This is a genomic window from Caminibacter sp., from assembly GCF_053999135.1.
Map to the genome: position 1 here is coordinate 1 of NZ_JBMXVQ010000086.1, position 44,013 is coordinate 44,013.

Annotated in this window: 47 protein-coding genes and 5 tRNA genes; 22 read left to right on the forward strand and 30 right to left on the reverse strand. The window is 34.0% G+C overall.

Annotated features, from left to right (window positions below):
• Positions 1-20 precede the first annotated feature (20 nt).
• From ACXJH6_RS06700 to ACXJH6_RS06715, 4 genes are all read left to right on the forward strand, one after another.
• The gene (locus ACXJH6_RS06700; RefSeq protein ID WP_456470987.1) at positions 21-308 is read left to right on the forward strand and encodes a nucleotidyltransferase family protein; all 288 of its coding nucleotides are present in this window, start codon (positions 21-23) and stop codon (positions 306-308) included.
• Positions 305-571: a hypothetical protein gene (locus tag ACXJH6_RS06705; protein ID WP_456470988.1), complete on the forward strand. Its 267-nt coding sequence runs from the start codon at positions 305-307 to the stop codon at positions 569-571. The genes ACXJH6_RS06700 and ACXJH6_RS06705 overlap by 4 nt, the downstream gene beginning before the upstream one ends.
• Positions 572-678: 107 nt before the next feature.
• Entirely contained in the window at positions 679-966 is a 288-nt protein-coding gene (locus tag ACXJH6_RS06710; RefSeq protein WP_456470989.1) for a hypothetical protein, read from the forward strand.
• Positions 967-1,118: 152 nt separating this feature from the next.
• The gene (locus ACXJH6_RS06715; protein WP_456470990.1) at positions 1,119-2,432 is read left to right on the forward strand and encodes a hypothetical protein; all 1,314 of its coding nucleotides are present in this window, start codon (positions 1,119-1,121) and stop codon (positions 2,430-2,432) included.
• 251 nt (positions 2,433-2,683) lie between these two features.
• Here ACXJH6_RS06715 and ACXJH6_RS06720 read toward each other — a convergent pair whose 3' ends face one another.
• From ACXJH6_RS06720 to ACXJH6_RS06770, 11 genes are all read right to left on the reverse strand, one after another.
• Positions 2,684-2,860 (reverse strand): hypothetical protein, encoded by a 177-nt coding sequence (locus ACXJH6_RS06720; RefSeq protein ID WP_456470991.1) that lies wholly within the window; start codon positions 2,858-2,860, stop codon positions 2,684-2,686.
• Between the two features lie 488 nt (positions 2,861-3,348).
• Positions 3,349-4,734 carry a glutamate--tRNA ligase gene (gene gltX, locus ACXJH6_RS06725; protein WP_456470992.1) on the reverse strand — a complete coding sequence of 462 codons (1,386 nt, stop codon included), beginning with the start codon at positions 4,732-4,734 and terminating at the stop codon, positions 3,349-3,351.
• Positions 4,734-5,888, reverse strand: a complete 1,155-nt coding sequence (locus tag ACXJH6_RS06730; RefSeq protein WP_456470993.1) for a cation:proton antiporter — start codon at positions 5,886-5,888, stop codon at positions 4,734-4,736. Before ACXJH6_RS06730 ends, gltX begins: the two co-directional genes overlap by 1 nt.
• Positions 5,878-6,702, reverse strand: a complete 825-nt coding sequence (locus tag ACXJH6_RS06735) for a biotin synthase (protein WP_456470994.1) — start codon at positions 6,700-6,702, stop codon at positions 5,878-5,880. The genes ACXJH6_RS06730 and ACXJH6_RS06735 overlap by 11 nt, the downstream gene beginning before the upstream one ends.
• The gene (locus ACXJH6_RS06740; protein ID WP_456470995.1) at positions 6,699-7,235 is read right to left on the reverse strand and encodes a metallophosphoesterase family protein; all 537 of its coding nucleotides are present in this window, start codon (positions 7,233-7,235) and stop codon (positions 6,699-6,701) included. Before ACXJH6_RS06740 ends, ACXJH6_RS06735 begins: the two co-directional genes overlap by 4 nt.
• A 74-nt stretch (positions 7,236-7,309) precedes the next feature.
• On the reverse strand, positions 7,310-7,606 hold the full coding sequence (locus ACXJH6_RS06745) for a nucleotidyltransferase domain-containing protein (RefSeq protein WP_456470996.1): 297 nt from the start codon (positions 7,604-7,606) through the stop codon (positions 7,310-7,312).
• On the reverse strand, positions 7,603-9,780 hold the full coding sequence (gene topA, locus ACXJH6_RS06750) for a type I DNA topoisomerase (protein WP_456470997.1): 2,178 nt from the start codon (positions 9,778-9,780) through the stop codon (positions 7,603-7,605). Before topA ends, ACXJH6_RS06745 begins: the two co-directional genes overlap by 4 nt.
• 88 nt (positions 9,781-9,868) lie before the next feature.
• Positions 9,869-10,987, reverse strand: coding sequence for a carboxynorspermidine decarboxylase (gene nspC, locus ACXJH6_RS06755; protein ID WP_456470998.1), 1,119 nt, complete (start codon positions 10,985-10,987; stop codon positions 9,869-9,871).
• A gap of 27 nt (positions 10,988-11,014) precedes the next feature.
• Positions 11,015-12,214, reverse strand: a complete 1,200-nt coding sequence (locus ACXJH6_RS06760; RefSeq protein ID WP_456470999.1) for a molybdopterin molybdotransferase MoeA — start codon at positions 12,212-12,214, stop codon at positions 11,015-11,017.
• A gap of 26 nt (positions 12,215-12,240) precedes the next feature.
• Positions 12,241-12,675, reverse strand: coding sequence for a molybdopterin synthase catalytic subunit (locus ACXJH6_RS06765; RefSeq protein WP_456471000.1), 435 nt, complete (start codon positions 12,673-12,675; stop codon positions 12,241-12,243).
• Between the two features lies 1 nt (position 12,676).
• Positions 12,677-12,898, reverse strand: coding sequence for a MoaD/ThiS family protein (locus ACXJH6_RS06770; protein WP_456471001.1), 222 nt, complete (start codon positions 12,896-12,898; stop codon positions 12,677-12,679).
• Positions 12,899-12,937: 39 nt separating this feature from the next.
• Here ACXJH6_RS06770 and ACXJH6_RS06775 point away from each other — a divergent pair, with 39 nt between their 5' ends.
• Positions 12,938-13,558 carry an MqnA/MqnD/SBP family protein gene (locus ACXJH6_RS06775; protein WP_456471002.1) on the forward strand — a complete coding sequence of 207 codons (621 nt, stop codon included), beginning with the start codon at positions 12,938-12,940 and terminating at the stop codon, positions 13,556-13,558.
• Here ACXJH6_RS06775 and aroC read toward each other — a convergent pair.
• Genes aroC through rnhA form a run of 4 tightly spaced genes read right to left on the reverse strand, consistent with a single transcriptional unit; the run spans position 13,552 to position 16,502 of the window.
• The gene (aroC, locus tag ACXJH6_RS06780; protein ID WP_456471003.1) at positions 13,552-14,625 is read right to left on the reverse strand and encodes a chorismate synthase; all 1,074 of its coding nucleotides are present in this window, start codon (positions 14,623-14,625) and stop codon (positions 13,552-13,554) included. The two genes, ACXJH6_RS06775 and aroC, sit on opposite strands and share 7 nt — an antisense overlap.
• Before the next feature lie 9 nt (positions 14,626-14,634).
• Positions 14,635-15,315, reverse strand: a complete 681-nt coding sequence (rnc, locus tag ACXJH6_RS06785; protein WP_456471004.1) for a ribonuclease III — start codon at positions 15,313-15,315, stop codon at positions 14,635-14,637.
• On the reverse strand, positions 15,305-16,084 hold the full coding sequence (locus ACXJH6_RS06790; protein WP_456471005.1) for an HDOD domain-containing protein: 780 nt from the start codon (positions 16,082-16,084) through the stop codon (positions 15,305-15,307). The genes rnc and ACXJH6_RS06790 overlap by 11 nt, the downstream gene beginning before the upstream one ends.
• Positions 16,071-16,502, reverse strand: coding sequence for a ribonuclease HI (gene rnhA / locus ACXJH6_RS06795; RefSeq protein ID WP_456471006.1), 432 nt, complete (start codon positions 16,500-16,502; stop codon positions 16,071-16,073). The genes ACXJH6_RS06790 and rnhA overlap by 14 nt, the downstream gene beginning before the upstream one ends.
• A gap of 105 nt (positions 16,503-16,607) precedes the next feature.
• Between rnhA and ACXJH6_RS06800 the strand changes: the two genes are divergently transcribed.
• From ACXJH6_RS06800 to ACXJH6_RS06850, 11 genes are all read left to right on the forward strand, one after another.
• A complete protein-coding gene (locus ACXJH6_RS06800) occupies positions 16,608-16,994 on the forward strand; it encodes a class II SORL domain-containing protein (protein ID WP_456471007.1) in 387 nt (128 codons plus the stop codon).
• Positions 16,995-17,170: 176 nt separating this feature from the next.
• Positions 17,171-17,401 carry a DUF4492 domain-containing protein gene (locus ACXJH6_RS06805; protein WP_456471008.1) on the forward strand — a complete coding sequence of 77 codons (231 nt, stop codon included), beginning with the start codon at positions 17,171-17,173 and terminating at the stop codon, positions 17,399-17,401.
• A 1-nt stretch (position 17,402) separates the two neighbouring features.
• Complete coding sequence (locus tag ACXJH6_RS06810) at positions 17,403-18,995, forward strand: cytochrome ubiquinol oxidase subunit I (RefSeq protein WP_456471009.1); 1,593 nt, start codon at positions 17,403-17,405, stop codon at positions 18,993-18,995.
• Positions 18,995-20,191 carry a cytochrome d ubiquinol oxidase subunit II gene (locus tag ACXJH6_RS06815; RefSeq protein ID WP_456471010.1) on the forward strand — a complete coding sequence of 399 codons (1,197 nt, stop codon included), beginning with the start codon at positions 18,995-18,997 and terminating at the stop codon, positions 20,189-20,191. Before ACXJH6_RS06810 ends, ACXJH6_RS06815 begins: the two co-directional genes overlap by 1 nt.
• 9 nt (positions 20,192-20,200) lie before the next feature.
• Positions 20,201-20,413, forward strand: a complete 213-nt coding sequence (locus ACXJH6_RS06820) for a hypothetical protein (RefSeq protein ID WP_456471011.1) — start codon at positions 20,201-20,203, stop codon at positions 20,411-20,413.
• 112 nt (positions 20,414-20,525) lie between these two features.
• Positions 20,526-22,103, forward strand: a complete 1,578-nt coding sequence (gene pckA, locus ACXJH6_RS06825) for a phosphoenolpyruvate carboxykinase (ATP) (protein ID WP_456471012.1) — start codon at positions 20,526-20,528, stop codon at positions 22,101-22,103.
• A 60-nt stretch (positions 22,104-22,163) separates the two neighbouring features.
• Positions 22,164-22,240: transfer RNA gene (locus ACXJH6_RS06830), tRNA-Gly, on the forward strand.
• Between the two features lie 24 nt (positions 22,241-22,264).
• Positions 22,265-22,339, forward strand: a tRNA-Cys gene (locus ACXJH6_RS06835).
• Positions 22,340-22,381: 42 nt separating this feature from the next.
• A tRNA-Leu gene (locus tag ACXJH6_RS06840) sits at positions 22,382-22,469 on the forward strand.
• Positions 22,470-22,475: 6 nt separating this feature from the next.
• Positions 22,476-22,566: transfer RNA gene (locus ACXJH6_RS06845), tRNA-Ser, on the forward strand.
• A gap of 5 nt (positions 22,567-22,571) precedes the next feature.
• Positions 22,572-22,647, forward strand: a tRNA-Asn gene (locus ACXJH6_RS06850).
• A gap of 211 nt (positions 22,648-22,858) precedes the next feature.
• Here ACXJH6_RS06850 and ACXJH6_RS06855 read toward each other — a convergent pair.
• Both ACXJH6_RS06855 and tatB read right to left on the reverse strand, forming a co-directional pair.
• Positions 22,859-23,740 (reverse strand): RluA family pseudouridine synthase, encoded by an 882-nt coding sequence (locus ACXJH6_RS06855; RefSeq protein WP_456471013.1) that lies wholly within the window; start codon positions 23,738-23,740, stop codon positions 22,859-22,861.
• Complete coding sequence (tatB, locus tag ACXJH6_RS06860; RefSeq protein ID WP_456471014.1) at positions 23,740-24,066, reverse strand: Sec-independent protein translocase protein TatB; 327 nt, start codon at positions 24,064-24,066, stop codon at positions 23,740-23,742. Before tatB ends, ACXJH6_RS06855 begins: the two co-directional genes overlap by 1 nt.
• A 43-nt stretch (positions 24,067-24,109) precedes the next feature.
• On the opposite strand from tatB, the gene purB reads away from it, so the two are divergent.
• Genes purB through ACXJH6_RS06875 form a run of 3 tightly spaced genes read left to right on the forward strand, consistent with a single transcriptional unit; the run spans position 24,110 to position 26,750 of the window.
• Positions 24,110-25,441 (forward strand): adenylosuccinate lyase, encoded by a 1,332-nt coding sequence (gene purB / locus ACXJH6_RS06865; RefSeq protein WP_456471015.1) that lies wholly within the window; start codon positions 24,110-24,112, stop codon positions 25,439-25,441.
• Positions 25,441-26,142, forward strand: coding sequence for a carbon-nitrogen hydrolase family protein (locus ACXJH6_RS06870; RefSeq protein WP_456471016.1), 702 nt, complete (start codon positions 25,441-25,443; stop codon positions 26,140-26,142). The genes purB and ACXJH6_RS06870 overlap by 1 nt, the downstream gene beginning before the upstream one ends.
• Entirely contained in the window at positions 26,139-26,750 is a 612-nt protein-coding gene (locus ACXJH6_RS06875) for a protein-L-isoaspartate(D-aspartate) O-methyltransferase (RefSeq protein WP_456471017.1), read from the forward strand. The genes ACXJH6_RS06870 and ACXJH6_RS06875 overlap by 4 nt, the downstream gene beginning before the upstream one ends.
• Before the next feature lie 6 nt (positions 26,751-26,756).
• On the opposite strand, the gene ACXJH6_RS06880 is transcribed toward ACXJH6_RS06875, so the two are convergent.
• The 6 genes from ACXJH6_RS06880 to ACXJH6_RS06905 form a co-directional block, all read right to left on the reverse strand.
• Positions 26,757-27,353 (reverse strand): TrmH family RNA methyltransferase, encoded by a 597-nt coding sequence (locus tag ACXJH6_RS06880; RefSeq protein WP_456471018.1) that lies wholly within the window; start codon positions 27,351-27,353, stop codon positions 26,757-26,759.
• 328 nt (positions 27,354-27,681) lie between these two features.
• A complete protein-coding gene (locus tag ACXJH6_RS06885) occupies positions 27,682-28,461 on the reverse strand; it encodes a metal ABC transporter permease (protein WP_456471019.1) in 780 nt (259 codons plus the stop codon).
• Complete coding sequence (locus ACXJH6_RS06890; RefSeq protein WP_456471020.1) at positions 28,449-29,171, reverse strand: metal ABC transporter ATP-binding protein; 723 nt, start codon at positions 29,169-29,171, stop codon at positions 28,449-28,451. The genes ACXJH6_RS06885 and ACXJH6_RS06890 overlap by 13 nt, the downstream gene beginning before the upstream one ends.
• Positions 29,168-29,935, reverse strand: a complete 768-nt coding sequence (locus ACXJH6_RS06895; protein ID WP_456471021.1) for a metal ABC transporter solute-binding protein, Zn/Mn family — start codon at positions 29,933-29,935, stop codon at positions 29,168-29,170. Before ACXJH6_RS06895 ends, ACXJH6_RS06890 begins: the two co-directional genes overlap by 4 nt.
• Positions 29,936-29,952: 17 nt before the next feature.
• Positions 29,953-31,890, reverse strand: a complete 1,938-nt coding sequence (locus ACXJH6_RS06900; protein WP_456471022.1) for an EAL domain-containing protein — start codon at positions 31,888-31,890, stop codon at positions 29,953-29,955.
• Positions 31,877-32,608: a substrate-binding domain-containing protein gene (locus ACXJH6_RS06905; RefSeq protein WP_456471023.1), complete on the reverse strand. Its 732-nt coding sequence runs from the start codon at positions 32,606-32,608 to the stop codon at positions 31,877-31,879. The genes ACXJH6_RS06900 and ACXJH6_RS06905 overlap by 14 nt, the downstream gene beginning before the upstream one ends.
• Before the next feature lie 59 nt (positions 32,609-32,667).
• On the opposite strand from ACXJH6_RS06905, the gene ACXJH6_RS06910 reads away from it, so the two are divergent.
• A complete protein-coding gene (locus ACXJH6_RS06910) occupies positions 32,668-34,362 on the forward strand; it encodes an ABC transporter ATP-binding protein (protein ID WP_456471024.1) in 1,695 nt (564 codons plus the stop codon).
• Here the strand turns inward: ACXJH6_RS06910 and ACXJH6_RS06915 are convergent.
• Genes ACXJH6_RS06915 through ACXJH6_RS06925 form a run of 3 tightly spaced genes read right to left on the reverse strand, consistent with a single transcriptional unit; the run spans position 34,348 to position 36,667 of the window.
• Entirely contained in the window at positions 34,348-35,436 is a 1,089-nt protein-coding gene (locus ACXJH6_RS06915) for a hypothetical protein (RefSeq protein WP_456471025.1), read from the reverse strand. The genes ACXJH6_RS06910 and ACXJH6_RS06915 overlap by 15 nt on opposite strands.
• A 41-nt stretch (positions 35,437-35,477) precedes the next feature.
• A complete protein-coding gene (locus ACXJH6_RS06920; RefSeq protein ID WP_456471026.1) occupies positions 35,478-35,867 on the reverse strand; it encodes a hypothetical protein in 390 nt (129 codons plus the stop codon).
• Positions 35,864-36,667, reverse strand: coding sequence for a hypothetical protein (locus ACXJH6_RS06925; protein ID WP_456471027.1), 804 nt, complete (start codon positions 36,665-36,667; stop codon positions 35,864-35,866). The genes ACXJH6_RS06920 and ACXJH6_RS06925 overlap by 4 nt, the downstream gene beginning before the upstream one ends.
• A gap of 82 nt (positions 36,668-36,749) precedes the next feature.
• Between ACXJH6_RS06925 and ilvD the strand changes: the two genes are divergently transcribed.
• Entirely contained in the window at positions 36,750-38,438 is a 1,689-nt protein-coding gene (gene ilvD, locus ACXJH6_RS06930; RefSeq protein WP_456471028.1) for a dihydroxy-acid dehydratase, read from the forward strand.
• A 33-nt stretch (positions 38,439-38,471) separates the two neighbouring features.
• Positions 38,472-40,055, forward strand: a complete 1,584-nt coding sequence (locus ACXJH6_RS06935; RefSeq protein WP_456471029.1) for a sensor domain-containing diguanylate cyclase — start codon at positions 38,472-38,474, stop codon at positions 40,053-40,055.
• Here the strand turns inward: ACXJH6_RS06935 and ACXJH6_RS06940 are convergent.
• The 4 genes from ACXJH6_RS06940 to ACXJH6_RS06955 are packed head-to-tail and all read right to left on the reverse strand — an operon-like array spanning position 40,052 to position 43,923.
• The gene (locus ACXJH6_RS06940) at positions 40,052-40,555 is read right to left on the reverse strand and encodes an ATP/GTP-binding protein (RefSeq protein ID WP_456471030.1); all 504 of its coding nucleotides are present in this window, start codon (positions 40,553-40,555) and stop codon (positions 40,052-40,054) included. The genes ACXJH6_RS06935 and ACXJH6_RS06940 overlap by 4 nt on opposite strands.
• Positions 40,556-40,598: 43 nt before the next feature.
• Positions 40,599-41,174, reverse strand: coding sequence for an AmmeMemoRadiSam system protein A (gene amrA, locus ACXJH6_RS06945; protein WP_456471031.1), 576 nt, complete (start codon positions 41,172-41,174; stop codon positions 40,599-40,601).
• Entirely contained in the window at positions 41,171-43,642 is a 2,472-nt protein-coding gene (locus tag ACXJH6_RS06950) for an EAL domain-containing protein (protein ID WP_456471032.1), read from the reverse strand. Before ACXJH6_RS06950 ends, amrA begins: the two co-directional genes overlap by 4 nt.
• Before the next feature lie 2 nt (positions 43,643-43,644).
• Positions 43,645-43,923: an EscU/YscU/HrcU family type III secretion system export apparatus switch protein gene (locus ACXJH6_RS06955; protein ID WP_456471033.1), complete on the reverse strand. Its 279-nt coding sequence runs from the start codon at positions 43,921-43,923 to the stop codon at positions 43,645-43,647.
• Positions 43,924-44,013 lie beyond the last annotated feature (90 nt).

Consider the following 44,013-nt stretch of genomic DNA (forward strand, 5'->3'; position numbering starts at 1 on the left):
AACAATAATAAAGGAAATAGATGCCCGTTCGTTTAAGTGAAAAAGAGATTAATATTATAAAAAACATGACAAAAGAGTATTTAGGAGAATGTGAAATATACATTTTCGGAAGCCGCACCGATTTAAATAAAAAAGGAAGAGATATTGACATATACGTAATACCAAAAAAAAGATTTGAATACAAAATGCAACTAAGACTTAAAGCAAAACTTGAAGAAACCCTGCTTAAACCCGTTGATTTAATAATAAGCTCAAACCCCAACCGCCCGATTGAAATAGAAGCGAAAAAAGGTGTAAAAATATTATGAACTTAATTCAGGGAATCGCCAGTATTGTAATTACGCTTCTTAGAATCGGCGTTTTTATCGTTCCGGCTCTGAGTGCGACATACAGTGGCTGGGCGGCGCTTGTTTTATGGTTTGTTATGGCTTTGATGATACTTCCTGTTGCATTTGTATTCGGAAAGCTCGGCATTATTATGTATCCGAGTGCCGGAGGGAGTGCCACGTTTGTAAAGGAGGCGTTTGGAGAGAAAATTGGATATGCCACAAAACTTACGCCGATAAAATAATGGCGGTTGTGGCGTTTATAATCTGCATTATGGCTCTGAATTTATACGTTGCATCCCTAACTCGCCTTTCAACGACTCTAAATATCGGATTTAAAAAGGTTCTTTTTGTGATTATAGGGATTATTTTAACGGTTAGTATTTTAAAATTTCTATTTGATTTTAAAATAGATTTGCTTATAACATATTCAAACGGCGTTTTTGTGCTTATATACTTTTTGGTATCTATTGCGGCACTTAACATATTAAAAACAAAAACTTCTCTTTTAGCCGTAATTTCTATGGGTGTGATTATTGCGGTTTTAGGGTTTGATGTGATATACGCACTTATTGCGTTTGTAGTGTTTTTATTTATACCAAAAAGAGGTTTAAAAAACCTCGAATTTGGCAAGAAGTGATGTACTATTTTGCTTTCATATACTACTCTCATTTCACCCTGTCTTTAAAAATATTTTTTCTTCAAAAAGTTACAAAATGTAACTTTACCCCCTATCTATTTTTAGTTGACTTTCATGCTTTGACGCTTTATAATTAACAAAAAGGAGAAAACATGAAAAAATTAACAGCGATTTTTTTAGCCGCAGTATTAGGAATAAGCTGTGAAATTTACTTTCCGGACGCTTTAAGCTCAAATACAAAGATAAAAGGAATGGCGAAGCTTAAAAATGCTGATAATACATTAAGCTCGCCGATAATAGAAGGAAAGTTTATTTGTAAAACTTCAATTAATCCTCTAAAAGGTCTGTGTGAGAGTGAGAATTATAACAAAAAACTACCTGAAATTACTTTTAAAATTTCAAATAGTGACAACGTGATTTATGCCGATAAAAATATGGAAATAAATTCATCCGACATTGGAGAAATAATCATTACAAAACCAAATATAACCATCACATTCAAAGCTCCTTATACAGAAAAATCACTTACAAACATTCAAAAAATAAAATCAATTACTGATAATACTGGAAGTGCTACTTTAATATTTAAAGGAGGTGATTATTATATTGAAGATATAAAAATTAGTGATGATGAAAGAATGCCTTCATTTAGAGTTTGTAAAAACGGATTTAAGATTCAAACACCAAATAACAGTAGAATTTTTGTAAAAAACTTTGAAATAAAAAACAATAAACCGATTCCTCTTAATATTTCTTTAAATGAAAAAAACAATCCAAATGCTCTTTTAATCTACTCACTTGATAATTTCAGTATTGAAACAAAAGGAAAATTAAGAGGTGATTTTTATCTTTACGGTTATTCGGATGTTACTTTAAAAGCAAATCCGAGCAGTTTAGTAAAAGGGGCAATTCACGCAGATGGAGAATTAATTGATTTTGGAGTAAGGATAGAATATCAAAAACCTGAAAATATGTATAAACTGATTGTATGTAACACTCTACCTCCTATGCCTGATGAAAAAAAGAATAACGAAACCCTTCTTGGAATCGATTCGAATAATAACGGTATTAGGGATGATGTGGAGATTTGGATACTAAAAACTTATTCAATCCAAAAATACCCGAAAATAAAAATAGCAATCGCTATGCAATATACAAAAGCTGCACAAAAAATCTTAGAAAATCCTGTATTTGAAACTTCCAAAATTATTAATAATGCGATTGATTGTGAAAACAATATTTTATTTGAAAAAGCCAAGAAACTAAATTTAAAAGGTTACCAAGCAGTAAAATTTACAATTGATAATGCTATTATAAATGACAAATTAAGAGATAAGATTTTTAATACAAATAATAGATTAAAAAAATATTTTAAATTCAATGCATCATGTAATGGACATGTTTTTGATGTAGGAGAAACCAATACAAGCTTATGCAATTTTAACATCAATGAAATAGGAGAGTAATACCAATCCCCAAAACAAATCAAACATTTATTTTAGGGGTGAAAGAAAAGGTACTGACTAAATAAAGTGAAACAATTGCAAATTTTAACGGAGAAAAAGCGTTAAAAAAAGTGCACTTAACCCGAAGGGAGCTTGCGTCTGCACTTTTTAGCTTTTTCGAAGTGTTAAAAAATTTGCACTCTTGTTGAACGTATTTAGTCAGTGCCAAGAAAAGATGAATGTAAGAGTTGTTTTGTGTTTTGGTATAAAAACTAAAGACACTTTTTAATATCTTTATTAAAACTTCTTACTTCATACCCGTAAAAATTGGCTTTTGCACAAAGAAGAGCGTCAATAAAATCGATATTGTGTTTTTTTAAAAGATTTAAAGTATAAATCAGTATAAGTTTATCTTCGTTTACAACGTTTTGTAATTCTAAAATACTCATCAATAATTTCATCTTTTGTATATTTATAAACTTTTTTTAACACAAAAAAACACTCCATCAACACACCCTCACTAACAATCACTTCCACTTCTTTTTTTGCTACTTTTTCAAAAAGTTGTTTTTGATTCTTGATAATGTCTATTCTCATCTTTTGAAAAAAGCCTTATAATATAATTCGCATCAATCAAAACCATATTTTTCCCTCAAATGTTCTTCATATACCCTTTCAAAATCTTCTCTCGTGGCTACTTTATCTTGAGGTTCTAACCCTTCTACAATCTTCTCTAAAAGTTTCATATCGTCTTTTTCTTCAATAGGTTCTATTTTGGCGATTTTTTTATTCGTCCTTTTATCAACAACAATAATAGACTCTTTTATTTTTTTAAAAAGCGAAATGTTTTTTGAAGTTCTCCGACAGATATAGTCATAACAACCCCTTTTTGTTTTATATAAGATTATAGCACAGTTTATATAAAAAGAGGGGAGGTTTAAAAAACCTCGAATTTGGCAAGAAGTGATGAGATTCTTTTTTTGACTTCCTCTTTACCGAGAATGCTAAGCATTGCGGCTAAATCTATTCCTTTTGTATCTCCTACCATTGCGATTCTAAGCGGCGGCATTAAAAATTTCGGCTTAATTCCTTTTTGTTTTAAAAACTCGTCCATAACATCGTGCCATTCAGGCGGAAGTTTAGGGTCTTTGTCGTTTAAAAACACCAAAAATTCTCTGAGGTTACTTAATACTTCGTCTTTTAAAAACTTTTTAACGGCTTTTTCGTTATATTCACTTGGAGGCGTCAATATTTTTTCAATCTCTATTGCCATTTCTTTAAGGGTTTTTACCCTCTCTTTAAGCTCGTCAATTAAAATCTCTTTTCTGTCATGGTCAATTATATCAACTCCGAAATCATCCCTTAAAAGCTTTTCAAGTCTTTCGTTTGGAGAGTTTTTAATATAATGGGAATTCAGCCAGTCAAGTTTTTCTTTGTTAAAGCGGCTTGGGGCTTTATTGATGTCTTTTGGGTCAAAAAGATTTATCATCTCTTCAATACTGAAAATCTCCTGGTCTCCGTAACTCCAGCCAAGGCGCACTAAAAAGTTTAAAAGAGCTTCAGGCAGATATCCTTCACGCTTATATTCCATAACATCCACCGCCCCGTCACGCTTACTCATTTTAGCGCCTTTTTCGTTGTGAATCATAGGTACGTGATAAAAATTTGGCACATCCCAGCCAAACGCTTTATAAACAAGAAGCTGTTTAAATGTATTTCTGAGGTGGTCGTCTCCTCTTATAATATCCGTCATTCCCATTTCATGGTCGTCAATCACTACGACAAAATTATAAGTAGGAGTCCAGTCACTTCTTGCTATTACGAAATCTTCTATTTCTTTGGCATCCACGCACTGTTCGCCTTTTACCCCGTCTTCAAAACATATTTTCCCGCTTAAAGGCGCTTTAAATCTGATTACATAAGGCTTATCAAGCTCCCCTTTAAAATCCCTGTATTTTCTGATATCGATAGGAGGCTGCTGTCCTTTCATTTTGGCTTCTCTTATTTTTTCAAGCTCTTCTTTTGTCAGATAACACTTATAAGCAAGCCCTTTTTCTAAAAGCTCATCAATATATTTTTTATAAACGTCAAATCTCTCACTTTGAAACACAACTTCATCATCCCATTTCATTCCAACCCAGTTAAAAGCCTTTAAAATCGCATCCACCGCCTCTTGTTTATTACGGCTAAGGTCTGTATCTTCAATTCTAAGTCTAAATTTTCCGTTGTTTTTCCTAGCCCAAAGCCAATTAAAAAGAGCCGTCCTTAACCCGCCTATATGTAAATAACCAGTTGGTGATGGTGCAAAACGAGTAACTACCATTAACTATCCTTTTTTTGAAATTGTAACTTATTTATAAACTTAACACCAAGCATAACAACTATAACTTCCAAAACGGCGGTAAACACAAGCACCGTATACCAGTAATCGCTTATCGTATGATTATGATAAGCAAGAGTCGCGGTTGCAATTAATAACGTAAGAGGCATAGAAAGACTCATCCCAAACATTACCGTATTTTTTAATCCCAGCTCCTTTATAAAGACTAACGAACTTACAATTCTTAAAATCAGCATCAAAAACGTAATGAATAAAGCATCCTCTATCATATCATAATTAATATCTTTAATATTTATACTGCTGCCCACATGAACAAAAAAAACAGTAATCAAAAACCCAAAACCAAAAGGTGCCAGTTTGTGTTCGAGATTGTGATTATGGTCAAAAAAAGTCGTCAAAAACACACCTACCACAAACGCTCCAAGCACCACATCCAAATGAAGCACTATCATAACGGCTATCATAATAAAAAACATACTTATAGCAATCCTTACGTCCTGATGATACTTGTCAACCCCCGGCATTAAAAAATGTTTAAGTTTTGGAAACCACCAAAGAAGACTTCTAAAAAGAAGAAAACCAATTCCCAGCAAAAACAAAAATACAAACAAAATAGCTATATTTAAAAGCAGCTGTTCGGTAAGACCAAATTCAAAATAACCGCTTATAACAGTCAATACCAAAATAGAGAGCAGTTCTCCCATAACCCCGATTTGAAGGGCAAGATTAAGCCAATTGGTTTTGCCTATCTCCTGTTGTATGGACAAAATCAATCCAATGGAAATAAGAGGCAAAATAGCTATAAAAATTTTTGAAAACCCGAAAACAAAAACAATAAACAATGAAAGGGCGTACAAAATAAGTAAAAAAGCAAAACCTTTTTTATAAATTTCCTTCTCAAGCTTTAAAAGTTCTTTTAAATTAACTTCCATTCCCGCCAAAAGCATTAAATATAAAAATCCCACTTCAGCCAAAAGTTTAAAACTTTCATTATCATGCAAAAACCCAAAAGCCGCCGCAACACTTCCAAGAGTAATTTCAACCATAGAAATAGGGAGTTTTAAAAAGTTGCTTATAAAAGGGGATATAAGCAAAATAACGGAAAGGGTTATAATTAAAACAATATCAGCATTCATCGGCTATTTGATATCCTTCTTTAATTAAAATTTCCAAATCTTTATCCGGTTTTTCGCCTTTAGTAGTTAGATAATCACCTATTACAATAGAATTGGCGCCCTCTTTTATAGCATCAATCCAATTTTCTCCAAAAGCTATTTCCCTTCCACCCGCAAGCATTATAATGGAATTTTGAAATTCTTTGGCAAATTTTTTAACAATCTCTAAAGCGAATTTTTTATTATGAGTCGCTTTTAAAGGCAGTTTAGGGTTTTCTATAAAAAAATTAAGCGGAATTCCTTCGGGATTTAATTTTTTTAAAGATTTTATAAAACTTTGTATATCTTCATCGCTTTCGCCCATACCGAATATTCCCCCGCAACAGAGACGAAGCCCTGCGGATTTAATGTTTTCACATGTTTCAAACCTCTCATCCCAAGTATGGGTCGAGCATATTTTCGGATAATATTCACGGCTTGTTTCAAGGTTGTGGTTGTATATTTTTACCCCCGCGTTTTTAAGCTCTTTTAAAGATTCTTTATCTGCCGTTCCGTTACAGGCTATTATCGTAATATCCACTTCTTTTTTTACCGCTCTAGCCGCGCGGCATACATATTCAAGCGTTTTTTCATCAAGGCTTTTTCCGCTTGTTACAAGACAAAAACCTGAGGCTTTGTTCTTTTTGGCGAGTTTTGCTTCGTTTACTATGGTTTTAATACTTTTTTCTTTATATCGTTTAATATCGGCACCCCATTTTACACTCTGCGTACAGAATCTGCAATCTTCATTGCACGCGCCCGAACGTATATTGCTTATCGCACAAAGATAAATCATTGTTTTTCTCCGTTTTGAGGAATTAAAAACTCTTTAATTTTATTTTTCCATTCTTTTTCACCTATTTTTCTGTAATAAAGCGTTACGATATATTTCTCATCCGTAATATCAAGAGTCATACAGGTGGAAAATCCATGGTCCCTGGCGCAAACTTCGCCGGGATTAAGAATTAAATTTTTACCGTTAAATGTAATATCAACATCATGCGTATGACCGTAAACGATAATATCCGTATCAAGCGGGAAAATATATTTAGGATAGTGCATAAGTTTCCACGTTTTACCCGCAAGTTTAAAATAAAAAGGCTCCGTTACCAGCTCATACTTATCCACTACACTATAAAGATGAAAATCGTTGTTTCCAAGAACGGCTACATATCTTAGTCCTTTGCTTTCTATATACTCCAAAAGCTCTTCTCTTACAATATCCCCGGCATGAACCAAAAATTCAATCCCTTTATCCATAAGCAAATCGACGGCTTTTTTAGCACGCCCTAGTTTCTTATGCGTATCGCTCATTAGTCCTATTCTCATTTATTATCCTCTAATGTTTTTTAATAATAAAATTTATATCATCAATCATTTTTAAAACAAATTCCAATTTCGCTTCAAACATGTAAAAAATCTTTCATCATATACTTTTTCGCGATATTATTCATAGAAGAATTATTAATTAAATCGATTTTACTGCTTAAAACATTTTGTAGCTTTTGTTTAATCTCTTCCAATTTAATAAAATAATCCCATCCTACATATCTTTTTTCAAACCGTTCATCCGTATCGTAAATAATATCAATATCATTATAATCCTCTCCTCTGGCAAAAGAACCTACAACTCCTAAAATATAAAAACCTTCTTTTGAGAGTTCTTTTTTTACTTTTTTTAAAATTTCAAATTTATTCATTTTTCCTCTCTTGTTTTACATTTTATACATTCATATACTTCTTTGCCTCTGTAAGTTCTCTCGGCCATCAGATATCCGCACTCGGGACATTTTTTGTTTACAGGTCTGAATTTTGAAATGAATTTGCACTCGGGATAATTTGCACACCCGTAAAATTCACCCCTTGGACCTTTTCTTTTTATGATATCGCCTCCGCATTCTGGACATTTGACATCTTCTAAGATTTCCGGCGGATTTAGAGGTTTTGTGTTTTTACATTCAGGATAATTGCTGCATGCTAAAAACTCACCTCTTTTTCCTCTTTTTATAACCATATCGGCTCCGCATTTATCGCATTTTACATCAACCTTTTTTTCTTCTTTTTCCTCAAGAGGTCTTGTATATTTACATTTCGGATACGCACTACACGCTATAAATTCCCCGAATCTCCCTTTTCTGATTACCAAAGGCTCACCGCATTTAGGGCAAAGCTCGCCTGTGGGTTTTGCAATTTTTTGAGAAGGTATCTCTTTTTCGCCTTTTTTAATAAGCTCCATAAAAGGATGGTAAAATTCTTTTAGCATTTCCTGCCAGTCTTTTTTACCTCCTGCGATGTTATCGAGCATCTCTTCCATATTGGCCGTAAAATTGGCATCCACAATATCCGGAAAATGCTTTTCAAGCGTTTCAATCACCGTAAAAGCAATTTCACTCGGATGAAGTTTTTTATCTTTTACCTCAACATAATTTCTATTTTGCAAAAGAGTAATAGTAGGCGCATATGTAGAAGGTCTTCCGATTCCAAGAGCTTCGAGTTTTTTAATAAGACTGGCTTCGGTATATCTCTCAGGCGGTTTTGTAAAATGCTGGGTGGCTTTAACATCGTCAGGTTTTAATTTTTCTCCTTCTTTAAATTCAGGCAGCAGCGTATCGGCGCTCGGGCGTCCGTAAACTTTATAAAATCCGTCAAAAATAAGTTTTTTACCGGATATTTTAAACTCCCCTTTATCGTTTGTAAGATAAATGTTTTGGGTTTCAAATTTAGCGTCTTTCATCTGACTTGCCAAAAACCTGTTATAAATCAGCGTATAAAGTTTCAGCTCGTCTTTTGTCAGATATTTTTTCAAATCATCAGGGGTGAGCCTTACATCCACAGGTCTTATGGCTTCGTGGGCTTCCTGGGCGTTTTTTGCTTTTTTATCGTATGTTTTAGGCTCAGCATACTCTTCGCCTATATTTTGTTTTATAAATTCCGCCGCCGCTTCCTGGGCTTCTTTTGCTATATTCAGACTGTCCGTTCTCATATAGGTAATAATTCCCGTCTCACCCACCGGGGTTTTCACCCCTTCATAAAGCTTTTGGGCTATTTGCATGGTACGTCTGGGAGAAAATCCAAGCTCGCTGCTTGCAACCTGCTGTAAAGTGGATGTCATAAAAGGAGCGGGTGATTTGGAAGAGGTGATTTTCTTTTCGATTTTACTCACTTCATATGTAAGAGGCTTTAATTCTTTTACAATTTCTTCCGCCTGTTGTTTATTTGAAATATCGAATTTATCAAGCTTTTTACCGTGATATTTGATTAAACTGCCCTCGGTCTTTTTAAAAATACCCTCTATTGTCCAGTATTCTTTTGGTTTAAACGCTTTAATTTCTCTTTCTCTATCCACCACAAGCTTAAGCGCCGCACTCTGAACTCTTCCGGCACTAAGCCCTTTTTGAATTTTTTTGTTTAATAAAGGAGAGAGTTTATATCCTACAATCCTGTCAAGAAGTCTTCTTGCCTGCTGAGCGTTTACGCGGTTTATATCAAGCGTTCTTGGATTTTCAAGAGCGTTTTTGATTGCCGTTTTTGTAATTTCATGAAATACTATTCTTGGAAGTTCGTCCGGTTTTTTACCTATTACGTGGGCTATATGAAACCCAATAGCCTCCCCTTCTCTGTCCTCATCCGTGGCTATATAAACAATATCGGCTTTTTTAGCTTTTTCTTTCAGTTCTTTTGCCGTAGCCTGATGGTCTTTTGTAACTCTGTATTGAGGAATAAATTTATCTTCTTCTATTTTAATACCAAAAGAAGTTTTTGGCAAATCCCTTATATGACCTTTACTGGCTATTACATCGTAATCTTTGCCTAAAAAATTTTTAATGGTTTTTGCTTTTGCCGGAGATTCGACTATTATTAATTTTTTTCCCATAAACTGTAAGCCTTTTTTTTGGCGCTATTATATCAAAGTTACAAAAACCAAAAGCTAAAACTTAATAAAATATAAACAATAAAGAAGACTAGCTTAGCCTGTCTCTAAAATCTTCGAAGTGAAATTCTCTTGTAGTCCAAAGCGAGCCGTCCTTTCTTTTTATAATGATGCTTGGAATTTTAATTCCGTTAAAAGCCGTGTTTTTTACCATCGTATAAATAGCCATATCTTCAAAAATCACTTTATCTCCAACCTTTAACGGCTCATCAAAGCTGTAATCCCCTATAACATCTCCCGCAAGACATGTAACTCCCCCGAGGCGGTAAGTGTATTTCTTCTCCCCCGGTTTTCCGGCACCCCTTACATTCGGGCGGTAAGGCATGGCAAGAACGTCTGGCATATGAGCTTCGGCCGAGGTGTCAAGAATCACTATTTTCATTCCGTTATCGATAATATCAAGCACCTCAGCCACTAAATATCCAGCATTAAGCCCGACGGCTTCGCCCGGTTCAAGATATACGTCTTTAATATTAGGATATCTGGTTTTAAACTCTTTTATTATTTTTATAAGGTTATCTACGTTATACCCTTCACGGGTAATATGATGGCCTCCTCCAAAATTCACCCATTCCATGTCTTTAAGATATTCCCCAAACCTCTTTTCAAATCCTTCAAGGGTTTTTTCAAGGGCAGTGTCAAGCTGTTCGCACAGTGCGTGAAAATGAAGACCGCTGACATTTTTAAGTTTGTCGGCTTTAAAATTTTCCTTTGTAATACCAAGGCGGCTATATGGAGCGCACGGGTCGTATAAAGGTACAGGGGAGCTTGATACCCCGGGATTTACCCTAAGGCCTATAAACGCTTTATTTTTTACCCTCTCCTCAAATCTCTCAAGCTGATTAAAACTGTTAAAAACAACCGTATGGGAAATATCGGCTACTTCATCGATTTCGTCTTCTTTAAAAGCAGGACAGTAAGTATGTACTTCCCACGGTTTCATTTGAGCTAGTTTTGCTTCCCAAAGACCGCTAGCCGTAGCACCTGCCAAGTATTTTTCAAGTAAATCAAATGTAGCCCATGTAGCATAGCCTTTTAAAGCAACCAAAATTTTACAACCCGCTTCTTTTTGAACCCTCTCAAGGACCTTAAGATTCTTCTCCAGCAGTTCTTCTTCGATAACATACGCAGGAGTTTTAATATTTTCCATATATATCCTTTTTTAATGAAATTTTATCTAAATCACTCTTTCATAAACCAAAACATCAACCATTTCACCGGCATCAAGGTTATATAAACCTTCAGGAAGGCACATAAGGGCTTTATTATTAATAAGGTTTGTCAAAATTCCGCTGCTTCCCTGTTTTTTTCCAAAAGTATCCACATAAAATTCCCCCTCTTTATATTCGATATTCACAGCCACAAACTGATACTTGGCAAATTTTTTCTCAAACGGGTGAGAGAGTCTGGCTTTTATTTTTCTTAGAACTTTTTTTCCTTCAAGAGATTCTAAAATAGGCACTACATAAAGCAAAAACGTAACAAAAGAGCTGTAAGGAAATCCCGGAAGAGATACGATATATTTATCCCCTGCGCGTGCGAGCATTACCCATTGCCCCGGTTTTATATTAACCCCGTGAAACAAAACTTCAAATTCTCCCACTATCTCTTTTACAAAATCAAAATCCCCCACACTGACTCCCCCGGTAGTCACTACAACATCGCTGTTTTTAAGGGCTTCAACTATTTTTTCTTTTATTGCTTTTTTATTATCACCTACAATGCCGAGATTATGAGCTTCAAAACCGAAATTTCTGCCAAGGGCCGTTAAAGTATAATTATTTGAACTTCTGATTTGCCCCATTTTATACTCTTCATCCAAATCAACAACCTCTTCTCCTGTGGCAAGCACGGATACTACAGGCTTTTTAACGACACTTACAACCGGTACTCCAAGGGATGCCAGCACTCCGATTTCACCCGGCTTTAACAAAGTCCCTTTTTTTATTAAAACTTCACCTTTTTTAAAATCTTCCCCTACGGGTCTTACGGAAAAACCTTTTTGGACTTTTTTTATTACTTTTAAAATATCTCCGCTTACTTCAACATTTTCAATCGGCACAAGCGTATCGGCCCCTTTTGGCATAAACGAGCCCGTATATGTTTTAACGGCCTCTCCTTCTTTTATTTCATTATATTCAAAAGTACCCGCGGGATTTCGTCCTATAATTTTAATTTCTTTACCGATATCTTCATATTTTACGGCATACCCGTCCATTGAGGCTGTTGGCATATAAGGATTGTCGTATTTTGCTACAACATCCTCCGCCAGCACTCTATTTAATGCATTTTCCAAAAATACCCTCTCACTTCCTTTAACTTCAGGGAGATTTTCATTTAATATTCTTATTGACTCTTCAAAACTTATATGCGCCATTTTTACTCCTTATAACTTTTCACTTTTCATTTTTCACTTAATATACCCGCACCCGGAAGTTTTTTCGCTCTGTCTTTTGCAAAAATTCTCTTACCGTTAATTAAATCATATTTCCAAATAGGCGCGTTTGCTTTAAAATCTTCTACAAATTCTTCTAAATATTTAAAGCCCTCGCGTCTGTGTTTTGTAAATACGGCACATAAAAAACTCGTCTCCCCTACCATAACATCTCCAAAACTGTGAGCCATCATAATTTTCGCTTCTTTTAGATTTTGCCATTTTTTAAACCACTCATTTAGCATCGGAAGATACAAATCAAAACTCAGCCCCTCAATACCGTTATCCGGCCTTACAATTCCGATAAACGGAATCATAGCCCCATAACCCTCAAGCTTGCACTCCTCATACCATCTCTCAAGCGTTTCTATTACGGGAATTCCGCCTTTAAAAATTTCTACCATCTCAGCCTCCGCAAACAGGCGGCAGAATTACCACCCTGTCTCCATTTTTAAGCTCAACATCCAAATCCTGGACAATTTTATCATTTACCGCCACCGCACTGTTTTCAAGCCATGGCTTTAAAGAATCGTCTTTATTTAAAATTTCTTTTAATTCTTTTAAAGACCCCGCCTCTACTTCTATAGGTTCTTTTCCTATCGGACCTAAAAATTCCACTTTTACCATATTTTTCCTTTATGTTAAAATTCCAATAAAAAGGCTCATATGTTAGGACATATTGATTACTTAAACCTTTTGCCATTTTATCAATTTTTGAAAAAAAAGAATATAAAAATTAAAAAATCCTACCCTTCTAAAATAAACGAATGGTTTGAAAAAGGAAAAATTGACGCAGCTTTTATCTCTTCGATTAAAGGAAAAAACAAAAAATGTTTTCCCGTCGGAATTGCAGCAAAAAAAGAAGTAAGAAGCGTTCTTTTATGTAAAGGGGAGGGAGAAGATTATGAATCTGCCACTTCTAACGTTTTGGCAAAAATTTTACAAAAAAAAGGAAAAGTGGTAATAGGCGATAAAGCGTTAAAAGAAAAAAACTGCGAAGATTTGGCAAAACTCTGGTATGAAGAATATAAACTACCTTTTGTTTTCGCTCTATTTTGCGTTAATAAAGATTATAAAAAATACGAAAAACTTATTAATGAATTTTTAAAGCATAAACAAAAAATCCCTTATTCGACTTTAAAAAAATATGCCCAAAGAATAGGAATTACCCCAAAAGAAGCAAGAGAATACCTTGATAAGATAATTTATTACAGACTCGGATGGAGAGAAAAAAAAGCGTTAAAACTTTTTTGGAAAAAAGCCCGGGAACTTACCAAAAATTATTGATAAATTTTTTTTATATATTCCATTTTTCTTGTCATATTTAAAAGCAGCATATCAGCAACAACGCAAGCGGCCATCGCCTCAGCCACTACGCTACCTCTAACCGCTACAATCGGGTCATGACGCCCTTTTAGATTCACTTCCACTTCATTTCCGTATATATCCACGGATTTTTGAGGTTTAAAAATTGAGGGAGTCGGTTTAAAATATATTTCAAGCACCACCTCTTCACCGTTGCTAATACCTCCAAGTACGCCTCCAGCGTTATTGCTTAAAAAACCCTCTTTACTTATTTCATCATTATTTTCCGCTCCTGTAAGTTTATGAGCTTCGGTATTGCCTATATATATCCCTTTTACTGCGTTTATGCTAAGCATCGCACTTGCTAAAATATTATCAAGTTTATAATATATCGGTTCTCCAAGCCCTACGGGGAGGTTTTTTATTTTCAGTTTTACAACACCTCCTAGGGAATTATGCTCTTCGCGGGCTTTATCTATAATTTTTATCCACTCTTTTTCCGCATTTTTATCAAGAGCAAAAAGCGGAGAAGTTTTGGCATATTTAAAATCTTCTTTTTTCGCTCTTATTCCCCCGATTTCAACAGTTCCAGCCTCTATTTCTATATTCAGCTCTTTTAAAATCATTTTAGCAACAGCTCCCGCAGCCACCCTAGCAGCAGTCTCACGAGCGGAGCTTCTGCCCCCACCTCTGTAATCTCTTATGCCGTATTTGTGAAAATATGTAAAATCGGCATGACCCGGGCGGAAAATGTCTTTTATGTTTGAATAATCCCCGCTCTTTTGGTCTTTATTGAAAATCACGATTGAAATTGGAGTACCGGTTGTTTTACCTTCAAAAACACCGCTTAAAACCTCAGGAGTATCAAGCTCTTTTCTTTGAGTGGCAAATCTGTTTTTACCCGGTCTTCTTCTCTCAAGTTCATCTCTTAAAAACTCTTCATCAAAATTCACCCCAGCAGGCACACCGTCAACCACAACCCCGATAGCTTTTCCGTGTGATTCACCAAAGGTCGTAAACCTGAATATTTCTCCAAAACTGTTAAACATATATTACCTTTAAATATTTAGTTCTTTCTTAAGCTTTTCTATCGTTAGCCTCGCACCCTCTTGCTGGGCTGTTTTTTTACTTTTTCCTTTTGCCCTTGCATACTCTTTATCGTTAATAAACACGCCTATTTCAAACTCTTTTTTATGGTCGGGTCCCGTAGCGCTTATGAGTTTATATTCAGGCACTACACCAAAATGAGCCTGTGTAATTTCCTGCAGGGTTGTCTTATAGTCTTTTAAAAGTTCTTCCGGGGTGATTACCGGAAATTCCTCTTTTAACAGTCTCAGGGCTATTTCTTTTGCTTTGTCAAAACCGGCTTCTAAATATACAGCCCCTATTAAAGCCTCAAAAGCACTTGAGAGAATCGAAGGTTTTTCCCTCCCTTTGTTATTTTCCTCCGCAGGAGATAAAAAAATATATTTTCCAAGATTAAGTCTTTTAGCAAGTTTGGTAAAAGCATCTTCATTAACAAGAGCCGCTCTTAACTTAGAAAGTATTCCCTCCTCGGCATTCGGAAAAAGATGATAAAGATACTCCCCCACTATCAAATCCAAAACGGCGTCACCTAAATACTCCAGTCTTTCATTATTAAAATCTTTAGTATAACTTCTGTGTGTCAGAGCCTCGGTTAAGAGTTTTTCGTTTTTAAACTCATACCCCAAGCTCTTTTGTAATTCTTCAGCTACCATTTATTATCCTTTTATATGTTTTTGGTATTAAATCAACGCATTCGGGTTTAAATTCTATTAAAGAATTAATATCTATAAACTGAGGTTTTGAACTCAGATAAAAAAACAAAAAATGCGTAAGGGCTGAAACTTTATTATTGCATTTAATACATTCGGCGCTTTCAAGCACTTTTATTTTATCATTTTCCAATCCCCACATTTTAGCAATCTCTCCTGCCAGTCCAAAAAGAGTAAAACCCGTCATTCTTTTAAGAAGCGTACCGTATTCCAAAGGAACGGAATTAAGTACAATTTCCAATTTTTCTTTCTTATCTCCTAAAAGAGAATCACAAACACACACCGTTGCCGGAACAATGGCTCCTATTTCGGAATATTTTTTATACTCGCTCTCTCTAAATTCAAAAATACTGAAATCTTCAAAATGTTTCATAAAACTGGCCTGAAAATCCCTGAAATTAAAATTTTTAAAAATTTTCCACTCTTTCGGCTGTAAAAGAGATACAAGATAAGAATAGACCAGATTTTTAGCCATTTCAAGACCTATCATTGAAAAAAGCTGAACGGTATCCTTAACCTTGTTAGGAAGAGAAAAATAAGCGGAATTTACTACACTTTCTATCTGTTTTTTTAAAACAAAATCTTTATCCGCTTCTAAGGCCGCTTTTTTAAGTTCTCCCTCTTTTAAATATTTAAGGCAGGCCTGAACACTCTCTGGCACCGGTGGAATTTCTTTTAAATATTTAGCTATTTCCTCTTTACTTATCAGCAATTTTTCTCCTTAACGCTTCGTCTCTTGCAATTTTATCACATTTTTCGTTTTCATTATGTCCGTTATGAGCTTTTACCCAAAACATATTAAGCTTATGAGGTCTGCTAACCTCAATAAATTCTTTCCACAAATCTTCGTTTTTTACATTCTTAAAATTCTTTTTTTTCCAATTTTCAAGCCATTCGTTTATTCCTTTTACTACATAGGTGGAATCGGAATAAATATCAACTTCACAAGGTTCTTTTAACGCTTTAAGGGCTTCTATAACGGCTTTTAATTCCATTTTATTGTTAGTGGTATGTTCATCTCCCCCTTTTAAAATTTTTTCATAATTTTTATACCTAAGTATAGCGCACCATCCACCGGGTCCCGGATTTCCAAGAGAACTGCCGTCCGTAAAAATTTCAACTTTTTTCACATGTTACCTTTTAATATTTTTTATCAGTTAATAAAAGAGTTATTTTATCTTTTTTGACTTTTTGTGTTATAATAAATTTACAAATTTTATCAAAAGGAGGCACAAATGCCAAAAATCAACAGATATCAAGACATTTCTCAAATCGACAGAGAAGCCAAAAAAGATTATATCGACAGACATTCACCGTTTGTAATTTGCGAAGACACAGCAAAAAAAGGTGAAAAATTCAAAGTAAAAGTAAAAGTAGGAAACGAATACGCTCATCCTGACGATTTTGACCATTATATAGCATATGTTCAATTATGGGACGGAGATACTTTACTTGGACAAGCCACTTTTACACCTGGGACTCTTGGAAACCAAAAAGACCATGTTGAAGTAGATTTTTATATAATTCCTACAAAAAACAAGCTCAAATTAACTGCTATGAGTTACTGCACAAAACACGGATTATGGGAAAGCGAAGTAAAAGAAGTTAACGTTAGCGAATAACTTCTTTTTCCCTGTTTTTCGGATATGTCATATTTATGTCATTTATTTAAACATTTGCCCCTAAATGAATATTCAATTACAGCTTTTTTTAAAAAGTTCGATTAATTTATTGTTAATTTTTCTTGATTTTAAATACTTTTTGATATATAATTTTTGGTAGCCTCGAAGGAGGGCTTATGTTTAAACGAATTTTGTTCTTTTACATTGACGGGTTTAAAAACCTGTCAGACCTAGGGCGTAAGCTCTGGGTCATTATTATTATCAAACTGGTTGTAATTTTTGTAGTGTTGAAAGTTTTCTTCTTCCCTACTATTACTTCAAAAGTAAAGGGGGAAGAAAACTTAAAAAACCTTTATGTAAAACAACTTACAAAAGTTACAACCTCTAAACAAAAAAAGGAGGAATAGCATGGTAGATTACAGCATGCTTGAATGGGCGAGAGCCCAGTTTGCGATGACAGCACTGTTTCACTTCTTTTTCGTACCGTTTACACTTGGAATGTCGTTTATCGTGGCGTTTTTTGAAACGATTTACGTAAAAACGGGAAAAAAAGAGTGGAAAGAAATTACTCAGTTCTGGCAGTTAATTTTCGGAATTAACTTTGCACTTGGTTTATCTACAGGTATTATTCACGAATTTGAGTTTGGAACCAACTGGTCTACATACTCATGGGTTGTTGGTGACTTATTCGGAGCACCTCTAGCAGTTGAAGGTATTGTGGCATTCTTTATGGAGGCAACATTTGCGGCAATTTCATTCTTTGGATGGAAAAGAGTCAGCCCTGGAATTCACTTGGCATCTACCTGGCTACTTGCAATAGGTTCAAACCTTTCAGCGCTTTGGATTCTTATCGCTAACGGATTTATGCAGCATCCAAGCAACGAGTTCGGTTTCTTCAACATAGAAACTTCAAGACTTGAAATGACTGACTTCTGGACACTAATTATGCAACCGGTGGCTCAGGTTAAATTCTTACACGTTGTAAGTGCCGGATATACTCTTGCATCTATTTTCGTACTTGGTATTTCAAGTCTTTATCTGCTCAGAAAAAAACATGTTGATTTTGCTAAAAAATCAGCGGCTGTCGCAGCGGCATTCGGTCTGATTTCATCAATTTTCGTGGCAGTTATCGGGGACGAACATGCTTATGAAGTCTCTAATACTCAACCTACAAAAATAGCATCAGCCGAAGGGCTTTATGTTGGTGAAAAAGGCGCGCCTGTAGTAGCTATTGGTATTCCTAAAGACTTAAAAGCTACAGAAGTTAATGGAAATGAAGAAGGTTTTGCATTTAAAATCGAAATTCCTAATCTGCTGTCTCTTCTTGGAAAAAGAGACCCTAACGCATACGTACCTGGACTTAAAGATTTAATTGAAGGAAATCCTGAATACGGTATCTGGCCTCTTAACAAACTTGCACAAATGGGTAAAGAAGCAAGAGAAGACTTATTAAAATATCATGAAGCCAAAAAAGCCGGTGATACAGCTGCGGCTGAAGCAGCAAAATCAGATTTTTATAAAGTTATTTATGAAAATCCTGAATATGGAATTAAATTAACTAAAGCGGACTTAATCGGTTACGGATATTTTACTAATCCAAATATTGACCCTAACTTGATTTATCCGCCTGTACCGCCAGTATTTTACGCATTCCATATTATGGTCGGACTTGGATTCTGGTTTATTTTATTATTCATTATGGCATGGGTATCTATCGTAAAAGGTACATTTGAAAACAACGCACTTGTTCAAAAACTGGCTGTAATTTCTGTACCTCTTCCTTGGATTGCTACAAGCTTTGGATGGATGACAGCGGAAATCGGAAGACAGCCATGGACAGTATTTGGAGTACTTCCAACAGCAGAATCAGTAACACCAATTGCATTACAAAACGTTCAGGCAACATTCTTTATGTTCTTAACAGCGTTCGTAATCCTTGGTATTGCAGAACTTAAAATCCTATTTACGGTCGTTAAATCTGGACCAAAAGGAGCGCACTAATGACTTGGGCACCAATTACAGTGGACGCAACACATTTTTATCTACAGGTTTATTGGTGGATAATAATTGCGGTACTCGGAGGACTTTTCTTATTTATGACGTTTGTTCAAGGTGGACAAACACTTTTTCATTTAACTAAAGATGAAATGGAAGAGAGGGCTATGGTAAACTCTCTTGGTAGAAAATGGGAACTTACATTTACAACTCTTGTTTTATTTGGGGGTGCGCTTTATGCGGCATTCCCTCTATTTTATTCGGTATCTTTCGGTGGTGCTTATTGGGTATGGATGCTTATTCTTTTCGCATTCGTACTTCAAGCCGTATCATATGAATATATGAACAAACCAAATAACCTTATAGGTAAAAACGCTTACAAATTTTTCTTATATTTTAACGGTGTTATCGGTGTTGTTTTATTCGGAGCTGCAGTTGGTACTTTCTTTACGGGAAGTAATTTTTCATATGACCCTGTAACAAGAGTGCTTCAATGGGGAACGGCACCTGACGGGTTCAACCTAAGAGGTCTTGAAGCGGCAATAGACTTTAAACACGGAGCATGGTTTAACCTTGCTATGGGTATTTTATTATTCGCTATGGCAAGAATTCTCGGAGCCTTATGGTTAATCAACGATATTGACAACAATGAATTCCCTGAACTTATAGAAAGATTAAGAGGAACTGTAAAAAGATGTTTTATCGTATTGCTTGTAGCTCTTTTAGTAGTTTTATTCGGTCTTTTGACAATGAAAGGGTACGCATATGATATTCATGACCCTTCAGGGAAAGTTTATCTTGAAGATGGCAAATATCTCCATAACTTATTATCATTCGGAGCACTTCCGTTAATTGTTTTCTTAATCGGACTTGTTTTGTATGTATGGGGAGTATTGGCAACTTTAAAAGGTTCAAACAAAGGTATATGGTTTAGCGGACTTGGTACAGTATTAATCGGTATCATCGTTATTTCAATTGCGGGATTTTTCGGAACACCTTTTTATCCGAGTTACGCGGATTTACAAAGCAGCTTGACAATTCAAAACAGTTCTGGTTCTAAGTATGCTCTTATGGTTATGGCATGGGTTAGTGTTGCCGTACCATTTGTTCTTGGATACATCATGTGGGTATGGTACCAAATGAAAAAAGGCGGTCCAATTACAAAAGAAGAAATCCAAGACCCAGAATCTCATGCATATTAAGGAGTGATAATGAGAAAAATAATAGCGCTTATTATGGTATTTTTCGGAAGTCTTTTAATGGCTTCTGAAAAGCTACTACCAAACGGAATTGACCCTGAAGTTCATAAAATCGACACAACATGGGGTGTTGTTCTATTTTTTATGTGGCCTGTTTTAATTATAGTTAGCTACAAATTCGCAGAATATACCCTTAAAAAATCAGGTCTTGAAAAAGACCTTTAATTTCTTCTTTCCTTCTTTTTTCTTTTAATAATTTTTTTCCATTATCTGTTGCTTCTTCTAATATTTTGATATAATTTCAATCCATACAACCACATTTAAGTAGGAGAAAATTATGATAAAAAAACTTGATAAAATTGGTATAAAAGCCAATAAAATCATTCATAATCCAAGTTACGACAAAATAATTGAAGACACCTTAAAAAAAGGTGAAGTTACTCAAACGGCAAGTGGTGCTACAGCTGTAGATACTGGAGAGTTTACAGGAAGAAGTCCAAAAGATAAATACTTCGTAAAACAGCCTCCAAGCGAAAATTTTATAGCATGGGGAAAAATAAACCAACCTATAACTCCTGAAACATTTAAAGAACTTGAAAAATTCACAAAAGAAGAATTATCCAAATATGATGAATTATATGTTGTTGATGTATTCGTAGGGGCAAGTAAAGAAAGCAGACGCGCAATCAGATTTGTAACTCCTATTGCTTGGCAGGCTCATTTTGTTATGAATATGTTTATTTTACCAACAGAAGAAGAACTTAAAAATTTTAAACCAGATTTTACTTTTCTTGTAGGAGGAGCCGCAAGATATCCTAAATGGAAAGAAGAAAACTTAAACAGCGATATTTTCGTGGCATTTAACATAGAAGATAATTTAGCCGTAATGAGCGGAACTTTATATGGAGGAGAGCTTAAAAAAGGTATATTTACTATGATGAATTACTGGCTTCCGCTTGAAGGAAAGCTTTCAATGCACTGTTCTGCAAACATAGGAGAAAAAGGGGACGTCGCCCTATTCTTCGGTCTTTCAGGGACAGGAAAGACAACCCTCTCAACCGACCCAAAAAGAAAACTTATAGGCGATGACGAACATGGGTGGGATGATAAAGGTGTGTTTAACTTTGAAGGCGGATGTTATGCAAAAGTAATTAACCTCGATAAAGAGAGCGAACCGGAAATTTATAACGCTATTAAAAGAGGCGCTCTTCTTGAAAACGTGGTAATAAAAGAAAACGGAGAAGTGGACTATACTGATTCAAGAAAAACGGAAAATACAAGAGTTTCATATCCTATAGAACATATAGAAAACCATGAGTGCACTCTTCAGGGAGGACATCCAAAAAATATTATATTCTTAACAGCAGACGCATTTGGAGTACTGCCGCCTGTAAGTAAACTTACAAAAGAACAGGCAATGTATTACTTCCTAAGCGGATATACTGCAAAAGTAGCGGGAACTGAAAGAGGGATTACCGAACCTGTTGCAACATTCAGTGCTTGTTTTGGTGAGCCTTTCTTACCGCTTCATCCAACAGTATATGCAAAACTTCTTGGAGAAAAAATAGACAAACACGGAGTAAATGTTTATCTTGTAAACACAGGATGGACCGGAGGACCTTATGGGGTTGGAAAAAGAATGAGCATTAAAGACACAAGGGCGTGTATTAACGCCATTCTTGACGGAAGCATTGAAAATGCCGAGTTTGAAACACTGCCTGTATTTAACCTCTCTATTCCAAAAGAGCTTCCGGGGGTTAATACAAAAGTATTAAATCCAAGAAATACATGGGAAGACAAAGAGGCATATGACAGACAGCTTAGAAAACTTGCTGAAATGTTTGTTGAGAACTTTAAACGTTACGAAGACGTCCAAGAAGGAAAAGATTACGAAAAAGCCGGTCCTAAACTTTAATTTTCACAAAAAAGCTGTTGCTTTTTTGTGATTTTTTATATATAATTTCATCTACGAAATGCGGGCTTAGCTCAGTTGGCTAGAGCGCCACCTTGCCAAGGTGGAGGTCGCGGGTTCGAGTCCCGTAGCCCGCTCCAGTAAATGAAAGTTTAATTCATCATGGCGCCATAGCCAAGTGGCTAAGGCAGGGGCCTGCAAAGCCCTGATCCCCGGTTCGAATCCGGGTGGCGCCTCCATTAAGGCAATCTTAAGCTTAATTTGATAAACTTTCATTTCAAGCCCGGGTGGCGGAATTGGTAGACGCAAGGGACTTAAAATCCCTCGGGCGCTTTGCCCGTGCCGGTTCGAGTCCGGCCCCGGGCACCACCTTACGGAGAGGTGGGTGAGTGGCTGAAACCGGCGCCCTGCTAAGGCGTTGTACCCATATCGGGTACCGCGGGTTCGAATCCCGCCCTCTCCGCCATTTATTCCGGCGTAGCTCAGTCGGTAGAGCAGACGGCTGTTAACCGTCGGGTCAGAGGTTCGAGTCCTCTCGCCGGAGCCATTTAATTATTTCTTCAATAAATAGTGACAGACACACTAATAAAACAAAATCTTTTTAAACTCCTGATTTAGCACCCGTTTTTTAATAAAAAATCAATGCCAAATATCGGATTAAATATTTTTTTAAAGCCCAAAAGGGCTTAAAAGGAGGTAAAAACTTTTAAGGAGGGGAAATTGAGCTAGAATTATAATAAATTTTCCTTAATGTTAGCTTAACCGCTTAATTCTTTTTCAAAACTCTCACTTACTATTACATACTTATTATTCATAAATTCAAATTCTATTTTTTTTGCGTGAAGCATCAATCTTTTAGCCCCTGTTTTTTCTATTCTCTCTTCTTCACTGACCAGTTTATTTAAATATCTATCGGCAAATTCATTATCAACTCCGTATAAAGGGTCTCCTATTATAGGGTGACCTATGCTATACAAATGCACTCTTATTTGATGTTGTCTTCCTGTTAGAGGAATACATTCAACTAATGTGTTTTCACCTATTTTTTTTACAGGTTTTATAATGGTAACGGATTCTTTCCCATCAGGATGAATAAGAACTTTCACTTTTATATTTTCGTCTTTATTTACGGCTATCGGTTTTTTTATTGTCATTTCTTTATTTAAATGACCTTTTACAAGCGCTACGTATGTTTTTTGAATTTCTTTATCCTGAAACATTTTTTTCAGTATGCTTTCAGCAAATTTATTCTTACTTGCCATTACTAAACCGCTGGTTTCTTTATCAAGCCTGTGAACCAAATTTGCGTCATTTCCCCATAAAGCCCTTACGTCATCAAGAAGACTTTTTGTATTGGCAAGTTTTTTAGGATGAATGGCAACCCCGCTTGGCTTATCAAAAACCGCAAAGTGAGCCGTTTCGAATATAGGCCTTAACCCGTATCCGTTGGGTTCAAAAACTATACATTTAAGTTTTCCGGTAGCTCTTGCGCTTTTTTTAGTAACTCTTTTATCATTTACACTAACTCTTCCCCTGTCAATTGCTCTTTTTGCTTCTCTTACGTTAAATCCGAGCTTTTTGACTAAAAAATCAAGAACTTTTTCATTTTTTATATCAAATTCTTTTACTACAAAGCCCATTATTTAATCATATCCTTAAAATTTTTAGTATTTCCCATGGCTGTTAAATCATCAAGACTTGTCAATCCTTTATTGATTTCGGATGTGTCTTTATTAACCTGTTCTTGAAGTTTTTTAAGCTCTTCTTTATATTTTTGCATTTCTTCTTTCATCTCTTCAAGTTCCAATTCGCGTCTTATATCGGCTGTAGCGTCTCTCCACATTCTTTTAACCTTACCGACCATTTTTCCAGTCGCTTTAAGAGCTTCGGGAAGTTTATCAGGGCCTAGTACTATTATCGCTATTATTACAATAAAAGTAAACTCAGGAAAGCCAATATCTAGCATAAGTAGCCTTTTTGTTATAATTGTATCAAAAAAAGGACACTTTATGGTTGAAAGATACGCTAGAGAAGAGATGAAAAAGTTATGGGACGAACAGGCAAAATTTAACGCATGGCTTGAAGTTGAAAAAGCGGCTGTAAAGGCGTGGAATAAACTAGGACTTATTCCCGATGAAGATGCCAAAAAGATTATTAAAAACGCGAAATTTGATATAAAAAGAATTCACGAAATCGAAAAAGAGACAAGACATGATGTAATTGCCTTTTTAACAAGTGTAGCCGAAAGTCTCGGAGAAGAGTCAAGATGGGTTCATTACGGAATGACAAGCTCCGATACCATTGATACGGCTGTGGCGCTTCAGATGAGAGATTCTTTAAAAATCATTATTGACGATGTTAAAATGGTAATGGACTCAATCAAAAAAAGAGCCTTAGAGCATAAATATACGCTGATGGTTGGTAGAAGTCACGGAATTCACGGAGAGCCTATTACATTCGGGCTTGTTTTATCAATCTGGTATGACGAAATGAAAAGGCATCTCAAAAACCTTGAAGAAACGCTTGATGTTATCAGTGTGGGAAAAGTCAGCGGCGCTATGGGAAACTTCGCCCACGCTCCTATTGAACTTGAAGAACTTACATGCGAATATCTAGGGCTTAAACCGGCACCAATTTCAAATCAGGTAATTCAAAGAGACAGATACGCAAGACTTGCTTCCGCTCTTGGGCTTCTTGCTTCTACAGTTGAAAAAATAGCCGTAAATATCAGACATTTCCAAAGAACGGAAGTATATGAAGCGGAAGAATATTTTTCAAAAGGTCAAAAAGGCTCATCCGCTATGCCGCACAAAAGAAACCCGGTTCTTAGCGAAAACATTACAGGTCTTGCAAGGGTAATCAGGGCTTATGTAAACCCTGCTATGGAAAATGTGGCGCTTTGGCACGAAAGAGATATTTCTCACAGCTCGGTTGAGAGATTCTGGCTGCCTGATGCGTTTATTACAACCGATTTTATGCTACATAGATTAAATAATATTATTTCAAATCTTGTAGTTTATCCTGAAAATATGATGAAAAATCTAAATCTTACGGGAGGACTTGTATTTTCTCAAAGGGTATTGCTTGAACTTCCAAAAAGAGGCATTAGCCGCGAAGACGCATATAAAATCGTTCAGAGAAACGCTATGAAAGTATGGGAAGAACTTCAAAAAGGAAAAGCCCCTATTAATGAAAAAGGTGAGAGTTTATTCCTTGAAAACCTGCTTAAAGACGAAGATTTAAGAAAAGTTATGAAAGAAGATGAAATCAGAAGTCTTTTTGATTATGATTACTATACGAGAAATGTAGATAAAATCTATAAAAGAGTCTACGGAGAATAATGGAAAATTCCACAATGGAAAACGGAAAATTAAAAATTGAATTAATTAATTTTAAAACTTCAAAGGATTATGAATATAATTTAAAGCGGGTGGTTGAAATTATAGAAAATTCGCCCGCTGATTTTCTTCTTTTTCCGGAAGTTTGTCTAACAGGGTTTGATTATGAAAAATGGGATGAAGTAAACAGATTTGGAAAATACGCAATAAATGAACTTTCAAAAATAAAAAAATCTTTTGCGCTTACCATAATACTCGATAATAAAAATTACTTCTGCCTGTTTGATACCGGTTTAACATACAAAAGGGCAAAACACAATCTTTTCGGAAATGAAAAAAAACATTTTGATACAGGCGAAAAACCGGAAATATTTGAATGGAGAGGATTAAAATTAGGAAGCTTAATATGTTTTGAGCTGAGATTTATAGAATATTGGATAGATTTTAGAGGAGTTGATTTAATTTTAGTGCCGGCTAGATGGGGAAAAGAGAGAATAGAACATTTTAAAACCCTAAATAAAGCCTTAGCACTTTCAAATCAATGCTATGTAATAGCGGCAAACAGCGCCAATGAAGAAGCTTACGGATGCGTCTTAGACGCATGGGGTGAAGGGATTGAGGTTAAGTGTGAAAAAGGAATTACCGATATAAAGATTGATAAAAACAAAAAAATAAGAAAAAAACTCAATATAGGAATATCATGAATGAAAAGCTAGCCGATAAACTTGCCGATTTGGTACCTTTAGGTCCAAAAGAGTATAAAGCGTTTTGTGAAATTGACAGAAAATATTTCGTCCCCGCCGGATTTGAAAAAAAAGCATACGAAATCACACCTCTCCCTTTAGCCGACGACTCAACTATAAGCTCTCCTTTAACCATTGCTAAAATGACTTATTATCTTGATTTGGAAGGAGTTGACAGCATTTTAGAAATAGGATGCGGAAGCGGCTATCAGGCAGCCGTCCTTTCTAAAATCGTAAGAAGGGTATTTACTATAGACAGAATATGCGAACTCGTAAAAACGGCAAAAGAAAGATTTAATAAGTTAGGTCTTTACAATATTAATGCAAAATGCGATGACGGAAGATATGGGTGGAGGGAGTTTGCCCCTTATGACAGAATACTGCTTTCAGCATATATAGATAACCTTGAAAAAGGACTTTTAAAACAGGTAAAAGAAGACGGATTTATACTCGCCCCTGTTAAAAACGGAAACAGGCAGATAATAACAAGATTTTATAAAAACGGAAAAAAAGAAGAACTTGAAGCCTGTGAGTTTGTTCCTCTAAAAAAAGGCGTTTTAAGAGATTAGAAATATTTATCTTTTAATAACATCTTCATAAGCCCATTTTCTTAACGTTTTTTCTATTAAATCCGGAGGAAGAGAAGGCTTATCGTACATACCTTTAAGTGCTCTTTGTCGTTGGGCTTCATATAAAATCACCGCATTGGCGACAGATACGTTTAAACTCTGGCTCATTCCATACATTGGTATTATTACTTTTTTATCGGCGTATTTTACACTTATTTCACTAGCCCCGTCCACTTCGTTCCCAAGGACCACAAGCGTCGGTTTTGTATAATCCACCTCCCTAAAATCCACCGTATCTTTATCTAAAAGAGTTACAACTACCTGATAACCCTCTTCTTTTATGTTTTTATAAAATTCTTCTATATCTTCAACATACTCGTGAAAAATCCACTTATGGGCTCCCATGGTAATTTCATTGTTAAGTCTTACTTTTTTTTGATGCCTGTAATAAAGTTTTCCGACATTAACAGCATCGCATGTTCTGACAATAGCTGATAGATTATGAGGAGAATAGACGTAATCCATAAAAACCCTAAGAGTCCACTGTCTGGTATTTAAAACCTTTTTCATCTTTTCAAGTCTCTCATCGGTAACCAGATACAAATCAATCCCTTTTTGTTGAAATTATACTATTTTTAACCATACCTTTCTACACATCTCGAACCTCAAACTAGGGCTGTTTCATACCAGAAAAATTTAAATTACGAAAAAGTAAAAATATGACAGCATTGCGGATTTTAACGAAAATTTTGCGTTAAAAAAAAGTGCGTCTACCCGTCAGGGCGCTTGCCGTTCGCACTTTTTAGCAAAATTTGAGTGTTGCATAAGCAAAAAGAAGCACGGAGCTGTCATATTTTTATCTTTGTAGTTTAGCATGAAATAATCCTGCCTTTTTTTGCCATTGTGGAAGATGTGTAAAAAGGTATGATTTTTAACCCTTTTTAAACATACTCAAAAAAAGCCCCAAAGCCGCGATTATTACGATTACCGGAGTTGGAGACAAATCAAAATAGTAACTTAGAATAATACCCCCCACCACAAAAATCAAAGAAAGAACTCCGCTTAAAACCATCATTAAATAAAACTTTTTTGTAAATCTTTCCGCTATTAAAGGAGGAATTGTAAAAAGTGCTAAAATCAAAATAATTCCTATAGCCCTGACACTCATAACTATCGTCAATGAGGTTAAAATCAAAAAATAGGTATATAAAACCTCGGCGTTAATACCTCTTACTTTTAAAAATTCCATATCATAACTCATAGCCAAAAAACGGTTATAAAGTACTATAATGGAAATCAGCAATAATAAATCAACCCCGGCCATCATAAAAATATCGCTATTTTCCACCAGTAAAATATTTCCGAAAAGATAACTGAGGGCATCGGCATGATAACCGCTCGATAAAGAGAGAAAAATAATACCGACACTCATTCCAAGCGCCCATATAACCCCTATAAGACTGTCTGAGCGGTGTTTGTAATATATTGTAATAAACGCTAAAATTAAAGCCAGAAAAAGAGTAAAAACAGTTGTGGAAAGCAATATATTTATCCCAAAATATATTCCTATTCCAATTCCCCCGAAACTCCCGTGGGCAATGCTTCCAGTAATGGAAGTGGCTTTGTTTATTACTATAAGAGAACCTATAATTCCTATTGCGATACTGAGCAAAATTCCCGCATATACGGAATTGGATATTAAATCCCACATTCGTCAGCCTTTAAAAATTCTATAAGCTCAACTTCACAAAAATGTTTGTCTTTTGGAATATTAAGCTTAGGACCTTCATGAATTACCGCTTTTTTATGAATATAAACTATTTTATCCACATTTCTTAAAAGTATTTTTATATCATGACTTACAACTACTCTTGTAATTTGCATCGATTCAATTAAATCAAGTATCTCTTTTTGACCCTTAGGGTCTATAGCGCTTGTAGGCTCGTCCATAAGCACTATTTTAGGCTCACTTACCAATGCTCTTGCAATAAGTACTTTTTGCCTCTGTCCGCCGGAGAGGTCTTTTATTTTTCTGTCTTTAAAATCTTTTATTTTCAGTTTTTCCATAATTTCAAGAGCTTTTTTTTTATCTTTTTTAGAATAAAAAAATTTACCTCTCTCAAGCCGCCCCTGAAGAACGATATCAAACACGGTAATCGGGATATCAAGGGAAAAATTGGTATATTGAGGTACGTATCCCATAAAAGAAGAAGCCTCCTTAGGAGGTTTGCCGTAAATTTTAATTTCTCCCTCAGTGGGTTTTAAAAAACCCAGCATAAGCCTAAGAAGCGTTGTTTTTCCTCCCCCGTTAGGTCCTACAATGGCAACAAATTCCCCATCCTCAACTTCAAGATTGATATTCTCAAGCACCCATTCGTTTTGATATTTAAAATATAAGTTTTTTATCTCAACAGCTCTCACTTAAGAGCCTCTATAAGTCTGTTTATAGTATATTCGGGTTTTTCGTTCAGGGGAGAAATAATTTTCACATCCGCGCCTATTTTTGAAGCCACTATTTTTGCATATTTAACAGGAAACTCAGGAGAGATAATAACCGTTTTTATCCTGTTTTTTTTAGCAATTTTAATAATTTTGGCAAGATATGAAAAACTAGGCGCCTTGCCCTCTTTTTCAAGGGCTATTTGATTGATTTCAAAATCTTTTGCAAAATAATAAAAAGAAGGGTGAAAAGTAATAAAAGCCTTTTGCCTGATTTCTTTAAATCCCTTTTCTTCCAAATTCCCCAAAAGTTCAATATATTTTTTATAATTGCTTGAATAAAAATTTTTATTGTCAGGGTCGGCTTTAATAAGTTCATTTAACACTACTTTTGCTTCAAGCATTAAAAATGCCGGGCTTAACCATATATGAGGGTTGGAGTCTGTTTTTAGATATTTACCGAAATATACCGTTTTTATTGAAGGGTTAATCTCTTTTATTTTTGAAAGATACTTTTTATCAAAAGGCACTCCTACATAAAAATACAGCGTTGATTTTTTAAGAAGTTTAAGTTTCTTAAAATCGGGCGAATACGTCGCGGGAGAAACTCCGGGAGGCACCATAACATTTACGCTTACCTTATCTTTACCGATAGCCTTTACAACCCCTTTTTGAGGTAAAATACTAACACTTATGTTTAAACCAAAAAGCCATGTAACTACTGTTAAAAAAATCAGTTTTTTCATAAAGATTTCCTTTAAGTCTAGATATCTTTTAAAGGAGGAGAAAAATAATACCCTTGAAAATAATCTATGTCTAGTTCTTTACACACTTCAAAAACTTCTTTACAATGCACAAATTCCGCCACCGTTTTAATATTACTCTCTTTTGCAAAAAGAGCTATTGATTTTACGATATTATATGAATGCCTGTCTTCGTGAATATTTTTTATCAGACTTCCGTCTATTTTTAAAAAGTCCGTTTTCATATCCAATACTCTTTTATAATTTGAAAATCCGCTTCCAAAATCGTCTATTGCAAATCTGCTGCCCAAACTTTTTGATTCTTCAATAAAACTTTCAAGCAGCTCATATTCTTGTATTTCCAGATTTTCAAGTATTTCAAAAGTGATTCTCTTGGCTGTTTCCGGATACTGTTTTAAAGTTTTTAATATTAAGTTTCTCATTTCAAAATTTTCGATATCCAAAAAGTTGATATTAAAACTTACATTTATATTTTTATGTTTTAAAATTTCCACTATTTTTAAAAAGAGGTTTTTCGAAATATTAATATACTGCATATTTTTTATGGCTATATCCAAAAATACGGGAGGGACATAATGCTCTCCGTTTTTCATTCTCATCAAAACCTCATATTTTACTATATGCCCGTCCCTGTCTACGATAGGCTGAAAAAAAGGCACAAAATTATCTTCTTTTAAAGCTTTTTTTATCTCCCTACTCCAATACATAGATTCTTTTATTTTTTCATTTGCTTCTATAATGTCTTTTTTTAGTATTTTATATATAGGAAGGTTTTTTTGTTTTGCAATTTGTAAGGCAAAAGTAGCGTTTCTCAACAGATTTTCTTTTACTGCAAGCCCCATTTTCACATCAATGTCAATGCTGATATCAAGACTTGGTATATATATTTTCTGATTTACAATCTCTTTATAAAGTCTTTTTGCATGTTTTTTTATATCGGATTTATCTATTAACAAAACGGCAAATTCGTCGCTTCCAACCCGATATATATTTTCTTCAGAAAGCAGTTTTTTCAAAGTCTGTGAAAAACTTACAAGATATTCGTTTCCTATCTCCACACCATACAGTTCGTTTATGTTACTGAAACCTTCAATATCTATAAGAATAAGACCTTTTTTCGTTTTTGATTTATAATGTTTCAAATCTTCCTCTAAAGCCAGCCTGTTTTTAAGTTTCGTTAAATTATCATGACAAAGCCTATATTCCAATTCTTCATAAAGACGGTTAAAACTTTTAAGAAGATAAAATAAAATCGAAATATTAATAAAAAAAGTAAAAATTAAAAAAACAATTTGAATGTTAAAATATTTTTTTAACAGTTTTTCTTTTTTACATTCAAGCTCTCTTAAAGTGGAGTCGGTCTTTACAAGATATCTGTTTGTATTTTCAGCCATTCTATCAAACAAAGAAGGCATAAGTTTTAAAAACCTTTTTAACCTTAACGCTATATTTTTTTCAATTTTATTGTTTCTTTGTTTTATTAAAACCAAAAGCTCATTTAACTCTTCATCCACTATTTTAAGTTTTGCAACAACGTCAAGCAGACCTACATCAAAATATTTTTTTTCTATTTTTAACGTTTTATTAAATTTCTCGCTATAAGAGGTGTTTACCAAAAGAGATTGACTATATTCTCCCCCCGTTTGTAAAACTTTTATTAAGCGTTTAATTTCATTAATTTCTTTTTTTATTTTTTTTAAATAATAATTCACAATATTATCTTCCGTTCCAAATACAGTCAGTTTAAGAATATTATTTTCTAAACGGTAAAGTTTCTTACCTATTTCAAAAACTATTATTTCATTAGAGCGGACATAATCTTTTTGTAAGTTAATCTCATTAAGGGTTTTTACGGTTTTTAAATTAAAAAACACATAAACAGCTATAAAAAGAAGATTTACTAAAACAAAAACAATTATATATCTATTCGTTTTCATCTCTAAATCCGTATTTTTTCATAATTTCCAGTCCTTTAGGAGAAGTTGCAAACTTTAAAAACTCTTCTGCCAATTTTTTATTTTTAGAATATTTAACCACAGCCAACAACAGTCTGTGTTTTTTCGCCGCAGGAATATCTATAACGTCCAAATATTCTTTATTTCCTTTCCATTTAGCGGTAGCTTTCCAGTTAGGTCCCACGTCCGCTACTGTTTTTACCCTATCATTCAACGGTCTTGAATCAAGAACCACCTCCACACATCTGTCAAGCACAGTGTAAAAAAACTCTTCTCCCTTATATTTTGTTAAAACTTTTTTTGTCTCTTTTCCGCATGAACTGAGCTTATAATTACACAACACCACTTTTATATCGGTTCTTAATAAATCATCAAGCCCTTTTATATGTTTCGGGTTTCCTTTTTTTACTACGAGTCCCAATTGATTATATCCCACTTCTTTATAATCTAAAAAAAGATTTTTATTTTTTAAAACATACCCTTCGCTCCCCGGCAGATACAAATCCCCCTTTTTAGCGGTTTTAATGGTTTTCAAAAGCGCTTTTGAACCTCCGGGAATAATATGTATTTTTACATGATGTTTTTTTTCAAAAACACGGGCTATTTCAGCCATAGGCTTTCTCATCGTTATCCCGCAGTAAAATATAAGTTCATTCGCCAATAAAAAATTTACTATTAATAACAATATAACCTTTTTCATTCCCCTACCATTTTTTTTGTTTATTATATACAATTTCTGCAAAAAAAGAGAATAAAAAAATGTATAATTTTAAAAAACTTTTAAAAGAAATAAAAAAATATAAAAAAGAATTCATTCTTGCTCAGTTAATAGCGCTAACAGCTACGATAATTTCCATTCCCGTGCCTATGCTTATGCCTCTTTTAATCGACGAGGTTTTACTGAAAAAGCATGGATTCTGGACGGAGAGCATAAGCCGGATTTTTGGAAACTGCTCAGCGTTTTGTTATGTAACAGTTACTCTTTTTGTAGTGGTTTTTTTAAGAGCCGCTTTTGTTGGATTAAATATCTTACAGACCTGTTTTTTTGAAAAAATCACAAAAGACATTACTTATAAAATCAGAATAAGAGTCCTAAACCATTTAAAACACCTCTCAATAAACGAATATGAAAACCTAAAAACGGGAGATATAGCAAGCCGCCTTATCAGTGACGTAAACACGATTGAAGAATTTTTAATAAAATCCGTCTCCAAGTTCGTTATCTCTTTTTTGACTCTTATAGGAGTAGCGGCGGTGCTTTTATTAATAAACTGGAAACTAGGACTTTTTATACTGCTGCTAAATCCCTTTGTAGTGGTGCTATCAGGAAAAATTGCCAGAAAAGTAAAAAAATACAAGCGCGAACAAAACAAAACCATCTCCGTATTCCAGGAAGCATTAATCGAAACACTGGAACTTTTCGAACAGATAAAAGCATTTAATAAAGAAAACTACTTTTTCAAAAGACTCTTTGAACTTGCGCGTGGGCTTAAAGAAAAATCGTTTAATTTCAGCTACAAAAGCGAAGCTTTCAGTAAACTGAGCTTTCTTATATTTTTAATAGGGTTTGAAATATTCAGGGCCGCGGGAATTTTAGCCGTAGCGTATGACAGCTTATCAATAGGGCTTATGCTTGCGGTTTACGGATATTTATGGTTTATGATGACTCCGATTCAGGAAATCATATCAATTCAATACGCGTATTTCGGGGCAAAAGCGGCACTTGAGAGAATAAACGAAACCCTCTCACTTCCAAAAGAGCCGGTATTTCCTCACAAAAAAGACCCGTTTAAAGATTTGGTAAAAGTAGAGGTAAAAGACGTTTCATTCAAATATAAAGAGAGTGAGTGGATTTTAAAAAACGCTTCTGCTGTTTTTGAACCTAAAAAAATTACGGCCCTTATAGGTGCGAGCGGCGGAGGAAAAACGACTCTAGCAAAAATTATCGCCGGATTTTTTACCCCGAACGAAGGGGACGTTTTATATAACGGTATAAGCTATAAAGAAACAGGACTTGATAAAATCAGAGAGAACGTAAACCTGATACTCCAGGAAACAAGACTTTTTAACGACACCCTGCGCTTTAATCTCACTCTTGGCAAAGATTTTGACGAAAAAGAGATTTGGAAGGCTTTAAAGTTGGCCGAACTTGAAGAAGTTGTAAAAAAATGGCCAAAAGGGCTTGATACGTATGTGGGTAAAAACGGGGTAAAACTCAGCGGAGGACAAAAACAGCGCGTTGCAATCGCCAGAGCCCTTTTATACAAACCTAAAATCATAATACTTGACGAATCCACCTCAGCTCTTGATATCGATACGGAAGAAAAGGTATTTAAAAACATAGAGCCGTTTTTAAAAAACAGAACATCGGTTATTATAGCCCACAGGGCTGAAACAATCGCAAAAGCCGATGAAATTTATATGATTAAAAACCGCTCGCTAATCAAGTTCTAAAAATTTTTTAGCTCCTTTAAACCTTGCGGTGTGCTTTTTTATCCAACCGTCAAACTCTTCCATTCCCCTGTTTTTACACATTGCAAAAAGTTCGTAATATGGATGGAATGCATATTTTTTCTTAAACACTTTTTTTGGCAGTTTTATCGCTTTTTTTGCTTCTTTTTTAAGCTTATTATATTTTTCCCAAAACTTATTCTCAATTTCTCTAAAATATTCATACTTTTCGCTTTTTTTATTTAAAATCTCTTTATATTCATAATCTCTTTTTTCCAAAATAGCGGCAATAATTTCATGAGGCTGAATTTTTCCAAGCAGTTTGTGCCTTCTTAAATATTCATCCGTTTTTACTTTTACAAACTTCATATCCTCAAAAATCAAAACCCAGCCTTCTATGTCTTTTTTAGTTTCGGCAAGCTTTATAAATTCTTTAAGACTTTTTATTTCAAACTCTTTTGCGTATTTTATACCTCTTTTTTCAGCCTCTTTTTCAAACTCCAAATCATATTCACCCGTTTTCAAATCCCTTACCTGAATAAGTATCAAATCCTCTTTTCCGTAATCCATAACCACCTGGGATTTAGGAGAAATATATTCAAATACCGGAATTTTGTTTTCTTTGAATTTATCTAAAATATACCGTTTTATAGCAGGATTTTTAAGCATTATCTCATTTGCTCTTTTTGCCTGATACGCTTCAAAAGAGAGCTTCGTTTTAAAATAAATTTTACCGTCTATCAATACGGGCTGTAATAAACTCCCGTCAATTTTTTCCGCGACTTTAATTATTTTTTTATTTTTTAAATCTTCTTCCATCCATCCGGGCGCCTGATTAAGCTCAAAAAATTTATGTAACGCTAAAAACCTTTTCCACTTTTTATCATTTTTTATAAAAGTAAGCCCCCTTAATTCATAAGAGCCTTTATCTTTAAATTTTTCAAACTCTTCAAATTTAGCCTGTTTGTAGTGATAAACAGCTGTTTGTCTATCTAAGAAATTATCGTCTTTTCTAAAAAACTGCTTTGAATGCCCTACTATAAAATCTGCATCTTCTTTACTCGGCAAAATAAACATAAAACAAAACCTTTAATTTTTTTGAGTATAATTATATCAAATTATACGACATTTTTTATCTCTTTTTTAATCAAATATTTAATTAGTTTTTTTAAAGCGTAATACGACTCTTCTATATCAAAAAGAATTAAATCACTATCATTAACAGCGATTACGGGATATTTTTTTCCAAAAAACTTTTTACAAAATCCGAAAACTTCTCCAGGTTTTATAATTTTTATAATTTTTTCTTTATCCACTACCGCCAGTTTGCCTTTTTTCAGATAAATAAAATCATAGGTTTTTATAATATCTCTCTTTTTAAGAATTACATTTTTAAAATATCTCACATTAAATAATTCTAAGTCATCACCAAGTTTAATTCCTTTTTTTTCCACTAAATTTAATAAAAAAGCGGTTTCTTCAGGAGTATATGAAATAAAAAGATTCATTCTACCACCTTTAATATTTTTTGAAGATAATTAAGCCAGTCGCTGTTACGGGATTTTGACATATCTATATTCCTTAAAAAATACCTAATAAAAGTCTTAGTCGAAAAATCCCCCTCTATTCCCGCTTCGTCAAAAAATTTAACAATAGGACGAGATTTTGAAGCATTATACCAAAGAAGTTTTTCAAAATAAAACAGTTTAACGTTGATAACTTTTTCAAGCTTTTTTAAATACATTTCCTTATATTTGTTAAACTTAGGGAAAAACTGCAATTCTTCTTTTTTTTCTATATTGGCAAGTTCTTCTTTCACTTCCTGAAATCTGTCCCTCTTTTTTGAAAGTTCATGAATGGCGTCAACATACATTTTTTTAAATTTCTTATATCCCGGGTCGGTAGAAGGCATTGATTTTAATTTTTCTTCACTTATCGATATTGTAGCAGTATATTTTTCTATACTTTTTTTAAGACTCTCATACTCTTCTTTTAATGATTTATATTTTTCCATATTTTCAAGATATTCATTATAAAAAACAAGTTCTACATATTGAGATTTTTTTTCAAAATTTTTATAAAAATCATACAAAACGTTTATATCTCCGTACAGTTTTCCCGCTAAACCCTCAAGAATCTTTTTATCTATATTCTTAAGAAAATTAACGGCTGTATCTATAAAGCGTTTGAGTTCAATATAGTTGGTTTTTGGAAATTTAAATTTATTTGAAATAAGATAATTAAAATGAAAATCTCCTACCTCCTTTATCTCTTTAAAATAGTCGTTTAAAAATTCTTCTAGTTGCATACATTCCCTTTTCTATTCTTTATTAAGAATTTTAATAAATTTTTAGCGATTTGTGATAAAATAGCAATAAAAAAGGAAGAAAATGAGAAGTGACGAAATAAAAAAAGGGTGGCACAGAGCCCCTCACAGAAGTCTGCTTAGAGCCTGCGGTCTTAAAGACGAAGATTTTGACAAACCTTTTATCGGTGTGGCAAACAGCTTTATAGAAATAATTCCCGGGCATTTTTTCTTAAACAAATACGCAGAAATCGTAAAAGACGAAATAAGAAAAAACGGGTGTGTGCCTTTTGAATTCAATACAATAGGCGTGGATGACGGAATCGCTATGGGACACGACGGTATGCTCTATAGCCTTCCAAGCCGTGAAATTATCGCAAACTCAATCGAAACCGTTATGAACGCTCATAAACTTGACGCACTTATCTGTATTCCAAACTGCGACAAAATAACTCCGGGTATGGTAATGGGTGCATTAAGAGTAAATGTACCGACTATTTTTGTAACAGGCGGTCCTATGAGAGCCGGTCATCTTCCGGACGGTACTCCGATTGACCTTGCCACGGTATTTGAAGGGGTAGGAAAGTTTGAAAAAGGCGAACTGGACGAAGAAAAACTGTATCAGCTTGAATGTCTGGCATGTCCTGGTGGAGGAAGCTGTAGCGGAATGTTTACGGCAAACAGTATGAATACGTTAATAGAAGCTATGGGAATAGCCCTAAAAGGAAACGGAACTATTTTAGCGCTTACACCTGAGAGAGAAGAATTATTAAGAAAAGCGGCAAGAAGAATTTGTGAAATAGCAAAAGACGAAAAATTAACTCAAAAGTACAAAATAAGAAACATTATCAACGAAAAAGCAGTCCATAACGCATTTGTAGTGGATATGGCAATGGGAGGAAGTTCAAATACGGTACTTCACATGATGGCAATTGCAAAAGAAGCGGGAGTTGATTTTGACCTTGCAAAAATAAATGAAATCGCACGTCACACTTCACACATAGCAAAAATTTCTCCGTCCCTTCAGACGATACATATGGAAGATATAAATAGAGCCGGCGGAATAAGCGCGGTTATGAAAGAAATCAGCAAAAGAAGCGATACGATTTTATATCTTGATAATCCTGTAATCGAAGGCGGTACGGTAGCAGATAGAATTAAAGACGCCGAGGTTAAAGATTACAGCGTTATTCATCCTGTTGACAACCCATACAGTAAAGTCGGAGGTTTGGCGATACTGTTTGGTAATTTGGCTGAAGAAGGATGCGTAATTAAAACCGCCGGAATTACGGGTGAGAGAAAATTTACGGGTAAAGCGGTTTGTTTTGATTCCCAACAAGATGCGATAGAAGGAATTACTTCGGGAAAAGTAAAAGAAGGCGACGTGGTTGTCATCAGATACGAAGGTCCAAAGGGAGGACCGGGTATGCAGGAAATGCTGGCACCTACTAGTCTTATTATGGGAATGGGACTTGGTGACAAAGTAGCACTTATTACTGATGGTAGATTTTCAGGCGCTACAAGAGGGCTAAGCATCGGACATATCAGTCCTGAAGCGGCTGAGGGCGGAATGATAGGTCTTCTTAAAGACGGAGACATTATAGAAATTGACGTGGATAATTTTTCTATAAACGTAAAATTAAGCAATGAAGAAATTGAAAAAAGAAAAAAAGAATTTACTCCCCTTAAAAAAGAAGTACCGGGACGCTGGCTAAAACAATACAGAGCCCTTGTAACAAACGCAAGTAACGGAGCTATTTTAAAAGCAGACTGATATTTTGCCCTTTTGGGCATTAAAAGGACAAAAATGAAATATAAGGTGTATTTTGCAATATTTCTTTTAAGCGTTTTTGTTATAGGGCTTACCCTCTATTATTCTCAACAGGAAATAAAATTAATCACCCAGCAAAAAGCAAAAGAAATTTATGAGTTAAGAAATAAAGAATTCTCCTTAATGCTGGAAAATAAAAAAGATTTTCTAAACGCTTTTGCCAAATTTATAAGTTCTTCTGATATAGTTATCAACGCATTTTTAGAAAACAACAGAACAAAACTTATAAATTTTGTAAAACCGCTTTATACCTCTTTACACGAAAAAGACCTTCTTGAAGAAATTCATTTTTTTAAAAGACCCGCTACAAGTTTCGTAAATTTTGCAAACCTTAAAGTTTTTAACATAGACGTCAGTAAAGCAAGAGCGGATATACTCTGGGTTTCTACATCTTTTCAACCGTCCACACACTTTTATATATGCAGACTATACCCTGGTCTTAGGGCTACATACCCGATTATTTATAAAGACAGGCTTCTTGGAAGCGTTTCTTTTGGGCTTCACATAAAAGTATTTAAAAATATGTTTGAAAAATTAAACGCAAAAGGTGTCAGCATATATTTAAATGACAATTTTTTAAAAAAATTTTTACTTCCTAAAAAGTATCTATTTTTTAAAGACCTTCCTTTAATAAACGGATACAGGATAATCGGAACCCCTTATTTAATAGAACCGGCACCCGGATATGAAATAAAAAATAATTTGGTATATACCAAAATAAAAATAGTCGACTTTTTTAATGAAACTATAGGATATATAGTAATAAAAGACGACATATCAAAAACGATTAATGTTTTAAAAAATTACATGAAAAACAAAATGAGTATAGAAATATTTAGCTATATAACAATCATCGCAATACTGTTTTTATTATTTATCTGGATTTTTAATAAAATTAACGAAATGAAAAAGATTTTATCTTTAATAAAAAATCAACAATTTGACAAACTACCTCCAAAACAAAAAGAAAAAGACGAATTAGACAGCTTTAGAAATTCCCTTTTAGATGTGGCTCAGACTATTAAAACTTATATATCTCTTTTAACTCAAAAAGTGGAAGATTATTCACAAAAAGCATATAAAGACGGCCTTACCAATATTTTTAACAGAAGATTTTTAAAAGAAAAAGCCCATGAACTGTTTTTAAAATATCAGCTCTCCGATACACAGGTAGGCATTATAATGCTCGATATAGACGATTTCAAAAAAATAAACGATACTTACGGACATGATGTAGGGGATATGGTACTTATACGTTTAACCGAAGAAATAAAAAAACACATAAGAAAAGACGATTTTTTCATCCGATACGGAGGAGAGGAGTTTTTATTAATTCTTCCAAATTCCAATATCCAAACCACTTATACAATAGCTGAAAAAATAAGAGAAGCCATACAAAATCTAAAAATAAAAGCCGGAGATAAAACTATCAGTTTTACTATTAGCCTTGGTATAAGCGAAATTAGAAAAACAGATAAAAATCTTTTTGAAGCTATTAAAAGAGCAGACGAAAAATTGTATAAAGCAAAAAGAAACGGAAAAAACAGAGTGGAGTTTTAAGCAAAAATATCAAGTTTTTTTGAATTGTCAAAAAGCTTATCAAAAAGTTTTTTAGCTGCATTAAGCTCCTCTAACCCGGCTTTTATAGATTTTAACACCTCATCAAACGTATTTACCCCTTCTTGTTTAACAGCTTTTTCATGTTCTTCGTTTTTAGGCTCCGGGAGTTTTGATTTTAAAGCATGAGCAACGTTTGAAATAACCTTTTCATTGGCGTCTTTTTGTTTTAAAAACTTTTCAAGAAGAGGTTTTACCTTTTTAAAAGCCTCTTTTATCTCTTTTAAATCGTTTTTATCAAGCCCGTTACCTTCATAATGAAATTCATATCCGTAAGAATGTTTTAATGTAAGCTCCTGTGAAACTACACCTCTTCCTTTTTTAAAACTGCTTTGAGCTTCAACGCTGTCAAACATATTGAGTTCTATTTTATCACCGCTGCTGGTAGTAAAAGAAAAATCAAAACTTGCGGCATTTAAACCGTATCTGTCAACGCTTAGCATTACAAACCTTTTTTATTTACATATCGGCAAAAAGAAAAAAGGATTAATCCTCCTCTTCCACCTCTATTGCCTGATATACGTAAATACTCGGATGATAAACCAGACAGTCTCCCGGAAGCCCCGCTTTTAGACATAAATGGGCAAAAAACAAATCAAAAGAAGGCAATTCTTCCCATACAGCCGGTAAGAAAGTTGCCTGATGATTTCCAAGCTGCAAAATAACCCCGTCAACTCCAGGGCGTATTTTTCTTCTTAAATCTTCAATATCCGTATATTCCAGTTTTTCAGGCACCGTAAGAACGCTGACTTCTATTTTCACCCTATCAAACTCTTCAGGAGTTAAAGGCGGAAATCTCGGGTCTTCAAAAGCCGCGGCTTTTGCATTGGCCACAACATCGTCAATAAGAGGTCTATAAGGCAAAATAGAGCCTATACATCCTCTTAAATTACTACCTCTTGGTCTATCTTTCATTTTTAAAGTAACAAACGTAGCCCTTTTTTCTTCAAGCCATGGATATCTGCTAACCCATTCTTCTCTGTCTATCAGTTTTTTTCCTTCAAACTCTTCTAAAATGGACATTCTTGCAAGTTTAGGCAATATTTTAAAATTTTCTTTCATTTTTCCCCTCCTAACAATTTTTTTAATTTTTCAAAAGGCATAGGCTTATAAAAATAAAACCCCTGCATATAATCGCATCCTAAATCTTTTAATATTTCAACCTGTTTTTCAGTTTCAACTCCTTCTGCAACTGTTTTTAAATCCAAACTTTTAGCAAACTCTACAATCGATTTTACAATAGCCCTGTCTTTTTTTGAAGTTTCTATAAATCTGATAAAGCTCATATCTATCTTCAAAAAATCAAAATCAAGTTCTTTTAACGACATAAAATTGGAATAGCCCGTTCCGAAATCATCAATTGCAACTTTTATATTTTTGCTTTTAATTATATCTATTTTTTCCTTTGCCAACTGCATATTTGTTACAATTCTTTCCGTTATTTCTATTGTCAGATTTTTAACTTCCGGAATAGATTCATAAAATTCATTATGTATAAAAGAATATGCAGAAAGATTAAAACTCAAATTTATATCAACTTTTTTGGCATATTCCACAATTTTAGGAAAGGTTATTTTTTCTATATCGCTGATAAGTCCGCTTTCTTCCGCTTCTTCTATAAATTCGGCAGGGGGAATTATCCTCTCTTTTTCCTTAATTCTAATTAAACTCTCAGCCCCTGCTACCTTAAAATCCTGATTAACATAAGGCTGAAAATAAAAAATGATATTATTTTCTTTAACGGCTCTTTTTATTAAATTATGCACAATATAAATTTTTTTCTTTTCTAATCCTATATTCTCATCGTAAATTTTATAAGTATTACCCCCTTCTTTAATCGCTTTATTTAAAGCCACATAAGCTTTTTCCAACAAAATTTCTAAATTATTTTCTTTATCATCGACAACAACGACCCCTATATTTACGTTTAAATTCAAAAAGGCATTTATTTTTGCTATTAATTTATTTAAAAAATTTTTTAATTCATTTTTTTCAATATCGATAACAAAAGCAAATTCATCGCCTCCTACCCTTCCTATTTTACTAACACCTATCTCTTTTTTTAGAAAAGAAGCCAATTTTTTTAAAATTTCCTCGGCATATTTTTTTCCGCGGGATTCTATAATGGACTTAAATTCATATATGTCAATTACCACAATAACTTTTTTAGAATCCAAATAATTTTTTTCCAAAAAACCTTTTCTGTTTAACAAGTTTGTAAGAGAATCAACTACAACATGCTCATCGTTTAAAATAATACTTTGAAAAACATAATATTTTTTATCATAATATACCGGAATTATTTTTGCTTTTAAAAAAACATGTTTACCCTCAACATAACCTATTAAAATCTTCTCCACCGGCTTATCTTCGTTTATATCTAAATTATTAAAAATTTCATTTAAATTCGTTATTCCGTCTTTTAATTCAGAAAATACTTTATTGCAATACACGATATTGAATTCTTCATCCGTTATTACGATAGCCTGAAAACTTTCATCAAAAGATTTTTTAAGTAAAACCAGATATTTATTAAAAACCAAATACTCTGCGGCATATTTTATTTCGCTGCCCAAACCTTTTGCCAAATCTTCGCAACACTCAAAATCATTTTCATATTTACTCTCTATTATAAATTCAAAATTATCTTCTTTAAATTCCACTCTGCTTAATAAATTTTTACACTCTCCAAATTTCCTGTCTTTATACACTATCTGAGAATTATAACCTTTCGAATTTATTAAATCGACAATATCTTGTAAAAAGGTTTCTACATTTTTTTCGGATAAAAACAGAGAATGAATATTCGCAACCATTTCTAAAAACATATCTTTTTTTACTTTTTCCGTTTTATCAACCATTATTACAAAACCGCTGTATTTCCCTTTAAAAATAACGGTATCAGCAAACACATCACAGTAGAACTTCTTGTTATTTACAATAAATTCCCTATAAGGATAAAACATTTCAAAAAATTCGCCTCTTAAACGCCTTTTTATATTTTTAGCAAATTCCTCATCATAGCCAAAAATATCATATGTATCATCTTCCGCTTTTATCCCAAGTTTTTTTGAAAGATAGTCATTTACGAATACTATTTTTTCCTGATATATCATAAACCCTATATGTTTGTAACTAAAAAGTTTTTCAGTAATTAATTCAAACTCTTCCCTTTCACTGACATCAACATTATAACCCAGCGCATAAATACAATCTTTTTCTTTTTTAATTACTTTTAAATAAACACTTAAGAATTTAAAAACCTTATTTTTAGAAATTATTCTTGCTACAAATTCCACACTCTCTTTATATTTTAATTCTTTTAATTTTTTTATAAAAAGTTCAAAATCTTCCGGTAAAGCAATTTTTTTTAAATTTTGCGGCTTTTCTAAAAATGATGTATCATAACCTGAATACGGAATATGATTTATAATGTCTATCTCCTCAATCCGTTCGGTTTTAAAATTAAATTTCACTATATAAACACTAGCCGGTATTTCTTTTACTATTCTTTCATAAGAAATATTCATATCTATCTCCTGCTAAGCTCGGCATTTTGTTCTACTTTATGAAGCCATACGAATACTTCCGCCACCGCTTTATAAAGTTCGGGAGGAATTTCTTCGGTTTGTATTTTTATCAGATTTTCCACCAAAAGTTCGTTTTGAAAAATAGGCAAATCAAACTCTTTTGCTTTTTCAATTATTTTTTTGGCTATTTCTCCCTTTCCTTTTGCCACAATTTTAGGAGCGTTATCTTCATATGCCTTGTATTTAAGGGCAACCGCTTTAGTATTTATAAATTTTTTCATATATAGGACCTTTTTTTGTTAAAGTTGATTTATATAAATAAACTTCAAACGGTACTTCAATATTTATATCTTCCCATTTTTTAAGTTCAT

Excerpts from the sequence above, each read along its gene's own strand:
- ACXJH6_RS06700 (WP_456470987.1), top strand. The coding sequence starts at position 21 with ATGCCCGTTCGTTTAAGTGAAAAAGAGATTAATATTATAAAAAACATG.
- ACXJH6_RS06705 (WP_456470988.1), top strand. The coding sequence starts at position 305 with ATGAACTTAATTCAGGGAATCGCCAGTATTGTAATTACGCTTCTTAGA.
- ACXJH6_RS06715 (WP_456470990.1), top strand. The coding sequence starts at position 1,119 with ATGAAAAAATTAACAGCGATTTTTTTAGCCGCAGTATTAGGAATAAGC.
- ACXJH6_RS06720 (WP_456470991.1), bottom strand. The coding sequence starts at position 2,860 with ATGAGTATTTTAGAATTACAAAACGTTGTAAACGAAGATAAACTTATA.
- gltX (WP_456470992.1), bottom strand. The coding sequence starts at position 4,734 with ATGGTAGTTACTCGTTTTGCACCATCACCAACTGGTTATTTACATATA.
- ACXJH6_RS06730 (WP_456470993.1), bottom strand. The coding sequence starts at position 5,888 with ATGAATGCTGATATTGTTTTAATTATAACCCTTTCCGTTATTTTGCTT.
- ACXJH6_RS06735 (WP_456470994.1), bottom strand. The coding sequence starts at position 6,702 with ATGATTTATCTTTGTGCGATAAGCAATATACGTTCGGGCGCGTGCAAT.
- ACXJH6_RS06740 (WP_456470995.1), bottom strand. The coding sequence starts at position 7,235 with ATGAGAATAGGACTAATGAGCGATACGCATAAGAAACTAGGGCGTGCT.
- ACXJH6_RS06745 (WP_456470996.1), bottom strand. The coding sequence starts at position 7,606 with ATGAATAAATTTGAAATTTTAAAAAAAGTAAAAAAAGAACTCTCAAAA.
- topA (WP_456470997.1), bottom strand. The coding sequence starts at position 9,780 with ATGGGAAAAAAATTAATAATAGTCGAATCTCCGGCAAAAGCAAAAACC.
- nspC (WP_456470998.1), bottom strand. The coding sequence starts at position 10,987 with ATGGAAAATATTAAAACTCCTGCGTATGTTATCGAAGAAGAACTGCTG.
- ACXJH6_RS06760 (WP_456470999.1), bottom strand. The coding sequence starts at position 12,214 with ATGGCGCATATAAGTTTTGAAGAGTCAATAAGAATATTAAATGAAAAT.
- ACXJH6_RS06765 (WP_456471000.1), bottom strand. The coding sequence starts at position 12,675 with ATGGTAGAAATTTTTAAAGGCGGAATTCCCGTAATAGAAACGCTTGAG.
- ACXJH6_RS06770 (WP_456471001.1), bottom strand. The coding sequence starts at position 12,898 with ATGGTAAAAGTGGAATTTTTAGGTCCGATAGGAAAAGAACCTATAGAA.
- ACXJH6_RS06775 (WP_456471002.1), top strand. The coding sequence starts at position 12,938 with ATGTTAGGACATATTGATTACTTAAACCTTTTGCCATTTTATCAATTT.
- aroC (WP_456471003.1), bottom strand. The coding sequence starts at position 14,625 with ATGTTTAACAGTTTTGGAGAAATATTCAGGTTTACGACCTTTGGTGAA.
- rnc (WP_456471004.1), bottom strand. The coding sequence starts at position 15,315 with ATGGTAGCTGAAGAATTACAAAAGAGCTTGGGGTATGAGTTTAAAAAC.
- ACXJH6_RS06800 (WP_456471007.1), top strand. The coding sequence starts at position 16,608 with ATGCCAAAAATCAACAGATATCAAGACATTTCTCAAATCGACAGAGAA.
- ACXJH6_RS06805 (WP_456471008.1), top strand. The coding sequence starts at position 17,171 with ATGTTTAAACGAATTTTGTTCTTTTACATTGACGGGTTTAAAAACCTG.
- ACXJH6_RS06810 (WP_456471009.1), top strand. The coding sequence starts at position 17,403 with ATGGTAGATTACAGCATGCTTGAATGGGCGAGAGCCCAGTTTGCGATG.
- ACXJH6_RS06815 (WP_456471010.1), top strand. The coding sequence starts at position 18,995 with ATGACTTGGGCACCAATTACAGTGGACGCAACACATTTTTATCTACAG.
- ACXJH6_RS06820 (WP_456471011.1), top strand. The coding sequence starts at position 20,201 with ATGAGAAAAATAATAGCGCTTATTATGGTATTTTTCGGAAGTCTTTTA.
- pckA (WP_456471012.1), top strand. The coding sequence starts at position 20,526 with ATGATAAAAAAACTTGATAAAATTGGTATAAAAGCCAATAAAATCATT.
- ACXJH6_RS06855 (WP_456471013.1), bottom strand. The coding sequence starts at position 23,740 with ATGGGCTTTGTAGTAAAAGAATTTGATATAAAAAATGAAAAAGTTCTT.
- tatB (WP_456471014.1), bottom strand. The coding sequence starts at position 24,066 with ATGCTAGATATTGGCTTTCCTGAGTTTACTTTTATTGTAATAATAGCG.
- purB (WP_456471015.1), top strand. The coding sequence starts at position 24,110 with ATGGTTGAAAGATACGCTAGAGAAGAGATGAAAAAGTTATGGGACGAA.
- ACXJH6_RS06870 (WP_456471016.1), top strand. The coding sequence starts at position 25,441 with ATGGAAAATTCCACAATGGAAAACGGAAAATTAAAAATTGAATTAATT.
- ACXJH6_RS06875 (WP_456471017.1), top strand. The coding sequence starts at position 26,139 with ATGAATGAAAAGCTAGCCGATAAACTTGCCGATTTGGTACCTTTAGGT.
- ACXJH6_RS06885 (WP_456471019.1), bottom strand. The coding sequence starts at position 28,461 with ATGTGGGATTTAATATCCAATTCCGTATATGCGGGAATTTTGCTCAGT.
- ACXJH6_RS06895 (WP_456471021.1), bottom strand. The coding sequence starts at position 29,935 with ATGAAAAAACTGATTTTTTTAACAGTAGTTACATGGCTTTTTGGTTTA.
- ACXJH6_RS06900 (WP_456471022.1), bottom strand. The coding sequence starts at position 31,890 with ATGAAAACGAATAGATATATAATTGTTTTTGTTTTAGTAAATCTTCTT.
- ACXJH6_RS06905 (WP_456471023.1), bottom strand. The coding sequence starts at position 32,608 with ATGAAAAAGGTTATATTGTTATTAATAGTAAATTTTTTATTGGCGAAT.
- ACXJH6_RS06910 (WP_456471024.1), top strand. The coding sequence starts at position 32,668 with ATGTATAATTTTAAAAAACTTTTAAAAGAAATAAAAAAATATAAAAAA.
- ACXJH6_RS06915 (WP_456471025.1), bottom strand. The coding sequence starts at position 35,436 with ATGTTTATTTTGCCGAGTAAAGAAGATGCAGATTTTATAGTAGGGCAT.
- ACXJH6_RS06920 (WP_456471026.1), bottom strand. The coding sequence starts at position 35,867 with ATGAATCTTTTTATTTCATATACTCCTGAAGAAACCGCTTTTTTATTA.
- ACXJH6_RS06925 (WP_456471027.1), bottom strand. The coding sequence starts at position 36,667 with ATGCAACTAGAAGAATTTTTAAACGACTATTTTAAAGAGATAAAGGAG.
- ilvD (WP_456471028.1), top strand. The coding sequence starts at position 36,750 with ATGAGAAGTGACGAAATAAAAAAAGGGTGGCACAGAGCCCCTCACAGA.
- ACXJH6_RS06935 (WP_456471029.1), top strand. The coding sequence starts at position 38,472 with ATGAAATATAAGGTGTATTTTGCAATATTTCTTTTAAGCGTTTTTGTT.
- ACXJH6_RS06940 (WP_456471030.1), bottom strand. The coding sequence starts at position 40,555 with ATGCTAAGCGTTGACAGATACGGTTTAAATGCCGCAAGTTTTGATTTT.
- amrA (WP_456471031.1), bottom strand. The coding sequence starts at position 41,174 with ATGAAAGAAAATTTTAAAATATTGCCTAAACTTGCAAGAATGTCCATT.
- ACXJH6_RS06950 (WP_456471032.1), bottom strand. The coding sequence starts at position 43,642 with ATGAATATTTCTTATGAAAGAATAGTAAAAGAAATACCGGCTAGTGTT.
- ACXJH6_RS06955 (WP_456471033.1), bottom strand. The coding sequence starts at position 43,923 with ATGAAAAAATTTATAAATACTAAAGCGGTTGCCCTTAAATACAAGGCA.